Source organism: Corynebacterium sp. EPI-003-04-2554_SCH2473622 (genome assembly GCF_001665955.1).
Taxonomy (GTDB): Bacteria; Actinomycetota; Actinomycetes; order Mycobacteriales; family Mycobacteriaceae; genus Corynebacterium; species Corynebacterium pseudodiphtheriticum.
The window spans coordinates 57672-115342 of sequence record NZ_LZMN01000084.1 but is presented as its reverse complement, the minus strand read 5'-3'; the positions used below and the strand labels follow the sequence as shown (position 1 = coordinate 115342).

Genomic DNA, 57671 nt, shown 5'->3' with positions numbered 1-57671 from the left:
GGCGAAAATCCGGCATACTCCGGCAGGAGACCATCGTGTACGTTCAATGCACCGTGCTTGGCCACACCGAAGACCTCGGGAGGAAGCCAGGTTCGCCAATTGTTGGCCACGATGACGTCTGGTGCAGCATCGCGCAACGCCTCAATGACGTCTTGCCCCACGCGCTCTACGACGCACACCGGGAGCCCATGCTCGCTGGCGAGCTCTTCAACGGAGTCTGCCCACATTTGCTCATATGGGTGGTCACTGGCAGGGTGCGTAACCACCAAAACTACTTCATAACCAGCACTGATGACCGCAGACAACGTCCGATGTCCCCACGTTTGATAGCCAAAAACAGCAACTCGCATAGTAAAGATGTTAGCTTAAGTTTACCTATGCAGTCAAGAATGAAGGTGGCGTAATTCTCATGTCAGATTCCCCAGACGAGACCTCCCATCACCACATCTCGGTACCCACAGACGCTGAGGCCCTCGTTTTCACAGACCCCTACCGTCCAAACATTGAGCTCACCGATTCAGTGTCCACCGTAGACGTGAGCATTCCGGCACACTCCTCGGTGACCTATAGCTTTCAATCCGGTGAGCTGAAGTATCCCGACCCAAATAATGCATACGGCGCAGGCCCACAGGCGAGCCTGTTGAACGGCGGTTCCGTGGACCAGACATTCTGGCCGCCTCGCTCCTCAGCAGTCATCGCGGACTTGCCTGGGGCACGCCTATCCATCGACCGAAACGTATTCGGCAGACGCTGCACCGCGCGCCTCGATGACCGCGGTGCAGATATCACCGCGGTGTTTCTAGACGGCGATGACTGGATACACCTGCATGACCTCACGGGTGCACTGGACCTGGCCGTCACGGCAGGACTCATCCCCCAGATCAACCGCGTCTTCCTGCCAGCGGCCAAAGACCGTAGCGAGGAGTACACCTCTCAAGCATTCGCCAGCGCACTGGCCACCGAACTTCCGGCGATCATCAAGAGCAGCCACATAGTCCTGGTGGGGCAAAGCCTCGGCGGGCTCTCCGCCCTGCGGGCTACTCTTGCGGCTTCCACTGAAACCACGCCTGCAATCAAAGGAGCCATCGCTCAATCCCCGGCCGTCTGGTGGTTCGCTGACCGCTCGACAGAGCAAGCGGACGCACTCTCGGATGGCCCTGCAGGTGGCGACATTGCCGCACAGCTTGCCCACCCTTCACTCGAAATTCCTGCCGCTCACAGCGGCTCCGGTCTGCCACGCATCATACTGACGTGCGGTGCAGAGGAACCACCCATGCAACGACACGTGGACGCAGTAGCGGATGCGCTGACACGTCGCGGTTTTCCCACCACCAATCACCGCACGCCCGGTGGCCACGATCCCGCGATGTGGCGCCACGGGATCATCCCGGCACTCGCCGAACTGCTGGGCTGAGTCTACGAGCGCGCCTGCACATACTCCGCCACGCGCTCGACCGTCCGCAGCCCATAGAATTCACGCACACCGACCTCCACGCCAAGCTCTCCACGCAGCAACGCACAGAGCTTGATAACCGCCATGGAGTGCCCGCCCATGTCGAAGTAATCAGCATCCGCCGGCACGTCCTTGGGCTCAATATCTAGCGATTCGGCAAACAGCTCCGCCGTGATCTCCTCGGCTTCGCTCGCCGGTTCGCGCCCCTTCTCCCTGATCCTTTCTCCCTCACCCAGTGCGGCAAGATCGGTCTTTCCATTCGACGTCATCGGCAACTCACCCACGATCGACCATCGGTCCGGGATCATGTAGCTGGGCAGTTCCTCGCGCAATGCATTGCGCACTCCAGTCAGGAAACTCTGCCGCTCCCCTTGATCCGCATCGAGCAGTTGTGGGGCCACGAGGTGACAGGCCAGGAGTGTGGCGTCGGATATTCGAACAGGAATGGTCACGCAGTGGAGGATTCGGGGATCAAGGCCACGGGACACGACGGCAGAAACGTCGCCGGGATCCACGCGGTGACCATGGATTTTCACCTGATCGTCGCTGCGTCCGAGGTACTCGAACATACCATCCGAACGCACGCGAACAATGTCTCCTGTGCGATACATCCGCTCACCCGGGGCGCCCCACGGGCAGGCAACCATGGAGCTGGCGGTGCGGGCCGCGAGTCCGTGATACTCCTGTGCCAAGCCGCTGCCCGCAAGGTAGAGTTCACCCGGCGTTCCTGCAAGAACGGGACGCAACCACGGGTCCAAAACGAACGCCGCCGTGCGGTCCACTGGCGTTCCGATCACGGGCGTGGGGCTCTCATCCGTGCCAGCACCAAGAGCGTTGATAGTGTACTCGGTAGGTCCGTAAAGGTTGTATCCGCGCACGGCATCGGCATTTTGTAATGTCTCCCATACCCTGTGAGAAACTGCCTCGCCGCCCAAAAGCACCAGCCGCGGGCGATGCGTGTCGGATTCCAGCATCCCCTCCGCGAACAGCTGCTCGGCAACGGTCGGGGTGACGTTGATGACATCCACCTGATGCGCGCGAATGGCCTGGACCATGGCCGCGGCATCGCGTCGCAAATCCTCAGAAAGGATCCGCACCTCATGGCCTTCGACAAGCCAAAACAGCTCTTCCCATGACATATCGAAAGCAAAACTGACGGCGTGCGCGATCCGCAATGTTCGTCCATCAGCAGCCGCTGGCGCGAAGATCTTGCGCCGGTGATTGTCCAACATGTTGTGCAGCCCTCGATGCGTAATCACCACGCCCTTGGGTTTTCCTGTCGATCCAGAGGTATACATCAGGTAGGCAACGTCCCCAGGCATGGCCACAGGTGTGTGGGTGGCTGCGTAGGAATCGGCAGTGGTGACGTCAACGCAAGGAAACGCACCGATCCGCTCCATGCGCTCCCGAGAACCCGAATCCACCAGCGCGGCTGCGGGCTGGCTGTCCTCCACGACCACCCGGAGCCGCCCATCGGGGTGCGTCAGATCAAGCGGCACGTAGCGCACCCCCGCCCACAGGGCTCCCAGCAGAGCCGCCACCGAATGCGCGGAGCGTTCCACCGCAATTGCGACAGTATCACCGCTGTTCACGCCGCAATTCTTGATCTTTTCCGCAATGTCGGAACAGCGAGCCATCAGCTCACCGAACGTCCACTGTTGGGCGTCATCCACTACCGCGATGCGATCCGGGAAGAGTCGGGCAGTGTCCAAGAGCTCGTCCGCGATGGTGCGATCAATACCTTCAGCCTTCTGCCAGGAAGCCACCTGCGCGGTCGAGCACTGCCAGGCAGAATGCACCGCGTGGGCTGGCGCCAACTGGAACAACTGAGCGAGCGGAATATCTGGTTTATCCACAAACGCTGTCAGGACTTCGGTCGCGGCCTTCAGCACGGAATGTGCTAAGGACTCATCTATCACATCGTGGCGGAATTCCAGCTTGATGGCCAGCTTCGGCCCCGGGGTGAATACCCAGGTCAAAGGGAAGTGTGTGGAATCTTCCGCGCGCTCCTCCACAACACCGTGGCGTTCCCGAAGTTCCGCGGCTGCTTGCGGATCGAGGAAATTCTGCACCACAACCATGGAATCAAACAGCGTGCCCACACCCAGCTGCTGCTGGATAGCACCAAGATCCGCAGAATCGTGATCCATGTCTTCGATGCGCTGGCGATGAACATCCTGCACCAGTTCTTCTATGCTCTGGCCAGGCCTAGCTGTCACTCGCACTGGCACGGTGTTGAGCAGCACTCCCACCACATCAGCCATGCCAGGGTCACTCAAGACATCGCGGCCACTTACGGACTGGCCAAACACCACATCTGAGTCCCCTGTGATAGCCCCCAAGGCCACGGCCACGGCTGAATTGGCCACGGAGGTCAATGTCACAGCCTGCGCCCGGATCTTTTCCTGCAGTGCGCCGGTCAGCTCCTCGCTGACCTCAGCAAACATTTGGAGAGGCAACTCGTTACCAGGGTGCTCTGAGGAGATCTCCGCGGCCTGCGGCGCAACCAGCGTAGGTTGAGGCAACTTCTCCAAACGATGTACCCAATAGTCGCTATCTGCCTGTTCTTTTTGAGTGTCAACGGACTCGAGCAGGACGTCGGCAATAGACCAACCGCGCGGAGCCAACTCTCCCGCACCCTGCCTGTTTGCAAGTCCGGACCTCAACGACAGCCTCTCGAGGAAAGTTTGCAGCATTACCGCGCGCGACCAACCATCGACCAGAACCAGGTGGTAGGTGAGAAGCAGCGTGTCGCCAGGCTGTTCGGCACTTCGGCCAGAGACGATGGTTGCCTTCGCCAGAGGCACGGATGCAAGATCGATGCCCGAGCTGCGATCAGCGCTCATGATCTCCTCGAGATCCCCATCGATGGTCTCGACGGGAAAATCGATGTCTTGTCCATTCCATGGCAAAATCTGCATAGGCTGGCCGGAAGCATCAGTGTGAAACGCCGCCCCCATGGCTGGATGCATGGTCACTGTGTCCCGAAAGGCTTCCACAACGGCGTCGGCATCCAGTCTCCGGTCAAACGTCAACACGGTTTGTGCGACGTAGGCTCCAGGTGCTGCCACCTGCGACTGGAACCAAATTCCACGCTGGAGCACACTCAGCGGAGCGCTGCGTCCTGAGGTTTGCTCGCGGCTGACATGCTCCTGCAATTCGCGAGCTACCTCGCCGATGGCGCTGCGCAAACGCTGGACGGGAATCACTGAATTCGCCACGGAAAGGTCCATGCTCACAGCACGCTCACTAGACCAAACATCTGCCTCCACCAGGTAATTCGTCCACTGGCAGGTGGCATCGCCCGGCGCGTGAATGACAGTACCGGTCTCTCCCCGTCCGAGGTAGTTGACCAGGATCTGTGCACCGTGGCTCAAAGTTCGCTGGCCTTGCGGGTGTGTGTATCGCAGTGCCTGATAGGTGCGCCGGTCCGGAGCTGCGCCTTCCTCGTGGAGCGCGCGCATTTCCGCTGCGGCACGCGCTGCATCCGCTGGATCAGCCAACGGGAGCTCCACCGGCGCGATGGTAGTGAACCACCCAAGGGTTCGACTATAGGAATGATCGGACGGACGTCCGTGGCCTTCTACGTCCACGGCCCAGCTTCGCGCGTCCGTGCCCATTGCCCGTGCCACCGCGACGGTCACCAGTCCTGTCACCAGGTCTTGGACGTCCACACCCATCACTTCAGGCGCAACGCTCTGCAGAACCTGCGCGGTCTGTCCATCAATGCTCACTTCGAGCTTGCTCACGTGATCCGTACTCCACTGGTTCGAGCCCTCGACGGGCCTAGGCAGTGCAGCCAGTTCACTCCAGTGCTGTACATCCTGAGCTGCTGCTGTGTGGGCATCATAAAGTTCTTGCAGGCACAGATCCCTGTAGCTCTCGTGCTCAGGGAGAATCCTGCGCCCTGCGAGCGCATCGCGCAGATCGTCTTCCAAAATCATCCAACTAGCGCTATCGATCACCGCGTGATGGGCAACGGCTTTAACATACCCATCCACGCACCCGAGCACCACGCTACAGCCAGCGGCGATATCGATGTGATCGATCAATTCATCCACATCGAGCGTCCGCACAACCATAGGCCCATCCCCCTCAAGACCAACGAAGCGTGTGAACGCGGAGCTGGTGTCCACGCTTGCACGAAGCATCGGATGTGCCTGCACAACCTGCTGCAAGGCCCGTTCCAGGTCCTCCACAACGACTGGCCCCAAATCCAAGCGGCGTGCCTGCACAAAGCGGTCGCTCATTCCTCGTTCCATCTGCCGACGTAGCATCGCTGGAACGGGGAAAGTTCCGGAGATCTCCGCGTGCTCATTCTTGGGCAAGGCTTCTTCCTGGCTCTGCTCAGTTTCCCGTATATTCTTCTGGCTTGCCTGTGTCGTAACCCGCTCGGCGATCTTGCGCGGCGTGCGTCCCAAGAAGAAGTCTCGCGGAGTCACACTGAGATCAGCGCGCGACAGCGCATGAGTGACACGGATGGCAAGAATGCTATCCCCACCTAAACGGAAGAAGTCCGAGTCCGACTCCACCTCGGCGCGGTCCAAGCAAAGCGCATCAGCGATTGCCCGCGAGATCACCTCCACCAGATCCGAAGTGCCTGAAATCTTTCGAGCGGTAGGAACCTCTCCCAAAAGATCCAGGATCGCGTCCTCATCCCGCTTGCCATTGATGGTCTGCGGCACCTGCGTACTCACCGCGAATAGCTGCGGAATCATATAAGCAGGTAGTGCATTTCGGGCCGCTGTGGCAGCCCGGGAGGTAATCTCCTTGGCATCGGCACCAGAATCTGCAATCAACAACGCACCCGGCACCTGCCCCTCAGGCAGATCAACGACCACCACGGCAGCCTCCCGCACACCACTGACCTTCTCCAGCGCACCCTCTATCTCCCCCAGCTCCACGCGATAACCGCGCAGCTGTACTTGCCTATCGGCGCGGCCCACGTAATCCAGATGCCCGTTGTTAAGCACCTTTGCCATGTCATTGCTGCAGTACATCCGCGCGCCACCACCAACGAAAGGATCAGCCACAAAGCGGGAGGCCGTGGTAGAAGCAAGCCCCCAATAACCGGCGGTTACCTGCGGCCCGGCGACATAAATCATGCCAGTCTCTCCAGCCTGTACTGGCTGCAAGCGCGCGTCCAAGACATAGGTGCGCACCCCGTCCATCGGACGGCCGATCGGACTGCGAGCCTCCCCTGAGTTCTCGGAGCATTCATGTGCTGTGACGTGCACCGTTGTCTCCGTGATGCCGTACATGTTGATAAACCGAATGTTCGAATGTGCACTGCAGTAGGTCGCCGCCGCACGTGCCTCCAGAGCCTCGCCGCCGAAGATCACCGTGCGCACCGCAGAGTCCTGCCCAAGGTGCGGCTCTAACGCGGCAAAAGCGGTGGGAGTCTGACTCAGCATCGAAACTCCCTCGGCACTCAGCACACCTGCGGCATCTTCAGGCGAGCGCATTAGGGCATACGGCATTACCACGGCACGCCCTCCGGAACTCAATGCTGCCCACATCTCCCACACCGCAAAGTCGAAAGCAAAACTGTGGCTGATAGACCACACGTCCTCCTCCGAAACCTCCACGTGGTTGCGGGCATTGCGCAGCATCGCGGTCACGTTGGCGTGCGTGACGGCCACTCCCTTCGGCCGCCCGGTGGAGCCGGAGGTGTAGATCACGTAAGCGATGTCATTGTCACGGGCCACGCTTACCGACCGATCCGCAGTTGGCTTCGCTTCCCCATTCATCGTCTGCTCACTTAACACGAGGACAGGACAACTCACCAGCTCGGAAACCATCTTTTCCGCGTTGGGAGACACCAGCACGGCATCAGGTTGGCAATCCTCCAGGATCAATTCCACCCGCGCCTGCGGCGACAGCGGATCCACGGGAACGTAGGTGCCGGCTGACATCGTGGTAGCTAGGATGGCCGCGATCTGCCAAGCATCGCGCTCCATGAGCAGGGCTACTCTTGGTGTGTGGGTGGAAACCTTCTGGTCCAGTAGAGCGCGTATACGCCGCGCGGCATCATCTAGTTCTTGATATGTCCAATGCTCCGAAGCGCCGTCTTCTCCGATACTGGTCAGGGCGGGCCGGTCGCTGAAGTGCTCGAAGCTGCGTCGCCACAAAGAAGGAAGCGTGTCCGCCGCGAACCCCACACTAGTCGTCGCTCCGGACTCCACACCAGGCACCGCACCCAAAGCCTCTGCAACTTCACCCACGGTCGCCACGGCACCGGATTCAGACAGCAAACAATCCACACTCGCCGCGAGCATCTGGGCGATGCGCTGGGCACGTACCTCGGTGATTCGTAGCGGATCGTAGATCAGGCGCAGTGGGTACTCGGCGGAAGGGTTAACCACGATGGACAAGGGAAAGTGCGGCGCGCCATTGTTGCGCACGTCGACGACCTGCAGTGGGGAGCCGGGGCATCCCAAGTCTTGTGGAGACAGCGGCACCTCCACCACCATCAGAGTATCCAGCAGTTCGCTGGCATTGGTTCCCAGGTCGCGGGCAATATCGGCCAAACTGACATGCTGCACATCGCGGACCTGATTGTTGTGATGGACCATGGCGCGCAACATACTGGTCACGGGCAAGGTGGGATCAGATTGCCCCGGAGCGATCACCGGGATGGTGTTCAGCTGCATGCCCACAGCCTCTGTCACACCAGGAACGGGAATGTCACGGCCAGAGACTGAGGTAGCAAAAACCACGTCAGCCCCCGGTTCGCAACCCGCCAAGGCGCGAAGGACCATCCCCCACGCCGCGTGCACCACATCCGGCAAGCCCACACCTGCTGCCCTAGCGCGCTCGGGCACATCAATAGTCCGCGGATCGTCTACCAGCAATTCCCTGCGCTCGAGCGAACTCGTAGGATTCGGGCACAGCACCGTGGGGCGCACCTCGCGCATTTCCTCACGCCACACGGACAGATCGGCTTCCTTGTCTCTGCGCGCCACCCATCGCACGCTGCCGGCTATTCCGGCTTGCGGGTCATAGCGCGGGATCTGGGCATCATCATCCCGGTAGATCTCCAAGAGATCCCGCAACATGATGGGCACAGACCACCCGTCAGCGATCAGGTGATGCACCGTCTGGATCACCGCGATGTACTGGCCATGCACCTCACCATCGGCGCTAGTCGGGGTCACAACGGTCCATCGCATGAGCGGCTCGGGCAAGGCATCACCGAGGGGCCGCAAGCAGATCCCCTGTGAGAGGTCGTCAGCGGCAATCTCCTCCGCATGCTGCATGAGCCACCCCTCCAATCCAGCACGGGCCAACTCAGGTTCAGCCAACTCAGCAGGCACCGTCGCTTCCTGGAAGTTCACCTGCAGATGCTCGGCAATCCCCGGATCAATCACGGCAACCACATCGCCGCCGTCGGTTTCCCAAGGACGCGCGCTTAGTGCGGGGTGGCGTCGGATCAAAAGACGCGCAGCACGAGCAAATCGCTCCCGGTCAAATGGCTCGTTGCACTCCACACGCAAGACCTGCTGCTCCACATACGAGCTTGCCGATTCCTCGAACAGCGAATGGAAGTACATGCCATGCTGCAACGAGGTCAGAGGCAGCACGTCCTGCAACTCTGCGGATCCCTGCGCGGTGATTCGCGCCAGGTCCGCGGTGTTCACGGGAGCGGGGGCAACGTCGCCCAGGGACAACACGCCGTGATCGGCAAGCGTTGCCACCTCGCGCAATGCCTTATCCCAGTGCGCGACTAGTTCGTCGATCCGTTCGGTGGAGATCCTGCCTCGCGCCCAGGAGATCGTAGTCCGCAAGACGTACCCCTCGCCGGTGTCTTCGGCTATCGCATTGAACTCCAGCTCGCGGACCAACGGCTGGTCCGGGTCACGTTGCTCGCCGAGTTGTCCGGTAGAGCCAGCGGGAGCGAAATCGTGTGCACCTGCGGAAACACGCCCCAAGTAGTTGAATAGCACCTGTGCCTGTGGAGGGATCTTCGAAGACTGGTGCAGCCAAGTGTGGGCCTGGTAGGGCACACCGTTGCCGGGGATGGCAGCGAGTTGGTCTTTCACCGCGTTGAGAGCCAGCGCCAACGGCGCAATGTTACCCCCGGCCGCCGCGGAATCTTCTTGCAGTACCGCCCGGGTGGGGTCGATCAGCATGGGGTACAGGCAAGTGAACCAGCCAACCGTACGTGAGAGGTCTGCTTCCCTGCCCTGTGCCCCGGGAACGAACCGCGTTTCGCGGCCGTGCCCCTCCATCTCCACTAGGGTCCATGTTTGTTTTTCCAGGCGCCAACGCGCTAATGCCACGCTCAGGGCCGTGAGCAATACGGAATTCGCTCCCGTGCGGAAGGCCCGGGGTACCGCCCCCAGTAATTCGCCCGTGATCTGCACCGATGCCTCATGTACCAGGCTGCGTTCTTCACGAACTGTGGGCGCATTCTCGGGAATATCTGCAAGTGCTGGCACCTGCGGGTCCCGCAGAGGTTCATCCGCACTCGGCAATGGGGGCAGGGAACTATTGGAGTCCTCCACAAACTCGCCTGTATCAACGGCAAGCTGCAACAGCTGCGCCCATCGGCGCAAGGACGTCCGCTCCGGCGCGAGCTGTTCCCCGCGATACGCTGCAGCGAGGTCTTCGCCGATAATATTCCAGGACACGCCGTCAACCACCAGGTGATGCACCACCAGGCGCAGTCTGCCAGGCTCTAGTCCGGTAGCTACCACCACTCCGTGTGGCGGATCCAGCAACGAGGAAAGCGCATCGATGTCCGTCGTGGGTCGGATAGGCACCCCACCCTCGGCAGGTTTCTCCGGGATCTCCAAGTGCAACGGATTCTGATGCACGCGCGCCCGCAGCGCGGGATGGACTTGCAGTAGCTCTCCAAGCATTCGCCCAGCCAGTTGCTCGTCCACGTCTTCTGGCACGGAAAACTCCACGGACTGAATGAACCCGTCCACGTGTTGGGTGATGGCATCAAACCAGCGCAGAATCGGCAACGAGTGCACTTCACCTGTTGGCTCATCATCCGGATCGTGCACAAAGGCTTCGCGCTCTTCGGCGCAATGAGCCAATTGCTGTGGAGTGCGCGCAGAAAAAATATCGCCCACACTGACCTCCACCCCGCGCCTTCCCAGCGCCGAAACCAGAGTGATGGCCCGCAGGCTATCGCCGCCGATATCGAAGAAGTCCGTCTCCGCCCCCAGCGCGCTGACCTCCAATGCTTCAGCCATCGCCTCCGCGATCAGGGCGACGGTTTTCCCATCACGTTCAGCATCGGCCGGAGCGTCTGTGAGCGAGTTCCAATCCGGTTCTGGCAACGCCTTCCGGTCGACCTTCCCGTTGGCTGTCCGCGGCAACTCGTCCATGACTGTGATAATCGCGGGCACCATGTATTCAGGTAGTTTTTCGGCACACCAACCACGGATGGCAGCACCATCGAGGCCCGCAGTCACAGTCACGTAGCCTAGCAGTCTCCCCTCCCGGGCAATCACGCTCGCCACCTCCACATCTGGGTGTCCCACCAGCGCGGACTCCACGTCCTCCAACTCCAAGCGCATGCCACGGATTTTGACTTGATTATCGGCTCGCCCCACGAATTCCAGTGTGCCGTCGTTGTGCCTGCGCACCAGGTCTCCTGTGCGGTACATCCGGGTTCCGTCCGACGCAAACACGTTAGCGACAAAGCGGCTGGCCGTGAGCCCTGGGGCATTGATATACCCCTTAGCCAGAAGAAAACCGGCCACATAGAGTTCGCCAATTTCTTGGTGTGGAACCACTCTTAGCTGCTCATCGAGGACGTACAGCTGACAATTCGGGTTCGCCACACCGATGCTCGTGTTGAGGCGATCCTCATCGTCACGGTAGATGACGTGGGAGACACCAATGGTGGCTTCCGCTGGCCCGTAGCCGTGGTACAGCGGAATAGCCAGCTGCTGGCGAAAACGACGGAACAGCGCCTGGGTGAGCATCTCTCCGCCACACCAGACATGCCGCAAGCTGTCTAACAGATTCGTACCTTCGGCCTGCTTGAGCATGACGTCGAGAACACTCGAAACTAAATACGCAAACGTCACGCCCTCTCGATGGATAAGGTGGGCCAAACGTTGGGGATCTTGCTCTACACCTGGCGCAGCCACAACCACGCGGCCCCCACAGACCAGCGGCAGGAAGATTTCGTTGATGGAGATGTCGAAGGCCAGCGGAGCCTTGAACAGAGAAGCATCATCACGGCCGAAGAACAGGATCTGATCGCGCTGCCAGAGCAAGCGCTCCACGATCGCGCCGTGGCGGATCATCGCGCCCTTTGGGCGGCCGGTACTGCCCGATGTAAAAATCACGTACGCAACGCTTTCCATGGCTGGCGGGGTGAACAGCTCGCGAGTGACATCGAGGTCGAATAGTGCGTCATCAGTAAGCACGCAATTGTCTTGCGTGAGCACAAAGCTCAGGCTGGCATCGTGGATGACGGATTCCCGGCGCGCCTGCGGCCACGAAGGATCCAACGGAACAAAACTGCCACCGGCGAGCAACGTGGCAACGATACCTACCACCATCTCCGCGCTGCGTGGCAACGAGATTCCTACACTCTGCCCAGCGTCAATACCCTGTTTCTGCAAACTATGCGCCACGGATGTGGCGTGAGCGACGAGTTGCGCATAAGTCAGTGTGTGCTGGTCATCCACCACTGCAGGCGCATCCGGGGCCTCCTGCGTATGTTGCAGGAGCAAGCTGATCAGGTCAGGGCGATCGCGGTCCTGATCCGTGTCATTCCAAATGCGCTGTTGGGCGATCCGATCTAGTTCACTGTGGCCATTGCAGATGGCGGAGCCACCATCTGGAGAAGCGAGAGTATCGCCAGAGGAATTCGGGGTGTGAGCAGACGATCGAGTGGGCACTAAGAGCCTTTCGGTGATTAGGAAAATAGGAAATCAGACGCGGATTGCGAACACCGAGCTAGATGTCAGCCAACGTCGAGTTAGGTGTCAGTCAATGTCGAACGGAGCACAATTCAGGAAAATCAGCCCGCGATCAGATGCGAAGAATCCTGATGATCCTCCGAGCAGAGATTTTCATCCGCGTGTACACGATGTGTGCGCTGCTGCCCCGTAATGGCCACCACCAGTTCCCCGGAGCGCGTCGCGATGTTGGAGAGCAAGGTGGAACCTAGTCCATGCGTAGCCTCGGTAGCTCCCTGCACGAACAATCCAGACACTCGCTGCCCGTTAAGCACGGCGCCATAATCTCTGGTGACGGTGAAATCGTCACCTCCGTGATTATCGGTGTGAATCCCCGTAAGACCACGAGAACTAAAGCCCGTGGCGCACACCACCACGTCAAAGTTTTCGGTCACCACATCTCCGGTTACGCGGTGGCGAATGTCCACGTCAACGCTGCCGTCGGAACAATTACGCGCACTGAGCACTTCCGTGGTCCGGCGAATATCGAGCCGCTTGCGCCCAGTGACGCTTTCCCGATACTGACGATCGTGCAGCTCATTGAGAAGCTCAGATTCCACACAAGCGTAATTGGTGTACCGATGGCGGATCAACAACTCATTGCGGATCGTATCAGGCGCGTAGAAAAAGTCATCAACGGCATCCGGGTCGAAAACCCGATTAGCGAAGGGGCTGTCATCGGCGAGGATAAAGCCATAGCTGTTCAGGCTGCCCGTGATGGTATCGATATGCGGGCAATCGTGGAAGAACCGGATAGCCTCGGCTGCGGACTGGCCCGCGCCAATCACTAGTGCACGGCGAATATCCCATCCACTGTTCAGCAATTTCTTGGTACGTGGGAGCAAATCGATGTTGTGGAAGATGCGCGAGGTATCCAAGGAGCTGTCCTCTGCCCACGCGGGCATCTTGGCTTCCAGGCCACAGGCAACCACCACATTGCGGCAACGAATGGACTCCGCCCGCTGAGCATGCTGTCCTTCGGATTCACCGTTTCCTAACTTCCTGCGGATGTGCACTACAAAACGAGCTCCGTCTGCGGCCTGTTCTGGAAGCATCTCGATGGAAGTCACGGTGGTGTTGTACTGCGTGTCCACGGTGATATGATCCGCGATCCATCGGAGGTAGTCAGCGAATTCCACGCGTTCCGGAGTGAAGGTTTGGCGGTTAATGAAATCAACCAAGCGGCCGCTGTGATGCAAATAGTTAATGAAGCTGAAGCGGCTTTGCGGATTGCGGACTGTGACCAGGTCTTTAAGGAAGCTGATCTGCATGTTGGACCCATCGAGGAGCATACCTGGGTGCCAGTTGAATTCCGGGCGGGCTTCCACAAAGAGGGCATCGAGATATGGGGCTTGCTCTTCGATAGCTACTGCGAGCCCGAGGTTTCCGGGGCCGATTCCGATTCCCACTAGGTCGCGGACGGAATTTTCTTGGGTGCTGCGCTCGGCGGTTGTGTGAGCTTGTCGATCAATGATAGTCACTGTGGCTTCTCTGTAGGATACGCCAACCAACTTCTTAAGGCAGGCAATACATAGGTTAGACTAACCTAAATCTAACTGCCTGGCAACCCCCTGCCGAGAATTAATCACCCCTCGTCCGCAAACTCCCCGCTAAGAGCTTCACATCAACTACTTCCTCAGCCACTGATTGGAAGGCTCTTCCCGCACACAGGACCACCGTGGTACGCCCGCGGCGAATGTCTCGCACCGCACGAGCCACTTTCATGCCGGAAATTGAATCCACTGACGAGACCGGATCAACCATCACCAACATCTCCGGATCAACCAAGAGCGCTCGCGCTAGGCCAAGCCTTTGCCGCTGGCCACCGGAGAGATTGCGGGCGCCTTCGGTCAGCTCGTAATCCAATACCCCGGCAGCATGAGCACCTCCCGGCGCAAGTTCATCGAGCCCCAATGCGCTGAGGATTTCCGCAGCATCTACCATCCCGCCTTCTCCGGAGCTCCGCCGTACAGCCTGCCCCACGGTGTCGCCAAACAAGGCAGGCCGCCTGGGTTCGGCCAGTACAGCGGAACGCACGTCGCCTACCGAGATCTCGCGGATGTCTCGCCCACGGATCCAAAGATGCTGCGTCTGCGGATCAGTTGGGGTGCCGACTTTCATAGACTCCCCCGCGACTAACGCGTCCACCAGAGCATCCGCCCATGTGGCTGAACAGTGCACCACCGTCAGACGCTCTTCGACGAACTTCACTGAAGCCTGGTCTAACTCCGCAACATCGCCGTTTCCACCGCACGTGGAAATAGCAGGTGTGCCGACCTGAGCAGGTGGCACGCTCAGCCCCTCACGGAGCTGCTGGGCTTCCGCCACGCGCTGCAACCTCCGAACGGAAGCCCTCGCCAGCCCAATAAAGCGCGGCATTCTGCTGCACTGTCGCATCGGCTCCGCGATAAATTGCGACAATGCCACCACGGTGACCAACTCCCCCAAAGTCACATCGCCAGAAATAGCCCGATAGCCCGCATACAGGCCCACCGAGCTCAGCAACAGCACATTGCTGCCCATCGCTAAGGCTTCATAACCTCCACTGACCCACGCAAGCTTTCGAGCGTCTGCGCACGCCAGTTCCGATTTCCGTGCATATCCTCGGTAGGCAGGATGTGCACCAGCCACTCCAGCGATCACTGGCAATCCTTGCAAAATGTCCGTCATGCGCGCGGTCACTCGCGCGAGCAAAATTTGTTGCCGCTCCGCGCGCCGTTCAATGATCTTCGACAGCTTATGCAGAACCATCAGCACCACCGAGCTGAGCACCAGCACCACCACACCCAACGGCAGATCAATCAGCGCCAAAACGATCGTGCAGAAAATGGCGCCCACCAGCGCACTGATCCCCACTGGAACCACTTCGATGATGTCTACCGCCTGCACCACATCTTCGCCCACCACCGTGGGCAATTCTTGGCGAGGCAGACTGTCCACATCATCGGGCTGCCCACCATGACTTACCACCTGCGAGGTGATACCTGCCCGCAGTTCACATACGTTCCGAGCAGATGTAGCCTGCAGGATCCGGAATCCGGTCTGCCAGCTCAAAGACACCGTGGCCAGAGTGGCGCCTAAGGCAGTGATTCCGCCCACCAGATGCCACACGTTGTCGCTTGCGATAAGACTGTGCGCCAACCACCCCATCAACACCGCAATCATGGCTTCTGCCACATGGTAGATGCTCAGCAACAAGCCGCTCAGAGCCATAGCACGAGAATTTTTTCTGACCAGCCCTCGCAGGCTCACCACCTTGTTGTTTGACACCCGCCTGCCACCCCTATTCATTCCACGCAGTCCACATGTCGGCGTACGTTCCACCACTAGCTGCAAGCTCCTTGTGCGAGCCCGTTTCCACCACGCGCCCGCGCTCCATCACCACCACGCTATCCGCGGTAGTCGCCTGGCTGAGCCGGTGGGCAATCACCATCGCCGTCCGTCCGCGGATCGCCGCACGCGCAGCATTTTCCAAGGACATCGAAAAGGCCTCATTGGGTTGCTGCGTTTCCTCGAAGTAACCGTCGTCTTCAGCCGTTGATTCGTCAAGAATGACGACGCCAGCCCGCGATAATGCCACCCTGGCCAGCGCCAGACGTTGGGCCGCCACCGCATCTACATGCAGGCCTCCTTCGCCCAACATCGTGTCCAGGCCGTGCTTACTACCATGGGACAGGGACGTGCACCAATCTTCAGCACCAATTCGGCGCAGCGCATCCCATATTTCTGCATCGCTGGCACTTTCGGCCGCCAGCAGGAGGTTATCGCGCAGACTCATCGCAAAGACGTAGTTCTCCTGGGAGGCAACGCAAAATAGCGAGCTTCTTTCTCGTGCGCTCATCTCCACCACATCGCGACCATCAATGGTGATCACACCCGGCTCTGTAATCTCGAGGGTTCCAGAGACAATTCCCGCCACTGTAGACTTACCTGCTCCCGATCCACCAACCACGCATACCGAGCGCCCCGCAGGAATCTGGAACGAGAGGTCATGCAAGATCTTCGGCCCGTTCTCGTACTGATAATTCAGTCCATCTACCTCCACAGATGGGAATTCCCGAAGCGTGGAGTGGCTTTCAATCGGCTGTGGAGTATGCGCACCCACGGAATGAATAAGTCCCACGATACGACCCAGGGCTGCTCCGCTACGCTGCAGTTCATCAAAGGTGAACAGAATCGTGCCGATTGGCACGAATTGACGATGGAACAGAATCAACGCAGCAGAGATCTCGCCCACCGACACCAAATCCTCGCGGAAAAGCAACCAGCCGACGATCGACAAAGCCGATAGCCCCACGAACTCCGCGAAGTTTTCCCGCGCCACCAGCCCAGAAAACACACGAAATGCAGCGATCGATTCGTCTCGCGATGCTTGCGCGTAGCGCCTCGTAAGACTTTGACGGCTTTCCACCAGTCGATGCGAACGCACCGAGCGAATCCCTTCCATAGAACCTTGCAAGGATCCGATAACACCGGCTTCCAGTTCGCGCTGGCGTCGATACAAAGGGGCAGAACGAGGGAGATACCACCGCAACCCCAGGGCATAGAACGGAATCCCGCACAGCCCCGCTAATGCGAGGCGCCAATCCAACCCGCCGATTCCTGCGCTGGCCACCACGACCATCACCAGCGCACTCAGGGTTGATGGAACTGATTTGCGTGCACTGCTCACTAGCGCGGCAACATCCGCACCAACTCGTCCCAACACTTCTCCCCGTCCCAGGGATTCTACCGTCGTGGGCGGAAGATTCAGCACTGCAGCGACGGCACGCTCGCGCAACTTGGCCACCAGCCGGGCAATAGTCACGCCTGTCAGTGCCTCCGCAAGGCCAGCGACTACCGCAGTACCAACGCATGCCGCGATAGCCCACACGATCACCTTCAGCACGCCAGACTTCCCGTCACCGGCTGCTACCGCATCGATGACGCTGGCCAACAAATAGATGGGAACCAGAGAGAGCAAAGCGCCAGCGAAAGTGAACAGCATCGCACTTACTGCAGGCATAGCGGTGCAACGAAGCAACCGACCTATTTCGGCAATCGACCGACGAGGAGTGGCGCTAGGAAGTACAACACTCACTTATTCGTGAGGCTTTCCTACCGGTTGCAAAGTCGTCCACTCGCGATCGATGAACTCCATCGCCTCGTCCCTCGATACCCCACCGTCTACACCACGGGAGAGATCTCCGAGTGCCACCGTCCAGCCCTCAGGCACAGCGGCGAAACTGGGCCATAACGAGTACTCTCCCTTGTCGTTGATCAGGGCAAAAAAGCTGCCCTGTTCGTCATCAAACGGGTTGCTAGACAACACGCGCTCCTTATCTCGTAATGCGGAAAATCTGGTTTCGTACCGACTTGAGCGAAGTAATGACACAAGTACAGCAAGCTTGAATAATCTTAGCTTAACCTAACAATAGCCGAATGGGAAGGGTATGGATAACACTAAGACCCGCTATAGGCGATTGCCTAGCCGGTCTATACTGCGGATTTCCGCCTCACCAGGGCCAACTAAAATCCACACACCGGCAAGTACCGGAAATCCTAGAGAAAACTAGCGCGCCTCTCGATGATCTCAACGAGACGAAAGCGCTTGTCCTTGGACAGCGGACGGGTCTCCTCGATGCGATCGCGGTCGCCGACACCGGCGGTCTCGTTCTCATCGTGATCCTTCACGCACGAATCGGAGCGCATGATTTTGCCGTACAACGCGTGGCAGTGAAGGTGGTTCCCGCCTCGGATATCGATACGTGGGAGGAAGCTCAATCCCACGAATTCGGCATCGCGGAAGGTGCTGCATCATGGGTGGGCGCCCGCCAGCCCGTGGCGGTTGTTGCTCACGCTATCTTCACGGAACGCCTCGCGCGCGCCATCCCAAAGTATCCACATCTGGGGGATGTTCTTTCCGAGGATGTGCATGATCCAATCTCCGTTCCGCACTATTCTTGGGGATGCGTCAGTATCGTTGGGAATTGCCCCCCTGTTACGAGTGACTTTACGCAGCCTAAGCATTGAGCGATTCGATCGAGTTCGTGGTGTAGAGCACCCGCCGTGCCGCCGGCGGGAACTGCAGAAACAGTACCAACCGGTCCCAAGCATCACACCAGACTTTCACCGATTGCGGGTATTTACGACCCAGTTCACTGGCCTTAAAAGCATCCAGCCTGGCACGGGCCGTGTCCTCATTTGCAGCTGTGTAGATATCGCGTAGCATGCCAGAGACGGTTTGCGGTCTTGATACAACACCCACCGTTTAACAACTCGAATCAGGTGCACAATACAGTCTGCACCATGGAATTCAGCCAGGTTGCCTCCACAGCTTCCGGCAGGCCTTATTGACCACACGGTGGCCATCGCGGATTTTCACGCGGAGCGCGTCGAGGAAGATCACGGGGGAGAACTCGTCTAATTGGCGGTTTTGCCACACCATGACCTCATCGGTAATCGTGCTGATCGTATCCGGGCTCATATCCACACCAAGGGTGGTGGAAAGATGGTGGCAAATATCGCGCACGGTCATCCCCCGGCGTAAAAAGAGATAATCATGTCGTCGAGTTCTGTGAGCCGATGGGAGCCTTTGGGCACCATCGTTGGAGCAAACGTGCCGACACGACCCCTCGGCATGGCCGTATCCCAAATGCGTATCCATCTCCGGCTGCAGACTAGTGTTGATCGATGCCTGCAACAAACCTTTTACCAGGTCACTTGCATCATCAGCAGAACTCGACAGCTCGCCGATCAAGCTAGCCAGCTTAAGGTTTTTCCATCAGCTTCTCGCTGATTTGGTTGCCCCTTGTCGGGTCATGGCCTTTCTTCGGTGACACAGTAGTCATTATCGGTGAAACTCCTTCAGATCAAAGCCTCACACACAAAATTCCTGACACCCTCCGATAGGCAGGCGATTGGAAATCTCCTCAGGTGACCATTGTGCCCGCAATTGTGCGCATACATAGTCCCATAACTTTTTGTCAGCCAACAGTTTCGGTATTTTCGGCCACAGCCTACGCGCACAAGCTTTTAACTGGACTGTTTCTGCACGATACGGGTCTTCAGCACTGTGGTTTCTGCGTACTTCACGCTGAATTGACGAGGCACTTCGCCCTAAACAGCGTCCGATCACACGCAACGGCACATGCTCACGAAGAAGATCGGCGATAAGAACGCGTTCTTCAAAGCAGATATAGCGATTACTGATGCGTTTATACGGATCCACCCCGCTAGGCAAGGCAGGAGAACGAAGACGTCCAGATTCGACGACATCATGGCGTTGACGCAGCGCTTTCATGAGTCTTTTATACGTGGTGGCGTCCTCACCGACGGGTATGAACTCTTCTCGTGGCCTATTGGATTTGATGAGTCCTTTTTCGAAAGCTAAACACGCTCGACGATGAATTTCTACTGGAACACCGGCATCACCAACAGGCAGACTCGCCAGGCGAAGACGTAGGTATTCCACCCTCAACTGTGTCTGGCGGGCTTTCCGGACATACCGGGTTAGACGGATATGGCACCCAGCTTCTATAGCAATGGCATAGGCAGCGGTTAGATGCATCCCGCACCTACAGGCGGCTTGGTGTACCGAAAGTCCGTATTGGATTAGCTCTACAAGTTGACAAGCTTGGTTACCGCTACGATCAGCTCGTTTGGCTTTATACACAACTGGCAATCCATGGGCATGGCAAAAATTCAGAGCATGCACGTAATGACAGCCAAGCTCACCAGCAGCCGGACGAACGCTATGCCCACTGTCAACCATGGCGACCAGGCCACGACGATCCGATTCAGACAATGAGTGGTACGGGCCAACAACTCCAGGCACAACAACACCTTCTTAAGGGAAAGTGTTGCAACGCCCCTCTGAACTGACGCAGGGCTTAACAAAAAATCCTTCTGCGCGACAAGCACAGAAGGATTTGATCATTGATGACCAGCTATTTGCCCCGTACACAGGACAATAACGCAGTAGCCTACTACTTGAATGGGAATCCCAGCTCACGAAGTAGTGCGCGACCTTCATCGTCGTTGGTAGCGCTGGTAACAACGGTGATATCCATACCACGTGGACGATCAACCTTGTCGATGTCGATCTCGTAGAACATAGTCTGCTCAGACAGACCGAAGGTGTAGTTTCCGTGGCCATCGAACTGCTGATCGGACAAGCCGCGGAAGTCACGAATACGTGGCAGCGCGATAGTCAACAAACGGTCCAAGAACTCCCACATGCGGTCGCCACGCATGGTGACGCGCACGCCAATTGGCATACCTTCGCGCAGCTTGAAGTTCGCGATGGACTTCTTAGCGCGACGCAGCTGTGGCTTCTGACCGGTGATCAGAGTAAGGTCCTCAACCGCACCGTTGATCAGCTTGGAGTCGCGAGCAGCGTCGCCAACACCCATGTTGACAACAACTTTGACAACACCGGGGATCTCCATGACGTTCTCGTAAGAGAATTCGTCATTCAGCTTGTTCTTGATTTCGTCGCGGTAACGGGTTTTCAGACGTGGAGTGTAGTTGTCGCTCATGCCTTAAATATCCTTCCCGTTGCGACGAGCAATGCGGACTTTCTTGCCGTTCTCGTCAAAGCGGTAGCCAACGCGAGTTGGGTTACCGTCAGAATCGAGCACCGCGACGTTCGAGACGTGGATTGGTGCTTCCTGGGTAACGATTCCGCCAGACTCGGCGCCGCGCTCCGGCGCAGAGTTCGCAACGTGCTTCTTGATGCGGTTGACGCCCTCAACCAAAACCTTGTTGGTCTTTGGGTATGCCTCAATGACCTTGCCTTGCGCGCCCTTATCTGGGCCCGAAATGACCTGGACCATATCGCCCTTATGTACCTTCACCTAGATCACCTCCGGTGCGAGAGAAACAATCTTCATGAACTTCTTCTCACGCAGCTCACGAGCGACAGGCCCGAAGATACGGGTACCGCGTGGGTCATTATCGTTGGAACGAAGAATGACAGCAGCGTTTTCGTCGAAAGCAATGTAGGAACCGTCCGCACGACGGGTTTCCTTCTTTGCGCGAACGATGACGGCGCGAACGACGTCACCTTCTTTCACGTTTCCGCCTGGGACTGCTTCTTTGACAGTAGCGACAACGATGTCACCAATGCCTGCGAAGCGTCGCACGGATCCGCCGAGGGCCCGGATGACGAGAATTTCTCGTGCACCGGAGTTGTCGGCGACCTTCAGGCGCGATTCTTGTTGAATCACAGTTGGTCTCCTGACCTGGATTAATGTGCGAAAAGATTTCCGTCCTGATCGCACTCGGTCTTGTTCTTGCAGCTACCTGATGCTTGTCGACGAACACACCACAGAAAAAGTCAGTGACGGTCGAAGGGTCTCGGCGGTTGCGATTCGGAAACGCATCACAAATCCGCCGACCTGCATCGGCAACCCTGCCATTCAACCACAGCCTGGGATGATTGTTCAACTCAGTTCGCGACTTGTAGCTGCGGCCGTGCCGGTGGTCGCGTCCGGGATAATTTGCGCAATCGATGCGCGATAACGCATATCTAAATCAAACAAATAGCCTAGGCATGGCTAATCCACTCCTGAGAGGGTAGGCTGTCCAAGTTGAAAGCATTTCGGTGGCAGGTCTCGACGGTCAAAAACTCTCCGGCCTGCTAAAAACGAAGGATGGTTCATGCAGGCACCTGCACTTTTTGCCCGCCGTACGCTGGGCATGCTGGCGATACTCGCCGCCATCGTGGTGATGATCTGCTTCAGCATCGCCCTCGGCGCTAACCCTTTGCCCTGGGGTGAAGTCTGGAATGGCCTGCTCGCCCGCGATAACTCCGAAGCCGCCATCATTGTCTGGACCCTGCGCATCCCCCGCACCGTCGTGGCGATCGCGACCGGCGCGGCCTTCGGCGTGGCGGGTGCTCTCATCCAGGCGTTAACACGCAACCCACTGGCCGATCCCGGCATCCTCGGAGTCAATGCCGGCGCCGGATTCGCGGTCACCTTAGGCGTCGGGTTTTTCGGATTGACCAGCATCAGCGGGTATATCTGGTTCGCCTTCCTGGGCGCAGCGATCACCACCGTGGTGGTTTATTTCATTGGCTCTGGCGCATCGTTAGGCGCGAGCGGCAAGGCAAACCCCGCGACGTTGGTGCTAGCCGGTGTGGCTTTGGCGGCGGTGCTTTCTGGAATCACACAGTTTCTTACCCTGATCGACCCCGACACTTTCCAAGCCATCCGCAACTGGAGCTTGGGGTCTGTTGCCCGCGCTGACCTCTCTGATACCGCTCTCGTCGCACCATTCCTCGCGGCAGGTTTGGTTCTCGCGCTGGCGATTTCGTCGTCACTGAATTCGATTGCGCTTGGCGACGACCTCGCTGCTTCACTTGGCACCAAAGTCGTGCGTACCCGCGTGCTGGGCATCATTGCAGTCACGCTGCTGGCAGGTGGTGCCACCGCACTGACGGGCGGTCTGGCTTTCGTCGGTCTGATGGTTCCCCACGTCGTACGGTGGATAGTCGGCCCGGATCAGCGCTGGATCATTATTTATTCAGCGCTGGCAGCACCCGTGCTGGTGTTGGCTTCCGACGTCATCGGCCGCATCATCGCGCGTCCTGGAGAAATTGAAGTCGGCATCATCACTGCAGTGGTCGGCGCACCAGTGCTGATCATGCTGGTACGCCGTCGGAAAGCGAGTGGACTATGAGTACACAGTCTCAGGACACACAAGCACCTGCGTCGGTGGACCCTGGCTACCGCAAACTCGTCGTGCGCACCAGGTGGGTCTCACTGCACTTCCCTACCCGCCTGCTACTGACCGCGCTGGGCTTGTTCGCCCTAGCTGTGATCGGAGCGATCGCGGCCATCACTCTCGGCGAATATCCACTGGATTTGGGCGAAGTGATAACCGCCTTGTTCAGCGGCGGAGATGGTTTCGATACCACCATCGTGCGCGAATGGCGCTTACCCATCGCCGTAGCCGCCGTCGCCTTCGGTGCGTTACTTGGCATCGGCGGGGCAATTTTCCAATCACTGACCCGCAATCCGCTCGGCTCGCCGGACATCATCGGCTTCGATGCGGGTGCTTATACCGCCGTCGTCATCACGATGCTGGTGATCGGCACGAGTAGTTTTTGGTCGATCGCCGCCGCCTCCATTATCGGTGGCATCATCACCGCCTTAGCGGTCTACGTCTTGGCGTGGCGTAAAGGCGTACAGGGGTTCCGGTTGATCATCGTCGGCATTGGCATCTCCGCCATGTTGACATCGTTGAATTCGTATCTCATCACCCGCGCCGATGTGGAAGAAGGCATGCAGGTTGGTTTTTGGGCAGCCGGATCCATCACGAAAGTGACCTGGCAAGGTCTGCTGCCCACGCTGGTGCTCGGCGTAATCGTCATCATCGGTGCTGCAATACTGTCGCGTCCGCTACGGCACTTAGAGCTTGGCGACGACGCCGCGACGACGCAAGGCTTCGAAGTCAACCGTGCGCGCCTGCTGCTAATCGTGGTGGGGGTTGCTACCACTGCGCTCGTGACAGCAGCTGCCGGACCAATTTCGTTTATTGCATTGGTCGCACCGCAAATCGCGCGCCGATTAATGCACACCGCTGGGGTTTCTCTCCTCGGCGCCGCCGCTATGGGCGCGGTGTTGTTAACCGGAGCGCACGTATTGTCGTTGATTATTGCCACGTTCTACCGGCAAATTCCGGTCGGCTTGATCACCGTCGTCATCGGCGGCATGTACATGTTGTGGCTACTGATACGCGAATCTAAGCGACATTACGGCACCGGCTGACAAAGAAGGATCCACCTCGGCTCACACCTTGCTGTCCACTCACTAACCCACGCGAACTCCCCCACACATACTCCCCCACTCTGAGAAGCAATAACGATGAACTCTACTGCTCCACGTCTCCGCGTCGTCAATGCCACCGTCGGTTATGACACCGCCACCATTTCCCGCGATATCAACGTCGATATCCCGGATAATTCCTTCACCGCAATCATCGGCCCGAATGGTTGTGGTAAATCAACCTTGCTGCGCGCATTTTCGCGGGTACTCACCCCATCGCAAGGTGAGGTGCTTCTTGATGGCAAAGCCATCGCCAGCTTGCCCGCTAAACAGGTCGCGCGACAGTTGGGGCTATTGCCGCAGTCTTCTAGTTCGCCAGATGGAATTCGGGTGGCTGATTTGATTGCGCGTGGGCGTGCTCCTTATCAGAGCCTGTTTCACCAGTGGAGCAAGCAGGATGAGCAGGCTGTCGCTGAGGCACTGGCCGCTACTCGTTTGGAAGATATTTCAGGGAAATTGGTAGCTGAATTATCGGGTGGGCAGCGCCAGCGCGTGTGGATTGCCATGTTGTTGGCACAGCAAACTCCGATCATGTTGCTGGACGAGCCAACTACGTTTCTGGATATTGCGCACCAGTACGAATTGATGGAGCTCATGCGCGATTTCCACGAAAGAGGAAAAACTATCGTCGCGGTATTGCACGATTTAAATCAAGCAGCACGGTATGCCGATCATTTGATCGTGATGAAAAAAGGCGAGATCGTGACCACCGGGGCCCCCAGTGAAGTATTAGACGCCCAATTGGTCGAAGACGTCTACGGTTTAGCGGCAATGGTGGTCCCCGACCCCGTCACGGGCACACCGTCCGTGTGCCCGTTGGACCCCCGAAAGCCTCGCTAGCGCGAGTCTATTTCGTGCTATCACTGGGCTTTTCAGTGAGCTTCTCAGTGAATTTACTGATGGAATATGGGATGGTGCGAGGGTTCGGCAAGGACATGGCGGTCCCGGTGAGGTCATCGAAGTAAAAGACGTTGCCGTTTTTCACGGCATCGATGTTTTGGAATGCCTCCAGGGACTTAATCTTGTCGGCTGCACCTTCCCAGTCCACGATGAACAGGTAGTCGACCTGGTTATATTCGCTGAAATTTTCAGCCGCGATGGTCCGGTAGAATTCGCCGTCGGTTTCTTGCAGCTCCTCCGGAATGACAAAGCCAAGGTCTTCGATGAATTGCCCACGACCATCACCAGAGGTGTACAGGCTCAGCTGGTTGTCGGATGGCAATGCGATGGCCGCGGTTTTGCCCTGCAGTTCTGGGTGGTCCTCCCGGAAGTTCTCGAAGGCAGCATTCGTCTCGTCGATAAGCTTTTGGCCTTCGTCTTCTTTGTCCAATGCCTTGGCGATGGTTTCTACTTGCTTTTCCCACGGAATTTGCCAATCGCTATCTTCTGCGGAGTGCAGCGTGGTCGGCGCAATGGTTTCGAATCTCTTCTTGGTTTCGTCATCAATTGAGTGGTTGACCGCGATGATCTTCGTGGGGTCAGTTGCCGCTATCGCCTCGATGTGCTGTTGATCGAAGCCGGCGGAAGTATCGCGGATCAGGGTAGGCTCAGCGTCACCCAATAGATCTTCCGACCACGGTCCTACCCCATCGTTGGAGCCTGCCCACGGGGCAATCGCGACTGGGGTCTCGCCGAGAGCCAGGACCGTATCGGCATCGCCCAGGCCGACTGCCGCAATTCGTTCTTCCGAAGTGGCCTCCATCTTTTCGTCAGAGCTATCTGCGCTGTCGGCAGAGTCTTGCGAGTTCGAGCATCCTGCGGCGAGCAATGCAACGCCGGCCAGGCTCGCGGTTACTGCGGTTTTGATGCTAAAACGGCGGAACATCCATTCGCCTTTCGTCGTGTTTCGTTGAAATCGGCTGAAGTCAACTCAGATTAGCCTATCATGATATGGATGCCCTAAGTTACAGAAAGACCCCGCAAAGGCAAGCCAATGCGGGGCATTCGGGTAGGTCGTAAGTTAGCTAACGACCAGGCGTCTCAAACGAGTGTCGCCGTCGACAGGTATAAGTTCTGTCCGTTGTTGGACTACTTAGCCTTTTCGACGATCTCTGCGAGACGGTAGTGCTTGTCTTTCGACAGCGGACGGGTCTCGACGATGCGGACGCGGTCACCAATGCCGGCGATCTCGTCTTCGTCGTGAGCCTTAACCTTGCTGTTCGAGCGCATAATCTTGCCGTACAGCGCGTGCTGCTTACGGTCTTCGAGCTCGACGACAATGGTCTTTTGCATTTTGTCAGATACGACGTAGCCGATCCGAACCTTGCGGGCGCCCTTTTCCTTTTCTTTCTTCGGGGTAGGGCCCTTGGTGGAATCTGTCACAGTTGCCTCACTCATAGTTATGCCTCAGCTCCTGGAGTTTCGGTCATACCCAACTCACGTTCCCGAAGCACGGTGTAGACGCGGGCAATGTCGCGCTTGACGACGCCGATGCGACGGTTGTTCGTCAGCTGACCGGTTGCCAGTTGGAAACGTAGGTTGAATAGTTCTTCCTTAGCGTCGCTCAGACGCTGCTTGAGCTCTTTTTCGTCGAGCTCGCGGAACTCGGATGCAGGGGTACCGGTTGCCATTAGAGCTGGTCCTCCTTCTTGATGATGCGGACCTTGCATGGCAGCTTTTGGCTGGCACGACGCAGAGCCTCAATAGCGACTGCTTCGTTCGGGTACGACATTTCGAAAAGTACGCGGCCCGGCTTAACGTTGGCTACCCACTTTTCGACAGGTCCCTTACCGGAACCCATACGTACACCGAGTGGCTTTTGCGTCAGTGGACGGTCCGGGAAGATGTTGATCCACACTTTACCTCCACGCTTGACGTGGCGGTTGATGGCGATACGTGCGGACTCGATCTGGCGGTTGGTGACGTAGGCAGGCTCCAGGGCCTGGATTGCGTAGTCACCGAAGTTGATGCGGTTTCCGCCCTTCGAGACACCGCTACGGTTTGGGCGGTGCTGGCGACGGAATTTCACGCGCTTAGGAATAAGCATGCTTTAGTCCTTCTTCTGCTGAGCGCGCTGGCGGCGTTGGCCACCACGGCGAGGACGACGATCGCCCCGGCCACGACGCTCGGATGGTGCGTTCAGTTCGGATTCCCGTACGCCGCCGACGACGTCGCCCTTGTAGATCCACACTTTGATGCCGATGCGGCCAAAGGTGGTGTGGGCTTCGGCGGTTCCGTAGTCAATCTCTGCACGAAGGGTGTGCAGGGGAACACGGCCTTCGTGGTAGCGCTCAACGCGGGACATGTCGGCACCAGCCAGGCGGCCCGAGCACATGACTTTGATGCCCTTGACCTGAGGCTGACGCATCGCGGACTGGATTGCCTTGCGCATAGCACGACGGAAAGCAACGCGGTTCACGAGCTGTTCAGCGATCGACTGGGCAACCAAGGTTGCGTTGGCATCGACCTGCTTAACTTCAAGAATATTTAGCGCGACCATCTTGCCGGTCAGCTTTTCGAGCTCGCGACGAATGCGGTCGGCTTCTGCACCACGGCGGCCAATAACGATGCCTGGGCGGGCAGTGTGGATGTCGACGCGAACGCGATCGCGAGTGCGTTCGATGACCACATCTGCGATACCCGCGCGGTCTAGTCCTTTGGACAAGAAGTTACGGATCTTGATGTCTTCGGCCACGTAGTCTGCGTAGTCTTTTTCAGCAAACCAGTGGGTATTCCAGTTAGCGGTAATTCCCAAACGTAGGCCGTGTGGATGGATCTTGTTACCCATTTACTTGGCACCTTCTTCCTGGCTTTCGACTACCACAGTGATGTGGCTGGTGCGCTTGCGGATCATGAACGCACGACCCTGAGCACGCGGTTGGAAACGACGCATAGTTGGTCCTTCGTTGGCGTATGCCTCGGAGATAACCAATGTGCGAGGATTCAGCCCGAAGTTGTTTTCTGCGTTAGCCGCGGCCGAGGCAACGACCTTTGCAACTGGCTTCGCAGCGGCCTGTGGTGCGTACTTCAGGATGGCTAGAGCCTCAGATACTGACTTTCCGCGCACCAGGTCGATGACGCGACGTGCCTTCATTGGGGTTACACGCACGTACCGAGCAGTGGCGGTTGCGCTAGTGATAACGTCACTCATCGCTTATCGCCTCTTCTTATCTTCTTTGACGTGACCCTTGAAGGTCTTGGTAGGTGCAAATTCGCCGAGTTTGTGTCCGACCATTGAGTCTTCTACGAAGACGGGAACGTGCTTGCGGCCATCGTGCACCGCGAAGGTGTGTCCGATGAAATCCGGCAAAATGGTGGAACGGCGGGACCAGGTCTTGATTACCTGTTTGGTGCCCTTTTCGTTCTGAGCGTCCACCTTGTTGAGGAGGTGCTCATCGACGAACGGGCCTTTCTTTAGGCTGCGTGGCATATCGTTTTACCTCCTCTTAGCGTTTCTTGTTCGGGCGACGACGGCGCACGATCATGTTGTTGGAATAGCGGTTCGGGTTGCGGGTGCGACCTTCCTTCTTGCCCCATGGGGACACAGGGTGACGACCACCGGAAGACTTACCTTCACCACCACCGTGTGGGTGGTCGATCGGGTTCATCACGACACCACGAACGGTTGGACGAACGCCTTTCCAGCGCATACGTCCAGCTTTACCCCAACGGATGTTCATCTGATCAGCGTTGCCTACGGTACCGACAGTAGCGCGACAGCGGATATCCACGCGACGAATTTCCGAAGACGGCATACGGAGGATGGCGTACTTGCCTTCCTTACCCAGCAACTGAATGGAGGAACCAGCGGAGCGTGCAAGTTTGGCGCCCGCACCTGGCTTCAGTTCAACTGCGTGAATCGTGGTACCGGTTGGAATGTTCCGCAAAGGTAGGTTGTTACCTACCTTGATGTCGGCGTCAGGGCCGGATTCAACGATGGTGTGCTGCTTCAAGCCTTTAGGGGCGATGATGTAGCGCTTTTCACCGTCGGCGTAGTGCAACAACGCGATGTTCGCGGTGCGGTTTGGATCGTACTCAATGTGCGCAACCTTGGCCTGGATGCCATCTTTGTCGTTGCGACGGAAGTCGATCAGACGGTAGCGGCGCTTGTGACCGCCACCAATGTGCCGAGCGGTGATGTGTCCGTGTACGTTACGACCACCGGTTTTGTGCAGTGGACGCAACAGTGACTTTTCCGGGGTGGAACGGGTCAGTTCCTCGAATTCGGAAACGGAGCTCGCGCGGCGACCCGGAGTTGTCGGCTTGTATTTACGAATAGCCATAATTCTTCCTTACCTTCCGAAGTCTTAGGCGTTAGCGCCGAAGATATCGATGGAGTCGCTGCCCTCGCGAAGAGTTACGTAGGCGCGCTTGGTTGCCTTCCGACGCCCGAAACCGGTGCGAGTACGCTTGCGCTTGCCCTCACGGTTCAGAGTGTTGACGGATGCGACCTGCACGCCGAAGATTTCTTCAACGGCATTCTTGATCTGGTTCTTATTGGAGTCCTTGGCGACGTAGAACGTGTAGGTGTTCTGCTCCATAAGGCCATAGGACTTCTCGGAAACAACCGGTGCGATGATGATATCGCGTGGGTTTACGATTTTAGCCATGTTAGTTTTCCTCCCCTGCAACGGCTGCTTCTGCGCCGCGGTTGATGAAGGTATGCAGGGCTGCGGCCGAGAAGACAACGTCATCAGCGTTCAAAACGTCATACGTGTTGAGCTGGCCGGAGTCCAAGATATGAACGTTCGGCAAGTTGTTGGCGCTGCGCTGAGCGTTCAAATCTTCGCGGTTGATTACCAGCAAGATCTTCTTGTTGGATGAAACGCGCTCCAGGAATGCCTTGGCCTTCTTGGTGGAAGGCTCTTGACCTGGAACCAATTCGTCAATGACGTGAATACGACCGTTACGAGCACGATCGGATAGTGCGCCAAAGAGAGCAGCTTTGATCATCTTCTTAGGGGTGCGCTGTGCGTAGTCACGTGGGACTGGACCGTGCACAATGCCACCACCGGTGTAGTGAGGAGCACGAATCGAACCCTGACGAGCACGACCGGTTCCCTTTTGACGGAATGGCTTACGGCCACCACCACGGACTTCTCCGCGGGTCTTTACCTTGTGGGTACCGGCTCGACCGGCAGCAAGCTGAGCGGTAACTACCTGGTGCATGGTGGCAACCGAGGTGGTCACGTCAAAGATTTCTGCTGGTAGGTCAACGGTACCGTTGGTGGAGCCTTCAGCGGTCTGTACATCTAGCGTGAGGTTACTCATGCTTATGCACCACCCTTCACAGCAGTCTTAACGGTGACGACGCCCTTGTTGACACCTGGGATAGCGCCCTTGATGAGCAACAGGTTGGATTCTGCGTCAATCTTTTGGATTTTCAGGTTTTGAGTGGTGACGCGGTCACGACCCATGCGACCGGCCATACGCTTTCCTTTGAAAACGCGACCTGGGGTTGCGGCACCACCGATACCACCGACGCGACGGTGAGCGGCCTGGTTACCGTGTGCAGCACCCTGACCTGCAAAGCCATGGCGTTTCATAGCGCCAGCGTAGCCCTTGCCTTTAGTGATGCCGGTGACGTCAACGAGGTTAACTCCCTCGAAGATGTCGACGGTAACTTCTTGACCGACCTCGTAGGACGAAGTGTCATCCATACGGATTTCAGCTACGTGACGGCGCGGGGTGACACCGGCCTTCTTAAAGTGGCCAGCCTGTGGTTTCGCAGTTTTGCGGGGGTCGATTTCGCCGTACGCAATCTGGATGGCCGAATAGCCGTCTTTTTCTTTTGTGCGGATCTGGGTAACCACGCAAGGACCAGCTTCGACGACGGTAACCGGGACGACCCGGTTGTTCTCGTCAAAGACCTGAGTCATGCCGAGCTTGGTGCCCAGAATGCCCTTGATCTCTTTTTCGCTCATTATTTGTTCTCCACTGACAGTTTTAGACAGTTTTATATAGTGTTCGCTTCGCGATTACTGGATGTTGACATCAACGCTGGCCGGAAGATCGATGCGCATCAATGCGTCAACGGTCTTAGGCGTCGGGTCGAGAATGTCGATCAAGCGCTTGTGTGTGCGCATTTCAAAGTGTTCACGCGAATCGGTGTACTTGTGTGGAGAACCGATAACGGCATAGACGTTCTTTTCAGTCGGCAGCGGCACAGGCCCAACCACGCGGGCGCCGGTGCGGGTGACGGTCTCGACAATCTTTTTTGCCGAGACGTCAATTGCCTCATGATCGTAGGCTTTTAGCCTAATGCGGATTTTTTGTCCCGCCACGATTATCCTCTTCCTCGCTTGCTTTCTGTCGTCTAACGATGAAAGCTCGCTCTTCGATTTCTCTTCAACGTTGTCCGCATCCAGGGCTAGCTGAAGGCAAACAACGCCAGCATTCGGTCTATATTGACACGCACCGGATCCGGCCAGGCACGCAATTCTTGCGCGCACTGAAGCCAAACGTCCCGATGGAACCTGACTGTGTACTGCCGCTGTTTACTTGCTATGCCCCTTCTCCGGCACTACCGCTCGGGATGCCCTGTCTATGACGACGAACCTAGCCCGATTGGCAGCCCTTCTGTGCACATTTGTCGGCCCCTGATGTTTTGAGAGTTTTTTAGGGGCCATGCACGGCGAAGGTGTCATGTTTGCTTAACCACAGCGCATCTTTGACTATTGAGGTAGCGCTCCGGATACCGCATATTGCAGCACCTTGCACTGCGCCAATAGATGGAATACACCCTGTTTAAGCAACCTGGCCATTTAAACACGTCATTCGGAAAAATTCAACCTACCTCTATTTACCCCCACAGCCTCCCCACCTGTATGATCTACAGCACTACGAGACGACGCTAATAAACGTTTTCCGTAGGATTAAATCAGTCAAGGGAAATGGCACACATCAACGTGTGATTTCCAACGCTTGGCAGATTCAAATACACCCCGGGTACCTCCAAATTCTCAACGGCGGTACCGCCACGGCTAGTAAGCCACCGGGGTCTCATTTCTTAACCATGAGACAGCAGAAAGGTAGGCGCCACAATGGCCGACCAAAAACAGAACCAGAACCAATCGTCTGACAACACCCCTGCTCGCAAGGTAAACAGCAACTTGGAAACCGAGCACGGCACCACCACCATCGACGACGGTGTAGTTGGCAAGATTGCTGGCCTGGCTACCCGCGAAGTTTCGGGAGTTGCTGCCCTGGGATCGACTTCTCAACGTGTCATGGGCTCTATCCGCCAAACCTTCGGTAGCGAAGACGTCAAACAAGGCGTTTCTGTCGAAGTAGAAGAAGGCACCGCTTCCGTCGAGGTTGCAATCACCGCAGAATACGGTGTTGCCATCCACGAGCTGGCTGACGCTATCCGTCGTAACGTTATTTCCGCCGTCGAGCGCATGACCGGTTTGAATGTCTCCGGCGTTGATGTCAACGTTCACGACGTCAAGCTTCCTGGTGATGAAGAAGACGAAAACGAAGACGAGCAAACCGCAATCGCTTCTGGCCAGGATCGCTAAAAATGGCCGCAACTCAAGCACCCCAGCTTGAGGTGGCGGATGCGCGATCCATCGCATCCAAAGTTAAAGATGTTCACGGGGTCGCTGGGCTACACGCCGGCCGTTTCGGCGAAGTCGCCCTGCTCTACCCCGGAGAACGCATTTCTGGCCTACGCCGCGTTTCTGGTGCAGGTGAACTACACATCGAAATTCACATCACCGCGGATTTCGCCGCGGGCGTGAATTTACACGATCTCGCATCTGACATCCGCGTTGTTGCTCAGAAAGCCTGCTCCATCGATCTAGGCCGCGTGGACGTGATCTTTTCTGATGCCACCGATAGCTCCACATCTACCCAGCAGTAAGACTTTTGAGGACGGGTTTTATGAACAACATTAGTTACACTTTGATTGGCGCGCTGGTCGGCATCGGTATAATGCTGCTGATCGCTATCACCGGATGGTACTCCCTTTGGGCTATCCCATTTGCACTGATCGGCGCCGCCATCGGCGCTCATTTCGATGGTCGTATCGATCTGACGAACATCTTCTCTTCGGGTAAAGGTCAGGGCTAATGGAAAAGCAGGATAAACCTGCGGCCACCACGGAATCACTTGCGAATTCTTCCCCCAGCGCCGTCGACAAGACCGAGCAGGCTCATAAGGCCGTCAAGTCTTCAGGTTCGTCGCAGGCTGCAGGCGTAACCACATACAAAACCCGCGTCGCCGAACACGTCGTTGAGCGCGCGATTTACCAAGTACCGGGCACCACGGACATCGACGGCGGCTTGTTATCACGCAACTACCCAAGGTTTGATATCCGATTGGATCAAGATCGCCGGGTCGCTTCGGTCGATGCTGTCATCGCCGTGGTTTGGCCATCTCCTGCAGTAAGGGTTGCTGCGGAAGTGCGCAAAGCTATTGCCGAAGCGCTTGACACTTATATTGGGTATGAAGCCACGCGGGTTAATGTCACAATCGGCGAAGCTGTGCCGTCGAAGCAACGAATCAGCCGCGATGACGTCGAGGCTCGCTCCGAATTCACACCACGCGCAATTTCGGTCAATGAACTCGAAGTTGCGCATCCTCGCGTGACCTCAAAAACCGAGACCCTGCGGGAAATTGAAACGGCAGAAGCAGCTCCTTTGCGGGAGATAACGATCTCGGCTGAGTTTGCGGAACTCAATGCAGTTGAGACCCGTGAACTAGCTATCCGCAGAAAAGTAGAAACTCCCTGGCCAAAACCTCTCGGAGTTATCTCTGTGGATGATCCCAAGGAGCTCGTCCCCTTCTTTACACCGGAAGCAAGGCCCCTAGCCGAAATCACGGTGAACGAGTTACCGACTCCGCGAAAGGTGGAGGCACCGAAGTCTCGGGCACCATTTTCGCCTTCAGTACCGGAGCAAAAGAAGTTAAAGACAATCTCGGTTCCGAAAAGAGCCCCACTGCGTGAAATTTCCGTGCCGCAACCGGCTGCTTTACGGTCGGTTACCGTTGGTGAAATGCCAAGCGTTTCGGTACAAGCACCCAAACCTCAGCCACTGCGCGAAGTGGTTTCGCCGCAACCGCGGGAACTTATTGACGTCAATACACGGTCATTCGCTCTACGGTCAGTCGAAGTGCCAAGGAAGCGGAAACTTCGCTCGGTTTCAGTGCCGAAACCACGCAAACCACGACCAGTAAACATTCGACGTAAAAAACTGCGAAAAATACGGCCGCCTAAACAACACGCATTGCGTGAAATAAACGTTGCGAGTTGGGGCCAGCCACGCAAGCCCGAGGTCCCCAAGGCCCGTGCTCTTCGCAAAGTACGGACGCCGATGAAACAACAACTGCGTAAGCCTTACGCACCTGCCGATCACCCGTTCCGACCGGTGACCGTTCCGAAACCAGCCCCATTGCGCGCCATCTACCGGAAAGACACAAAGGAAGTACTTCGAGATCTAAGAGGAGGCTCACGTGGCTAAACAAAAGGCTTATCGTGGCCAAGCACCAAAGGCATCACCGATCGCCCGTGGGCTTGCTGTGCTCCTTGGCCTACTTCTACTCGCGGTAGCCGGCGTAATGATCCGGGAAATCTGGTTCGTCTTACCGAATCAAGACCAGCAGAGCTGGATTACACCAATTACGGAGTTCTTTGGACAGAATGAGCTTCCCGAATGGATCGTATGGGTGGGCGCGGGCGCGATCGTGCTCGGAGTGCTGCTCCTGATTGTTGCCTTCAAACCACGTAGACAAACACACCGCATACTAAACAGCAATGCGGCAGTCTGGGTACGTCCCGTGGATCTGGCTCGAGTCAGTTCTGCAACTGCGCAACAATTGCCTGGTGCGCGTTCCGCACATTCCAAGATTTCGCGAAAGAGGTTGCAAGTCATTGTCGAAGGTGATAGCAACGACTCCTCGCTACCCCAGCGCGTAGAGGAAGCGATCAAAACCAAGTTTGCATTCTTGCAACAACAGCCGAAGATCGAGGTTCGGGTCGAGGGTGACAGTTCTCAGGAGGGCGTATCATGAGCAAACTGACCGCATTCATTGACCGCTTCATATTTTTCTTGCTCGCGATTACGCTAATCCTCTTTGGACTCTGGCCAGTGTTAGCGCACTTCGATGTAGAGTTCGCGAAGGAGCTCGCACTCTGGCGCGACCCAGACGCTTGGCGGACATTGCCAGACCAAAATTGGTACGAATACCTGCTCTGGGGCATCCTAGCGGCAACGATTATCATTGGTTTGTGGCTGATCATCATCAACTTACGCCGCCGGACCTTTTCGCAACTTGGTTCTTCAGCTTCCGACGAAAAGGGCGATATTTCTATACACATTAGTCATATCGCACAGGCAGTGGCAGCTCAGTTAGCGACAGACTCCGACGTGACCTCAGCAAAGCAGAAGGTTTCTATCGACCGAAAACGGCCAACCATCGAGTTCACCATTAATGCGCGTCCAGAGGCCGATCTGAACAAGCTCAATGACATGATTGAAACGAGCGAGGCAGATCTTCGTGATGCAATCGAAGATGTTGATATCGATACCGTCTACTTGCTGCACATGGAAAAGGTAAAACCCACCTACTAACGAAGACATCACGGCACGGAAAGGCCGTTAGAGAGCAAAATCTGCGCAAATACATTATTCAGCGCCATCGAATTTGCGAGACTAAAGAGACCGCGTGTGGAAGTCTATTCCCGACACGCGGTCTCTTTTCACCAAATACTAAGACCTGCCATTAGATGAGTGCAGGATTATGATTCGTCGTAGTTAGTGCGTAGGCAACAACGTATGGCAGTTGACAGCATAGACCCTACTGGCACGTTAGTACTCACAGCTGGGGCAACAGAATATGCCGATGCTCTGGTTTCCTTCGCTTGGATCATGGCTGCGGCGTTACTCGCGCCTTTGATGGCCTTCGAGTTCAGTAATCGCATCCCTGCTGTCGCGCTATTATTATTTTTTGGCATGCTTATCGGCCCACCTGTGCTAGACCTTGCAACAGAAGATACGAGCATAGGAATACGTAAAGGGCTAGGCGTTGGCGCTTTTTCTTACTCGCAGGTTACGAAATTGATCTAAAGTCGATGCGTTCCAGCAAACCAAAGCCGCCTTATCAACTTGGGTTATCTGCGCTATCGCTGTGGTGTCGGCGCGTATTTTTCAGTCCGCTGAACTCCCGCAGCAATAATTCACGCGATCCCGGGGATCGGGCGTGCGTTCGTATCTAGCGCCGGATCAACGAACCAAACTATCTTGCGCCCAATCATATTGATTATGGCTATTCTGAGGGCAATAGCTGCAGCTTTCGAATGTCGATATTGCGCCAGGCGCATTTGCCGCTGGAATTATTCTCAGCCGCTCTATTTCTGGTAACCCACGTCCCGCCGGTGTACCTGCGAGAGGTATTCGGCAACACAGGTTCTGGCATCACAAACCCGCGCGAGCGCCTGAGAGTCGAATGTATTTCGCGACCCGCCTGCCAATCATTGTTGTGGTCACCGGCGTGGCAGTCGAATCCAAATTGATGCAGCAACACACGGCATCCATTTTCGTTGCAGGAGGAGCACTAACCGTCGCTATTTCCCCATTCCTAACAAACTTTATTGGGAGCTCACAAAAGCTAAACACAACACAGGACATCGAAACGAACTGGTCCTCACCCCGACGAGTTCGCAATACCTTCTCCCTCGCGTAGCCATCAATACGTGACCACAATTACAGAATCACATCTGTTTTCGATCCGTTGCGAAAAAGCATAAGGTTACGCACTCGCAGCAACCTATTATAGTAAGGGAGTCGCCTGTCAAGGAAGGTAAAGCAGCAATACTCCCTGTGGGATCGTTGCAGCACCAAGGCCACTACTTCATTCGAAGAGCCGGGTAAACCGGGCACGTACAGCCACACCTAATAGACCTGCAACCGGCCACACCTAATAGACCTGCAACATGCAATCTCCCGCACCACGCAAAAAGCCGCTACCGACAATTCGGTAGCGGCGAAAAGCGTCTAGCCTAGTGAACGCCATGGGCGTTGACACTACGCCAACAAGTCAAGGAATTAATCCAGGATCTTGTTAACGACACCAGCACCAACGGTACGGGAACCTTCGCGGATAGCGAAGCGCAGGCCCTCGTCCATAGCGACTGGCTGAATCAATTCGACGGACATGTCGACGTTGTCGCCAGGCATAACCATCTCGGTGCCCTCAGGCAGGGTAACAACACCGGTAACGTCGGTGGTGCGGAAGTAGAACTGAGGACGGTAGTTGTCGAAGAATGGGGTGTGGCGGCCGCCCTCGTCCTTGGAAAGAACGTAGACGGAACCTTCGAACTTCTTGTGGGTGCTGTAGGCACCTGGAGCAACGATAACCTGTCCACGCTCAACGTCTTCACGCTTGGTACCGCGAAGCAGCAGACCAGCGTTGTCGCCGGCCTCGGTGTAGTCCAGCATCTTGCGGAACATTTCGATACCGGTGATGGTGGTCTTCTGGGACTTTTCCTTGATGCCGATGATCTCGACTTCTTCGTTGACCTTCAGGGAACCACGCTCTACACGACCGGTAACAACGGTGCCACGGCCGGTAATGGTGAAGATGTCCTCGATAGGCATCAGGAATGGCTTGTCGGTAGCACGGTCTGGATCAGGGATCGACTCGTCACAAGCATCCATCAGTTCAACGATGGCGTTAACCCACTTCTCTTCGCCTTCCAAGGCGCCGACTGCGGAGATGTGAACGATTGGAGCTTCTTCGTCGAATTCCTGGTCAGCCAGCAATTCGCGGATCTCCATCTCGACGAGCTCGAGGATTTCCTCGTCGTCAACCATGTCGCACTTGTTCAGTGCAACCAGGATGTAAGGAACGCCAACCTGGCGAGCCAGCAGAACGTGCTCGCGGGTCTGTGGCATTGGGCCGTCGGTAGCTGCAACAACCAAGATAGCGCCGTCCATCTGAGCGGCACCAGTGATCATGTTCTTGATGTAGTCAGCGTGGCCTGGGGCGTCCACGTGCGCGTAGTGGCGCTTAGGGGTGGAGTACTCCACGTGGGAGATGTTAATGGTAATACCGCGCTCCTTCTCCTCAGGAGCCTTGTCGATCATGTCGAACGCGAATGCCTGGTTTTCATCAGGATACTTGTCCGACAGAACCTTGGTGATAGCTGCGGTGGTGGTGGTCTTGCCGTGGTCGACGTGTCCGATAGTGCCGATGTTCACATGCGGCTTCGTACGCTCGAACTTCTCCTTTGCCACTGTATGTCCTCCTGGACTTTATCGGTGGCTACGACCTTCGCAGCCACGTGGTTTGTATATTTTGCCTACTAAGTCGTCTACGACTAGGTCGCAGACAAGCGGCAGGCAACGTCTTACAGGTGTGCCCGTTACCTGATCCTAGAATTATGGCACAGATATATCAAACCGTTCATGCATATAAACGGTTTTTAGTAACCATATCAGTCAGATCAACGGCCATCGGGTAACGGCCGGCTCAGCCCATTCTAGCAATGTCCTAAACACGTGAACCGCTCTGTATCAACAGAGCCGAATGGCTTCGCGATTAGGAAAGTTCATAATCTACGATGCGAAAGAACGGAAAGCAATGAGCTCAGCGCGGCCGCAACCCGGTGAGAATTGAGCCGAGCGACCCAATAAACGGTGCCTAACAGAGTTGTTAGTTGCCGAATGTTTGGCGCCCGGACTCAGGTGGGGAGCCATTTCCCCACTTCTTCTCGATTTAGTTTGTGGAACCGCCGGTACGTGCGGCGATAACTTCTTCTGCAACGGATTGTGGAACTTCACCGTAGGAGTCGAAAACCATGGTGTAGTTCGCACGACCTTGGGTACGGGAACGCAGATCGCCAACGTAACCGAACATAGAGGACAGCGGCACGCGGGCCTTAACGACCTTGGCGCCGGAACGGTCATCCATGGATTCGACCTGTCCACGGCGAGCATTGATGTCGCCAATGACGTCACCCATGAATTCTTCAGGCGTAACTACCTCTACGGCCATCAATGGCTCCAGTAGCACAGGCTTAGCCTTAGCTACTGCTTCCTTTAGTACCTGGGAGCCGGCCAGCTTGAAGGCCATCTCCGAAGAGTCAACGTCGTGGTAAGCGCCGTCTTCCAGGGTTGCCTTGATGTTGACGAGCGGGTAGCCAGCCAGGTAGCCATACTGCATGGCGTCCTGGATACCTGCGTCGACTGAAGGGATGTACTCCTTCGGAATACGGCCACCAGTAACCGCGTTCTCGAATTTGTACAGCGGGCTCTCGCCTTCCTCCAGCTCGCTCTCGTCTGGAGCATAAGGCTCGATCGAGACGATAACCTTAGCGAACTGTCCGGAACCACCGGTCTGCTTCTTGTGGGTGTAGTCCAAGGAAGCAACCGACTTACGGATGGTCTCGCGGTAGGCAACCTGTGGGTTACCGATGTTTGCCTCAACCTTGAATTCGCGCTTCATGCGGTCAACCAAGACGTCCAAGTGCAGCTCGCCCATGCCGCCGATAACAGTCTGGCCGGATTCTTCATCCAGCTTAACGGTAAAGGTTGGGTCCTCGTCAGCGAGACGCTGGATAGCGGTCGATAGCTTCTCTTGGTCAGCCTTGGTCTTTGGCTCGATTGCAACCTGGATAACTGGATCCGGGAAGTCCATGGACTCCAGGATGATTGGGGCTTCCTTGGAGCAGATGGTGTCACCGGTGGTGATGTCTTTCAGACCAATAATCGCGTAGATGTTTCCTGCGAGTGCTTCGTCAACAGGGTTTTCCTTGTTGGCGTGCATCTGGAAAATCTTGCCGATTCGCTGCTTCTTATTCTTCGTGGAGTTCAGAACTTCGTTGCCTGGCTCCACACGTCCGGAGTAAACGCGAACGAATGTCAGCTGGCCGAAGAATGGGTGCGCAGCAATCTTAAACGCCAGACCGGAGAACGGTTCTTCAGCCGATGGCTTACGACGCATCTCAACATCTTCGTTGCCCATTTCGTGGCCAATGACTTCGCCAACGTCCATTGGGTTTGGCAAGAAATCAATGACAGCGTCCAGCAATGGCTGGACACCCTTGTTGCGGTACGCAGTACCACAGTAAACCGGGTAGATTTCAGAGTTAACAACCAGCTTACGAATCTGTGCCTTCAACTCATCGATGGAGATTTCCTCGCCACCGAAGTACTTTTCCATGAGTTCTTCATCAGTCTCAGCAACAGCTTCGACCAATTTCTCACGGTATTCTTCGGCCTTTTCTTGCAGGTCTGCAGGAATCTCAGTCAGCTGAGGTTCAGCACCGACTTCGACCTTGCCAGGCCACATATAAGCCTTCATTTGCAGCAGGTCGACGACTCCGTCGAAATCATCCTCAACGCCGATTGGGAGCTGCATAACGAGTGGCTTGGCACCCAAACGATCGATAATGGTCTGCACGGTGTAGTAGAAGTCTGCACCGAGCTTGTCCATCTTGTTCACGAAGCATATACGCGGAACGTCGTACTTCGCAGCCTGACGCCAAACCTGTTCGGACTGCGGTTCAACGCCTTCCTTGCCATCGAAAACAGCTACGGCGCCATCGAGCACACGCAGGGAACGCTCAACCTCGACGGTGAAGTCGACGTGGCCAGGCGTGTCAATGATGTTGACCTGGTTGCCTTCCCAGAAACAGGTAACGGCAGCGGAAGTAATGGTAATACCGCGCTCTTTTTCCTGCTCCATCCAGTCGGTGGTCGAACCACCGTCGTGGGTTTCACCAACCTTGCGGTTAATACCGGTATAGAACAAGATACGCTCGGTGGTGGTGGTTTTACCAGCATCGATGTGGGCCATGATGCCAATATTGCGAACCTTGTTTAGATCCTTAAGCACTTCTTGTGCCACAGTTTTACCCCATCAAAATAGTTGTTGCTGTAAATTTCCGCGCGATAGTCGCGTTAATTGCGATAATGCCACGAAAAGTTTCGTTTGGCAGCCGTTTAGCTATTATCGACGTCCTTTGCACAGTCTTGGCCGAAGCTTTTGTCGCCGATTTTGCATGCGGGCTGCTAAACAAATGACCCGTAATCCTCCAGGTTGGGCTGGCGCATTGCGGGTCAATCTGTCGTGTCCGGACTGCGTTTGCTTCCGTGCCGAGACATAACTCAACGGGAAAAGCTTCGCAGTCTGGTTAAACAGCGAATTACCAGCGGTAGTGGGCGAAAGCGCGGTTGGCTTCAGCCATCTTGTGAGTGTCTTCACGACGCTTGACGGAAGCACCCAAACCGTTGGAGGCATCCAAGATCTCGTTAGCTAGACGCTCGATCATGGTGTTCTCGCGACGTTTACGGGTAAAGGTAACCAGCCAGCGCAGGGCCAGAGTGTTCGCACGGCTTGGGCGTACTTCTACTGGAACCTGGTATGTAGCGCCACCGACACGGCGGGAACGGACCTCGAGGTCTGGACGGATGTTGCCCAGTGCCTTCTCCAAGGTGCCCAACGGGTCAGTTCCGGTTTTTTCCTTGCACTTATCCAGAGCGCCATACACGATGCGTTCAGCGGTAGCTTTCTTACCATCGAGCAGGACCTTGTTGACCAGCTGGGATACCTGCTCCGACTGGTAGATCGGGTCTTTAACAACTGGACGCTTTGGAGCTTGATTCTTACGCATTGTTTATTACCCCTTCTTTGCGCCGTAACGGGAACGAGCCTGCTTACGGTCCTTAACACCCTGGGTGTCAAGAGCGCCACGGACGATCTTGTAACGAATACCTGGAAGGTCCTTTACACGTCCACCACGGACCAGAACCATGGAGTGCTCCTGGAGGTTGTGGCCCTCACCGGGAATGTAGGCCGAAACCTCTACACCAGAGGTCAGACGAACACGAGCGAGCTTACGCAACGCCGAGTTTGGCTTCTTTGGGGTGGTGGTGTAGACGCGGGTGCAGACACCACGACGCTGTGGGGAACCCTTCAGCGCTGCGGTTGCCACCTTCGACTTCTTATCGTGGCGGCCCTTGCGGACCAGCTGTTGAATAGTTGGCATAAACCAGTCTTTCTTGTCGGTTGAGTTTTCTTCACCTTTGTGGCGCCAGCCGGAGCTGGACTAGACAACGCATCCAAACACGCAAAAATGGGGGCTCTTTTCCGGGGCCCTTCCGCGTGTCCAGAACGTCTCCATTGGCGTTTCTGCGCCAAGAAGATGATCAGACTTATCATCCCACCACTTAAGTGAGACGAACCAACTCGTAGGATAGCACTTCTCAAGCACGACTTCAATCGGCGGGGCTATCAATCCAGGACCGTCCTTGTCAGAGAAGATTGCCTCAGTGCACCTGTTTGTCCGAGCACAACAATTTTCCGGCCTGGATTGGGCCCTCAACTGGCTTACTCAGTGTATTTCCTTAGCAAGCGGCGCCGACAAGTGCCGCACCAGTACCGTCCAAAGGCCTTCATCCCGCACAACAAAATACGGCCAGAACAGCGGATACCTAAGCAGATTAGAGACCAAACCAGCGCCAACTGCCCGCCATCACTGCGACCCCCACCGGGATTGCGGCACAGACGAGGCCAAGCCCCAGAGCCAGCCAATCTGTGGTGTGCAAGCGCGACGGCCGCGCCCACGATCGGTGCTCCCCATAGAGCGGCCGGCGGCCAAACCCACGAGCTTCCATGGCGGTGGCAAGTTTGCCGCCACGCCTTAAAGCCAGTACCAACAGACCAAAAGCCATAGTGAAGAAATGGGCAATTCTTCCCCGATCACCCAAGCCGCGAGCACGACGAGCGCGATTCATCGCCACCCAATCGTCTTTGAACAAGCCTGTCATTCGTACACCTGCAACCGAACCAATGACAAAGCGGTCCGGAACATGCACTATCTGTGCCAGCGCATCGCCCAAGCGTGTGGGGTCAATATTCCGGGCCAACAAAATCACCGGGCTCGCCACCGCGAGGATGCGAATCATGATTGCAATGGCCAATTCAATGGAGTTGTCAGAGATCGTCATCAACCAAAACTCGAAATAGACCTCGCCGCCTTCGGCGCCATATAGCAGCATCGAGATGCCCGACAACGGCGCGACGAACAGTAAAGGCCAAAGCGTGGCCACCAGTTTCTTCCATCCCACTCCCCCGATAAGAGCTGCCACGATAGTGATAACCAACGAGACCGTAGCGCTTAGCCAATCTAGGCTCAGCAACAAAGGGGTGGTCACCAACAGCATGATCAAAATGCGGGTCAACGGGTTAATCTTCGGCGCCCCAGAAGGGATAAGCGTTCCAGAAGGGATAAGCGTTCCAGAAGGGATCTGCTCGGAAGCCATCTCACTTACCCCCTGTCGCTAACAACTCGACATGGTTATCACCAAGCGCATTACGGTAATTCTCATCGTGCGTCACTGAGGCCACGGTTACGCCTTCGTCGACCAAACCACGCACAATTGCGACCAGTTCGCCGAACGTATGGGGATCTTGCCCAAAAGTCGGCTCGTCGAAAAGCAATAATTTCGGTGCGGCTATCAAGGCAGTAGCCACAGAAAGTCGCCGCTTTTCTCCACCGGACAAGGTAAAAGGGTTGGCTTGTGCAAGATGGGCCAGGGACAGCCGCTCCAACAGCTCATCATAGCGGCGTGTACTGACCTCCAGACCCATCACCTTCGGCCCCACTTGCAGTTCCTCCAATACCGTGCGGGCGACAAATTGATGCTCCGGGTTCTGAAACACATATCCAATGCGCTGGGCCAGCTGCCGAGATTTCCACTTTGCGACGTTGCCCCGTAGGCCATCACGGATAGAATCCGCCAAATCAATCCGGCCTGAGGCAAGAGGCCGCAAGCCCGCCAGCGTCATCAGCAGCGTAGTCTTACCAGTACCATTAGCGCCGGTAAGCACCGTCGACGCATGTTCAGGCAGGTGCAGGCTGCGTGCAGGCAAATGAGCAGGTTGTTCCGCTGCTATGACCTCATGCGCCGTGAGCGCTGCGGCATTGTTTGCTAACTTCGGCGCTGCCTCTGGGAGGTTTCCAATGCGGCGCCGGTTTACGATGTCTTTGGCCGGTGCGTCGTCGACAAGTTTACCTGCAGAAAACTCCAGGCCACGCTCCAATAATGGCAGCCAAACGTCATAATTATGCTCGACGACCAGCAATGTCGCTCCAGTGTGGTTTACAACGTTGGTTACCGCTTGCACCACGTCACGCGCGCCTTCGGGGTCAAGATTCGCGGTGGGTTCGTCCAAAATGATGATGCCCGGACGCATGGCAATAACACCCGCCAGAGCCAAGCGCTGCTTTTGGCCACCAGACAAGAATGCAGTCGGATGGTCTAACGGGAGATTCAAACCCACCAATGGCAGGGCCTCACGGACCCGGGACCAAATTTCGGTGCGCTCCAATCCTTGATTTTCGCAGCCAAATGCGACGTCGTCCCCCACGCGTGCAGCTATTACCTGCGAGTCCGGATCCTGTAATACCAGGCCCACTGGTGTTGAGGTTCCTGCAGGCTCTTTTCTACCGCTGGCATCTGCAAGCAACAACCGGCCAGATTCATCGCCTTCTTCATCACCGCCTAACACACCAGCGATGGCAGCGACCAAAGTGGATTTCCCTGAACCCGAATTACCACAAATGAGCACACGTTCGCCGGCCGCAATCTCTAGGTTCAGATTGTCGATCGCTGGCTTCGCGCGCCCAGCATGCCTCCAGGTGTAATTAGCAATTTCGACCGCTGTTGCTGACATATCGATAAGGATGCGATTGGTGTCGAATGATGGAGAGCTAGTGTTTTTGGTCCGGAAGCTCTATGCGCGGTGCTCCCGACCAGCCGCGAAACGGTCGAGAGCACCCGTTTTCGCCAGTGACTTCATTAACGAAAAACCCAGAATGCCAGCCAGGATCGCACCCGAAATGGCAACGCATACGAGGTAGATAATGTTGAATTCCAGCGATTTTGCCAGGTTCGGAGAGAGGAACAATTCCAACGTCCAGGCGCCAACACCTGCCCCGATACCAGAAAGCGTGGCGACGACGATATTAAACTTGCGGTAGGCAAAGATAAGGAAGATCAATTCCGCACCCAACCCCTGTGCCAAACCGGAATAGAGGGTTTCCGGCCCCCATTGCGAACCCAGAGCTGCAGAAACACTGGCCGCAAAAACCTCGACGAAGATCGCCGCACCCGGTTTCCGGATAATTAATCCACCAAGCACACCACCGAGCAGCCAAATGCCCACCGCCAGACCACCCAGCCCTGGCGTGAGATTATCCATAGCGGTAAACCACGCGTAACCGATGTTGTTCCAGACTACGAAGATGAATCCAGTCGCCACACCCAAGATGGCGACGATGACGATGTCGATCGGGCGCCAAGTCAGGCTACGTTTCGGTTCTGCTGTCGCGCGCGCATTGGAGGAATGATCAGACATGGCTGCCTTTCTGAAATTCTAATGATCCTTTTAAGTTTCTAAGCCCGCTTTACGCTATACCCAAGGCTAAGTTTTTCCAAGCACTTATGGGAACAATCACCACACCCAGGTGGTGCACCAGGCACGCACGGCCTTGACCTGTCTGAAATGCCGGTAATTTCGGCTCAGCCCGCCCACAAGGCTCACTCGAGTCTAAACACCAACCACGATCTGGGCGCGCAAAAGGCCCTACCCCGAAAAGGGATAGGGCCTTGCAGAACGGCTTAGGACTAGCACCGAGTGGCGATAATAGTCCTAATGCTGTGGGTCCCTGCGCCTATGGAAGCTGCGGGACACAAACAGCGCTTTAGAGCTCGAAGGTCTCGTCCAGTGGGACGGAAGCGCCAGTGAAGTCACTGTAGCCATCGTCGCCGTAGATGGAGTCACCATAGGTAGGGATAGAGTATGCCGCATTGCGAGCAGCCTCCGTCGGCTTAACGGTGATGTTGCGGTAACGGTTAATACCGGTACCAGCCGGGATGAGCTTACCGATGATGACGTTTTCCTTCAGACCGATCAACGAGTCAGAGCGCTTGTTAATGGCGGCGTCGGTAAGAACGCGGGTGGTCTCCTGGAACGAAGCAGCCGACAGCCACGACTCGGTAGCCAGGGAGGCCTTGGTAATACCCATGATCTCGGAACGCATCTCGGCAGGCTGTCCGCCCTCTGCGACCTGGGCCGCGTTGACCTGCTTGGCCTCGGAGAGGTCGATCAGGTTGCCCGGCAATAACGATGTAGTACCGGAATCGATGACCGTACCGCGGCGCAGCATCTGGCGGATGATGATCTCAATGTGCTTATCGTGGATAGCCACACCCTGGGTGCGGTACACGGCTTGCACTTCGTCGATAAGGTGCTTTTCGACGCCACGACGTCCCAGAACTTCCAGAACATCGTGCGGATCGGCAGCACCGCGTAGCAAACGCTCGCCGACCTCGACGTGGTCGCCGTCTCGCAGTGCGCGTTCAATCATGGCATCCGGGTTGGATTCCATTGGGCGACGCACCTGGGCCAGGCCCTGACGCTTCGACAGCTTCTCGTAAACGACATTGTCCGAACCATCATCTGGGTGGATGGTCAGGGTCCAGAAGTTTCCTTCGTCCGACAACGAGATCTCACCGGCGACCGATGCAATTGGGGCACGGTTCTTCGGGTTGCGGGCCTCAAACAGCTCCTGAACACGCGGCAGACCACCGGTAATGTCTCCACCGACACCACCCTGGTGGAAGGTACGCATCGTCAACTGGGTACCAGGCTCACCAATGGACTGGGCAGCCACGATACCGACGGCCTCGCCGATGTCGACCAAGTTGCCGGAAGCCATGGACTTGCCGTAGCACTTCGCACAGACACCTGCTGGAGTCTGGCAAGTAAGAACCGAACGAACCTTGATCTCGGTGATTCCGGCATCGACCAGCTTCTGGGTGTTCTCCTCAGTCAAATCGTCGCCGCCAGCGACCAAAACCTCACCATTGGCGTCCTTGACATCGGAGGCAACCACACGACCGGAAGCGGAGGTCTCCCAGAGCTCGTGCACTGCGTATGTGTCGTCAGTGATCTGCTCACCGATTGGCACACGCACGCCCTGGCGGGTCGCACAGTCTTCTTCGCGGACAATAACGTCCTGGGCAACGTCGACCAGACGACGGGTCAGGTAACCGGAGTCTGCGGTACGCAGAGCGGTATCGGCCAGACCCTTACGGGAACCGTGCGAGTTGTTGAAGTACTCGAGAACCGACAGACCTTCGCGGAAGGAAGTCTTAATCGGACGGGTGATGTAGTCACCCTTCGAGTTCACAACCATGCCCTTCATACCGGCCAGCGTCCAGATCTGACGCATGTTACCCGCGGCACCCGACTTCACGATCATCGGAATTGGGTTGTCGTCTGGGTACAGCTCCTCAACAGAAGTACCGACCTTGTCGGTCGCATCCTTCCAGAGTTCGACCAAGCGCTCATAGCGCTCGCGCTCGGTCAGAGCACCCTGCTCCCAGTACTTGCGCTCGATACGCTCTGCTTCGGCCTCATAAGACTCGAGGATCTCGGTCTTGTTTGGCAGCACCAAAACGTCATGCATCGTAATGGTCACACCGGATCGGGTTGCCCAGTAGAAGCCGGCATCCTTCATCTTGTCCAGCGTTTGTGCGACGGAGATCATTGGATACTTTACGGCCAAGTCATTAATGACATCGCCCAGCAGGATCTTCTCCGAGCCACCGCCCTTACGCACCATGACGCCTTCAAGGTACGGGTAGTCCCATGGCAGCAATTCATTGAACATGATGCGACCCAGGGTGGTATCAGCCAACCAAGTATCGCCGCGCTGCCAACCTTCTGGGAACTGCGCTTCCTCGATTTCGCGCGGTGGACGCAAGTGAGAAATACGGACCTTGATAGGCGCCTGCAAGCCCAGAACGCCGCGGTCGCGTGCCATGATGGCTTCCGCATACGACGAGTACACGCCCTGTGCCGGACCATTTTCGTCGGCAGATTGGTAGCGGCCCTCTCCGCCCTGTTCGTCGGCACGCTTGTTCATGGTCAAAAAGTACAGACCGGTGACCATATCCAGACGCGGCATGGCCAATGGCTTACCGGATGCTGGGGACAAAATGTTGTTCGACGACAGCATCAGCACACGGGCTTCGGCCTGCGCCTCGGCGGACAGTGGCAGGTGAACCGCCATCTGGTCGCCGTCGAAGTCGGCGTTAAAGGCCTCACAGGCAAGTGGGTGCAGCTGGATGGCTTTACCTTCGACCAACTTCGGTTCGAATGCCTGAATGCCCAGACGGTGCAGGGTTGGTGCGCGGTTCAGCAGCACTGGGTGCTCCGAAATTGCTTCTTCGAGAACGTCCCAAACTTCTGGACGTTGACGCTCAACCATGCGCTTGGCGGACTTGATGTTCTGCGCATAGTCGTTTTCCACCAGGCGCTTCATGACGAATGGCTTGAACAGCTCCAACGCCATCAACTTCGGCAGACCACACTCGTGCAGCTTCAGCTGCGGACCGACGATAATAACCGAACGGCCGGAGTAGTCCACACGCTTACCAAGCAGGTTCTGACGGAAACGACCCGACTTACCCTTCAAGAGGTCGGACAAGGACTTCAGTGGGCGGTTACCCGGGCCAGCGACAGGACGGCCGCGTCGGCCGTTGTCGAACAGTGCATCCACCGACTCCTGCAGCATGCGCTTCTCGTTGTTCACGATGATCTCCGGAGCACCGAGATCCAACATGCGCTTCAGACGGTTGTTGCGGTTGATCACACGACGGTAGAGGTCGTTCAAGTCGGAGGTAGCGAATCGGCCACCATCCAACTGCACCATTGGACGAAGCTCTGGCGGAATAACTGGGATGGAATCCAGAACCATTCCAGCAGGATCATTACCGGAATTCAGGAATGCAGCAACAACCTTCAGGCGCTTCAGAGCGCGCATCTTCTTCTGGCCTTTGCCTTCATTGATGATGCCGCGAAGCTCTTCAGCCTCAGCTTCAAGATCGAAATTACGGATCAGAGTCTGGATGGCTTCCGCACCCATGCCACCGGTGAAGTAATCCTCGTAGCGATCGACGAGTTCTTCGTAGATGGTCTCGTCGATGATCATCTGCTTTGGAGCCAGCTTGACGAAGTGGTTCCAGATTTCGTCGAGACGATCAACTTCGCGCTCGCCGCGTTCGCGCATGTGCTGCATTTCTTTTTCGGCAGCGTTTTGCACCTTACGACGTGCATCGGCCTTCGCACCGGCTTCTTCCAGTTCCGCTAGGTCCTGCTCGAGCTTCTGAGCCCGCTCGGCGATCTCAGAGTTGGTGTCGTCTTCGACGTCCTTCTTTTCGAGAAGCATTTCTGCTTCCAGAGTGGACAAGTCGTTGTGGCGGGCTTCCTCATCTACTGAGGTGATGATGTTCGCCGCGAAGTAGATGATGCGCTCCAGATCCTTTGGAGCCAAATCCAACAAGTAGCCCAGACGGGAAGGAACACCCTTGAAGTACCAGATGTGGGTCACTGGAGCAGCCAGTTCGATGTGGCCCATGCGCTCACGGCGCACCTTGGACTTGGTCACCTCAACGCCACAGCGCTCACAAATGATGCCCTTGTAGCGGACACGCTTGTACTTGCCACAGGCACATTCCCAGTCGCGGGTTGGTCCGAAGATGCGCTCACAGAACAAGCCGTCACGTTCCGGCTTCAGGGTGCGGTAGTTGATGGTTTCCGGCTTCTTGACCTCGCCTTTGGACCAACGGCGGATGTCGTCGGCAGTGGCAAGACCAATGCGGAGTTCGTCGAAGAGGTTTACGTCAAACACGTAAATACCCTTTCCCCTCCGATGAAGGAGGGATTGCAATGACTATTAAGGACTTTTGGTATTTCGGCGTTGGTTTTTGCCGTTTAGGAGATGTCTGCAGCGGCGCCCTCATCGCGGGACAAGTTAATGCCCAGCGATGGTCCGGCTTCGTCGTCCTCGTCAGAGCCAGACAGCTCCATCGGAGTTCCGTCAGAGGAAAGAACCTCAACGTTCAGGCACAGCGACTGCAGCTCCTTGAGCAAGACCTTGAAGGACTCTGGGATACCCGGATCCGGAATGTTATCGCCCTTCACGATCGCCTCGTAGACCTTCACACGTCCAACCACATCGTCGGACTTGATCGTCAGAAGCTCCTGCAGGGTGTAGGCGGCACCGTATGCCTGCATTGCCCACACCTCCATCTCACCGAAGCGCTGACCACCGAACTGTGCCTTACCACCCAGCGGCTGCTGGGTAATCATGGAATAAGGACCAGTCGAGCGAGCGTGAATCTTCTCGTCGATCAGGTGGTGCAACTTCAAGATGTACATGTAACCGACGGAGATCGGGTGCTCGAATGGCTCACCGGAGCGGCCGTCAAACAAACGAGCCTTACCATGGCGATCCACCATGACATTGCCGTCGCGGTTTGGGCGGGAGTTAGCCAACAGACCAGAGACCTCTTCGTTGGAAGCACCGTCGAAAACCGGGGTTGCGGTCAGCGAATGGGCCGGAACGTCGTACAGTTCCTTCGGCAGGGTCTTGATCAGTTCTTCGTTCTGCGGATCGTTGGGATCAACCTTCCAACCGGCATGTGCCAGCCAACCCAGGTGAATCTCCAAAACCTGACCAATGTTCATACGACGAGGAACACCGTGGGTGTTCAGGATGACGTCAACCGGGGTTCCGTCTTCCATGAATGGCATATCCTCCGGCGGCAGGATCTTGCCGACGACACCCTTGTTACCGTGACGGCCAGCGAGCTTATCGCCATCCTGGATCTTGCGCTTCTGGGCAACGTAGACGCGAATCATCTCATTGACGCCTGGCGAGAGATCATCGTCATCCTCACGAGAGAAGCGCGCCACGCCAATGACCTTGCCGGTCTCACCGTGTGGAACCTTCATCGAGGTATCGCGAACTTCGCGAGCCTTCTCACCAAAGATGGCACGGAGCAAACGCTCCTCAGGGGTCAGCTCAGTTTCACCCTTCGGCGTGACCTTACCGACCAGGATGTCGCCTGGGCGGACGTCTGCACCGATGCGGATGATTCCGCGCTCGTCGAGGTCTCGTAGAACATCTTCCGAAACATTCGGAATTTCGCGAGTAATTTCTTCGGCACCAAGTTTGGTGTCACGAGCATCGATTTCGTGTTCTTCGATGTGCACGGACGTCAAAGAGTCATCTTCCACGATGGACTGATTCAGAATGATCGCGTCCTCGTAGTTGTGGCCTTCCCACGGCATGAACGCCACCAGCATGTTGCGGCCCAACGACATTTCGCCGTTATGGGTACCAGGGCCGTCGGCAAGCACTTGGCCTGCCTCGACGCGGTCTCCAATATTAACCAGTGGAGTCTGGTTGTAGTTGGTGCCCTGGTTGGTGCGCTCGAATTTGCGCAGCATGTAGGTATCGCGAATGCCATCATCATCCATGATGGTGATCAGATCCGCAGAGACGTTTTCCACAACGCCTGCCTTCGGCGTAATGACTACGTCGCCAGCGTCATAAGCGGCGCGCAATTCCATACCCGTGCCAACATATGGTGCCTCGGAACGGACCAGAGGAACCGCCTGGCGCTGCATGTTCGCACCCATCAAAGCACGGTTAGCGTCGTCGTGCTCCAGGAACGGAATCATCGCGGTAGCGACAGAAACCATCTGTCGTGGGGAAACGTCAACGTAATCTACGCCGTCAGCAGTGGTAACGGCGATATCGCCATCCTTCTGGCGGACCTCGATACGGTCACTGGTAATCGTGCCGTCTTCTGCGGTTGGGACCTCAGCCTGGGCAATGGAATAACGGTCTTCCGCATCGGCAGCCAGGTACTCAACTTCGTCAGTAACGCGACCATCCACAACTTTGCGGTATGGGGTCTCGATAAAGCCGAAGGAATTCACTCGAGCGTACGATGCCAACGATCCGATCAGACCAATGTTCGGACCTTCCGGGGTCTCAATTGGACACATGCGTCCGTAGTGCGAAGGGTGCACGTCACGAACTTCGATGCCGGCGCGCTCGCGCGACAGACCGCCAGGACCCAGCGCGGAGAGACGACGCTTGTGGGTCAGACCAGACAGCGAGTTGTTCTGGTCCATAAACTGGGACAGCTGGGAAGTACCAAAGAATTCGCGAATCGAAGCAGAAACCGGACGGACGTTAATCAAAGAAGTCGGAGTGATCGACTCTGCATCCTGGGTGGTCATACGTTCACGTACGACGCGCTCCATACGAGACAAACCGACGCGCACCTGGTTTTGAATCAACTCACCAACAGTACGCAGACGACGGTTACCAAAGTGGTCGATGTCGTCGGTGTCCAACATCAGATGCTGACCTTCCGGCGATTGCATCTCCCGCTCGCCGGTGTGCAAACGCACCAGATATTCCAGCGTGGTAGCAATGTCTTCTTCAGTTAGGGTGCTCAGACCATCATGATCGCCACCCAAGCCCAACTTGCGGTTGATCTTGTAACGACCAACGCGTGCCAAGTCATAGCGCTTCGGGTTGAAGAAAGAATTGTCCAGCAGCGACTGCGCCAGATCGCGGGTAGGCTGCTCGCCCGGACGTTGCTTGCGGTAGATTTCCAACAAAGCCTCGTCGGTATTGGCAACGCCGTCAGCTTCCAGCGTGGACATCATAAGTTCGGAGAAGCCGAAACGGTCCCGGATCTTCTCTTCGGTCCAACCCAAAGCCTTCAACAGCACAGTAACCGGCTGGCGACGCTTGCGGTCAATACGCACGCCGACGGTGTCACGCTTATCAACGTCAAATTCCAGCCACGCGCCACGAGAAGGGATAACCTTCACCGCATGCAGCGGACGCTCGGTGGATTTGTCGATAGAACGATCAAAGTAAACACCCGGGGAACGGACCAGCTGCGAAACAATGACGCGCTCTGTACCGTTCACGATGAAGGTGCCCTTTTCGGTCATCATCGGGAAATCACCGATGAAAACAGTCTGGGACTTGATCTCCTGGGTATCGGAATTAATGAATTCCGCAGTCACATACAGTGGTGCGGAGTAGTTAATGTCTTTTTCTTTCGCCTCGTCGACGGTGTTTTTCACCGGTTCGAAACGGGGCTCAGACAACGAAAGAGACATGTTGCCGGAGTAATCCTCAATCGGCGAAAGCTCATTCAGGATATCCTCGAGCCCTGAAGTAATCTGCGCATCGGCACCGCGACGTTCTTGTTCGCGCTCACGCCACTCGGGCGTACCGATGAGCCAATCGTAAGAGTCTCGTTGTAGGTCTAAAAGCCCCGGGACGGCGATCGGTTCGTTAATCTTCGCGAACGAGTACCGTTGCGGGGCTCCGGGAATATTAGCCACTGAACTGGTCTGGCGGGAGACTGCCAAGATGGGTCCTTCCAGCACCTCACGCGGAAGCGGGTTTCAGCCACTCTGGCATGTGACTGCCCTACAACCGCTGGTATTTTTTAGCATCTTTTATTGCTGTGGAATTCCGTGATCAGATAGCATAAAATCACCTTGTCAAGTGAACGTTTTCACGAAAATCAACAAGGCTCAAGCATGCACTAGTCCACAGATTCCAGCGCAACGTAGCAGTCTATTGCAATTTGCTTATTTTGTAAAGTCCTGATTAGCAACTGTGGCAGAGGGAGTTAACGGAGCACCTGCTGCTCAGACCTAGTTCTGTCGGACTCGCCGAAAGCCACCAAACACGCCGATCAACGCCAGCACTGTAATAAGCGCGCCAATTCCCAACACAATGTAGCGGATAAGACGCACTGTGTCATCGTCAGGGAATGACTCCGCCTGGGTAATAAGCTTGTCGACGTCGGCGTCGGCAAGCTGCGCCTGATATGCAATGCCGTCTTCGATACGCTCTCCCGTGTGAGTCGCAAAGTAATCATCGACAGTTTCGTGCACGTCGACGATCATGCCTGTGCGTGGATGCACAAAATAATCACGCGTCGCCGAATGATGCAAATACAACTGCCGCCTGATTGTGGGTGCCGGAACTTGTTCTAGCGCGCCCGCTTCTTCTGCGTTTTCTTCTGGAGTTTTCACAGGCGCTTCTTCAGCGTTTTCTGCAGGAGCTCTATCAGGAACCACCGGGTCTTCCTGTTTAGTGTTGCGCGCATCCGCGTATTTCGAGGCGACGTTCACCGGATCGATGACCTGACGATAACGGTACAGCTCCACCCCGTCTACTGTAACTTCCTCCTGAAACGCCGCCGGGTGGGATTCCCGAAGCGTTTCGTCAAACACGTCATAGCTGGTCTTTTCCGCGTTAACTGGGAATTTTAACCACTGGCCATCGATCTCGACGTGTGCAGCCGGAGTCACCAACGTGTGGCTGAGTTGCGCGGTACTCAGCGCTTGCCCGCTCCGACGGTCCATATCGAAGGCCCAAACGTCGGCGTCGACAAGCTCGGTTGCGTCCGGGTTGTCTTGCGCGTGGTTACCCCCTGGCTGCTCGTCGGGCTGGCCTGCTTGGTTTTCCTCGCTGCTTCGTATAAGCGTCGAACCAACGCGAACGGCGACCGATTCTGCATCAGCAGGCTCCAGCAGGTCCCAATGCAACTGGCGCTGGTAACCAGTGGCGTCGTCTACAAGCCGAAAGGTGGTGTGCTGGACATCAAGCGGTAATCGCGCGTCAATGTGCACGAAACGCGGAGCCAGGCCGGCGCCGACCACCAAGGCAAGGCCAATGCCGATCGCAATGGCAGACAAAACGCGTGAGGCAGGCAGCATGTGTGGCAGTTTACCGTACCCAGGGACCGAGAGGCGCCTGGGTGGCCCCCGCACTATGCCGCATCATGTCACACCATGTGAGATGATCGTGCTACATGGTGGTTACTCAAAGCTCCTCACCGTGGAACTCGACTGCCACCCAGGCGTCAACATCTTCCCCTGCATTGTCCACGTCCTCACCGCGAACCGGCAGCCCCTGGTGTACCGTCGCCTGCGGACATGCCGCAGCCACCTCCGACAATGCCGCCCCCGCACCGCCAGTAAACGTCACAAACGGATAGACGTCCTTGCCTGCCAGACCGTTGGCCTCATCGAAGAAGGTGCGCAGAATCATGGGGAGTTCTGCGTGCCACACCGGGCTGCCCACGATGATGCGCTCATACTTGCCGACGTCGGGCAGTTCGCCAGCGATGGCTGGACGAGCGTTGTCGCGTAGTTCTTGTGCCGAGCGCTGGTCAACGGAATCGAACTCGTCGGAATAGGGGTCAGCGGCCGTGATCTCGAAAATGTCGCATTCGATGCGTTCGGCGATCATACCGGCGACACGCTTGGTGTTACCGATTTCTAGTGTGCGGCGACCACCATCCCAGAGATTTTCACCGCTACGAGAAAAGAAAACGAGAAGGGTGTTCGGGGTGCCAGTCATGGGGAATCCTTTCTTCACAAATGGTGGCATCTGCGCGGGCAGCATGCCGACAGTGCCGACGCTGCCGCCAATTGTGGTGGCAGCACTAGGCTTTAGCTTACCGCTTCTGGATCCGAAAAATCATCCGAAAGTATGAGTATATGGTGGAGGGTGCATGTGGGTTAAGTAGGGGTTAAATAGCGGGAAACGTCTGCCAAACCATATAACAAAACCCGCGGGCACCGAAAAGGTGAACCCGCGGGTTAGCGATTGTTACGAGTTATAACCGACTCGCTGCGGTGGCAAGAATGCTTGGGGTAGTAAAGACTACTTCAGCTCGACAGAAGCGCCAGCTTCTTCCAGCTTGGTCTTTGCAGCCTCGGCGTCGTCCTTGGAAGCGCCCTCGATGATAGCCTTTGGAGCGGACTCTACGAGTTCCTTGGCTTCCTTCAGGCCCAGGCCGGAAACGATTTCGCGGACAGCCTTAATAACGCCGATCTTCTTAGCGCCAGCGTCGGTCAGGACAACGTCGAACTCGTCCTTCTCTTCAGCAGCGCCCTCGCCAGCACCAGCGGCTGGAGCAGCAGCTACAGCTGCAGGAGCAGCAGCTTCAACGTCGAATACTTCCTCGAATTCCTTAACGAAATCGGAAAGTTCGATCAGGGTCATTTCCTTGAACGCTTCAATGAGCTCGTCCTTGGAGAGCTTAGCCATGTCAGGCTTCCTTTCTATAGTTGCGTGTTCTGCGCTTTCGCGCTTCACAGTGCACAATTTGTCGTTGGTTCCGGCACATCGTCGGCATGCGAGCCGCGCTGGATGATCCAGCCAGGCCTAGCAACCGCAAGCGCCAGCACCGGGTGGTTTTTAGCCTTCGTTCTGCTTCTTCTCTTCGAGAGCAGCGCCGAGGCGAGCCATCTTGGTAGCAGGTGCATTGAACACTGCTGCTGCCTTTGCCAAGTTGCCCTTCATAGCGCCGGCCAGCTTCGCAAGGGTTACCTCGCGGCTGTCCAGGTCAGCCAGTGCCTTGACTTGGTCGGCATTCAGTGCTTTGCCATCCATGTAGCCGGCCTTAACGACGAGAGCGTCGTTTTCGGAACCGAACTTCTTGAATACCTTTGCAGCGTCAACAGCTTCGCCCTTGATAAAGGCGATAGCGGTTGGACCCTGGAAGTATTCGTCAAGGTCAGTGATTCCCGCTTCGTTAACGGCAATCTTCAGAAGGGTGTTCTTGGCGACGGAGTATTCAACATCGAAACCCAGCTGATCACGCAGCTCGGAAATCTGCGGAACAGTCAGACCACGGTATTCAGTCAGAACTACCGAGTCGGACTCAGCCAGCTTGTTTTTGATCTTGGCCAATTCCGCAACGTTCTTTGGGTTTGCCATGGTTACTCACGCCTCCTTTCGATACATCCTAGTGGTGTCACCACGAGACTCCCCTGCTTCCAGCAAGACCATGCGACTGTGGCTGGCAAGCTAGCAACAAAAAAGCCCCGTGCAAGAGCACAGGGCGCATACAACCTTCTGGTTGGAATGCACAAGTGTCTCCTGCGTGGGTCGTCGCCACCACGAGTAACTCGTGGGGTGACCTTCGATCCGTTACACGGATAACCGACGGTCTTCGGTGAAACTTGAGCGCGGCAAAAGCCGTTCAAACTTCAGCAAGAACCCTATCACCTTAATTCGATAGAACCAAATCTACGAAGAATCGTTTGCGCTGCACGCCACCCGGCCATTCCGTGCACACCTGCGCCTGGCAGGCTAGCCCCGCTCGCCTGCACCACCGGAACCTCCGGATTCACCGTCAACGTGCCGACGTATTGGCGCTGCCGTAGCATCTGCGCCAAATTCATGGCTCCACCTGCGATATCCCCGCCGATCAGATTCGCGTTGGCTTCCTGCAGCTGCCCTGGGGAAGCCTGGTGGCGTTCGATGATTTGTGCGGAAAACCCGGCGGCATATCGCGAAATTTGCGCTTCTATCAGGCCTGCTACTTCACCCGGGAACTTCTCCTGGTAACCATGCGGCACGTGAGCATAGGCCCAGAGGATGTGCGGTTGCCTGGCATCCTCCGGCATTCTCCCTGCATCTAGCTGCGCCGACAGCACCCGCCCAGCCCCCACCGACCGCCGATTACCAGAAAAACGCGTAGGGTCCGCGGTCTGTTGTTGACAGACCATCACGAATGGGCGCTCCGGCAACATCCCCGCCGCAGCCTGACTTTCCGCTAACTGCATCTCAGACCCGGTTCCACCCACGTGCACCGTGCCCGCCCCTGC

47 protein-coding genes and 2 pseudogenes (2 of these 49 cut by a window edge) are annotated in these 57671 nt (G+C 56.6%); 11 read left to right on the top strand and 38 right to left on the bottom strand.

The window, feature by feature from the left end; all coding sequences use genetic code 11:
- A protein-coding gene (locus tag A5774_RS10450; protein ID WP_082936207.1) for a methionyl-tRNA formyltransferase crosses the window boundary here: on the bottom strand, positions 1 to 350 show its beginning. The gene continues 583 nt to the left of window position 1, outside the view; only the first 350 of its 933 coding nucleotides appear in the window; the start codon lies at positions 348 to 350; the stop codon falls past the left edge of the window.
- Positions 351 to 409: 59 nt separating this feature from the next.
- Between A5774_RS10450 and A5774_RS10445 the strand changes: the two genes are divergently transcribed.
- On the top strand, positions 410 to 1414 hold the full coding sequence (locus tag A5774_RS10445; protein WP_064834706.1) for an esterase family protein: 1005 nt from the start codon (positions 410 to 412) through the stop codon (positions 1412 to 1414).
- 2 nt (positions 1415 to 1416) lie between these two features.
- Here the strand turns inward: A5774_RS10445 and A5774_RS10440 are convergent, their stop codons facing one another.
- The 11 genes and pseudogenes from A5774_RS10440 to rplN all read right to left on the bottom strand — a co-directional run bounded on the left by A5774_RS10440 (position 1417) and on the right by rplN (position 21593).
- On the bottom strand, positions 1417 to 12324 hold the full coding sequence (locus A5774_RS10440) for a non-ribosomal peptide synthetase (RefSeq protein ID WP_064834705.1): 10908 nt from the start codon (positions 12322 to 12324) through the stop codon (positions 1417 to 1419).
- Between the two features lie 122 nt (positions 12325 to 12446).
- Positions 12447 to 13865 carry a lysine N(6)-hydroxylase/L-ornithine N(5)-oxygenase family protein gene (locus tag A5774_RS10435; protein ID WP_064834704.1) on the bottom strand — a complete coding sequence of 473 codons (1419 nt, stop codon included), beginning with the start codon at positions 13863 to 13865 and terminating at the stop codon, positions 12447 to 12449.
- Positions 13866 to 13965: 100 nt separating this feature from the next.
- Positions 13966 to 15597, bottom strand: a complete 1632-nt coding sequence (locus tag A5774_RS10430) for an ABC transporter ATP-binding protein (protein WP_231892419.1) — start codon at positions 15595 to 15597, stop codon at positions 13966 to 13968.
- A gap of 70 nt (positions 15598 to 15667) precedes the next feature.
- Complete coding sequence (locus A5774_RS10425; RefSeq protein ID WP_231892418.1) at positions 15668 to 17389, bottom strand: ABC transporter ATP-binding protein; 1722 nt, start codon at positions 17387 to 17389, stop codon at positions 15668 to 15670.
- A gap of 75 nt (positions 17390 to 17464) precedes the next feature.
- Positions 17465 to 17692 (bottom strand): MbtH family protein, encoded by a 228-nt coding sequence (locus tag A5774_RS10420; RefSeq protein ID WP_023018957.1) that lies wholly within the window; start codon positions 17690 to 17692, stop codon positions 17465 to 17467.
- 233 nt (positions 17693 to 17925) lie between these two features.
- Positions 17926 to 18096 (bottom strand): annotated as a pseudogene (locus A5774_RS11100) (uS17 family ribosomal protein); the annotation flags it as partial.
- A 237-nt stretch (positions 18097 to 18333) separates the two neighbouring features.
- Positions 18334 to 19214: pseudogene (locus A5774_RS11095) on the bottom strand (transposase); the annotation flags it as partial.
- A 29-nt stretch (positions 19215 to 19243) separates the two neighbouring features.
- Positions 19244 to 20200 (bottom strand): helix-turn-helix domain-containing protein, encoded by a 957-nt coding sequence (locus tag A5774_RS11090; protein WP_023018953.1) that lies wholly within the window; start codon positions 20198 to 20200, stop codon positions 19244 to 19246.
- 151 nt (positions 20201 to 20351) lie between these two features.
- Positions 20352 to 20903, bottom strand: a complete 552-nt coding sequence (rplE, locus tag A5774_RS10395; protein WP_018121289.1) for a 50S ribosomal protein L5 — start codon at positions 20901 to 20903, stop codon at positions 20352 to 20354.
- Between the two features lie 3 nt (positions 20904 to 20906).
- Complete coding sequence (gene rplX, locus A5774_RS10390) at positions 20907 to 21221, bottom strand: 50S ribosomal protein L24 (RefSeq protein WP_018121290.1); 315 nt, start codon at positions 21219 to 21221, stop codon at positions 20907 to 20909.
- Positions 21222 to 21593 carry a 50S ribosomal protein L14 gene (rplN, locus tag A5774_RS10385; protein WP_023018952.1) on the bottom strand — a complete coding sequence of 124 codons (372 nt, stop codon included), beginning with the start codon at positions 21591 to 21593 and terminating at the stop codon, positions 21222 to 21224.
- A 433-nt stretch (positions 21594 to 22026) separates the two neighbouring features.
- Between rplN and A5774_RS10380 the strand changes: the two genes are divergently transcribed.
- The 3 genes from A5774_RS10380 to A5774_RS10370 all read left to right on the top strand — a co-directional run bounded on the left by A5774_RS10380 (position 22027) and on the right by A5774_RS10370 (position 25037).
- Complete coding sequence (locus tag A5774_RS10380) at positions 22027 to 23049, top strand: iron ABC transporter permease (protein ID WP_023018951.1); 1023 nt, start codon at positions 22027 to 22029, stop codon at positions 23047 to 23049.
- Positions 23046 to 24140 (top strand): iron chelate uptake ABC transporter family permease subunit, encoded by a 1095-nt coding sequence (locus A5774_RS10375; protein WP_023018950.1) that lies wholly within the window; start codon positions 23046 to 23048, stop codon positions 24138 to 24140. The genes A5774_RS10380 and A5774_RS10375 overlap by 4 nt, the downstream gene beginning before the upstream one ends.
- 96 nt (positions 24141 to 24236) lie before the next feature.
- Positions 24237 to 25037, top strand: coding sequence for an ABC transporter ATP-binding protein (locus A5774_RS10370; RefSeq protein WP_023018949.1), 801 nt, complete (start codon positions 24237 to 24239; stop codon positions 25035 to 25037).
- A gap of 7 nt (positions 25038 to 25044) precedes the next feature.
- On the opposite strand, the gene A5774_RS10365 is transcribed toward A5774_RS10370, so the two are convergent.
- The 12 genes from A5774_RS10365 to rpsJ all read right to left on the bottom strand — a co-directional run bounded on the left by A5774_RS10365 (position 25045) and on the right by rpsJ (position 31420).
- On the bottom strand, positions 25045 to 26022 hold the full coding sequence (locus A5774_RS10365; protein WP_064834702.1) for an iron-siderophore ABC transporter substrate-binding protein: 978 nt from the start codon (positions 26020 to 26022) through the stop codon (positions 25045 to 25047).
- Between the two features lie 203 nt (positions 26023 to 26225).
- Positions 26226 to 26534 carry a 30S ribosomal protein S17 gene (gene rpsQ / locus A5774_RS10360; protein WP_021353223.1) on the bottom strand — a complete coding sequence of 103 codons (309 nt, stop codon included), beginning with the start codon at positions 26532 to 26534 and terminating at the stop codon, positions 26226 to 26228.
- Between the two features lie 2 nt (positions 26535 to 26536).
- Complete coding sequence (gene rpmC / locus A5774_RS10355; RefSeq protein WP_021353222.1) at positions 26537 to 26767, bottom strand: 50S ribosomal protein L29; 231 nt, start codon at positions 26765 to 26767, stop codon at positions 26537 to 26539.
- Positions 26767 to 27183, bottom strand: a complete 417-nt coding sequence (gene rplP / locus A5774_RS10350) for a 50S ribosomal protein L16 (protein ID WP_064834701.1) — start codon at positions 27181 to 27183, stop codon at positions 26767 to 26769. The genes rpmC and rplP overlap by 1 nt, the downstream gene beginning before the upstream one ends.
- Before the next feature lie 3 nt (positions 27184 to 27186).
- Positions 27187 to 27924 (bottom strand): 30S ribosomal protein S3, encoded by a 738-nt coding sequence (rpsC, locus tag A5774_RS10345; RefSeq protein WP_021353220.1) that lies wholly within the window; start codon positions 27922 to 27924, stop codon positions 27187 to 27189.
- On the bottom strand, positions 27925 to 28287 hold the full coding sequence (gene rplV / locus A5774_RS10340; protein WP_021353219.1) for a 50S ribosomal protein L22: 363 nt from the start codon (positions 28285 to 28287) through the stop codon (positions 27925 to 27927).
- A 3-nt stretch (positions 28288 to 28290) separates the two neighbouring features.
- Positions 28291 to 28566, bottom strand: coding sequence for a 30S ribosomal protein S19 (gene rpsS / locus A5774_RS10335; protein ID WP_018121303.1), 276 nt, complete (start codon positions 28564 to 28566; stop codon positions 28291 to 28293).
- A gap of 16 nt (positions 28567 to 28582) precedes the next feature.
- Positions 28583 to 29419 (bottom strand): 50S ribosomal protein L2, encoded by an 837-nt coding sequence (gene rplB / locus A5774_RS10330; protein WP_021353218.1) that lies wholly within the window; start codon positions 29417 to 29419, stop codon positions 28583 to 28585.
- A gap of 24 nt (positions 29420 to 29443) precedes the next feature.
- Positions 29444 to 29746 carry a 50S ribosomal protein L23 gene (gene rplW, locus A5774_RS10325; protein ID WP_021353217.1) on the bottom strand — a complete coding sequence of 101 codons (303 nt, stop codon included), beginning with the start codon at positions 29744 to 29746 and terminating at the stop codon, positions 29444 to 29446.
- A gap of 1 nt (position 29747) precedes the next feature.
- Positions 29748 to 30407: a 50S ribosomal protein L4 gene (rplD, locus tag A5774_RS10320; RefSeq protein ID WP_021353216.1), complete on the bottom strand. Its 660-nt coding sequence runs from the start codon at positions 30405 to 30407 to the stop codon at positions 29748 to 29750.
- 2 nt (positions 30408 to 30409) lie between these two features.
- Positions 30410 to 31060 (bottom strand): 50S ribosomal protein L3, encoded by a 651-nt coding sequence (gene rplC / locus A5774_RS10315; RefSeq protein ID WP_021353215.1) that lies wholly within the window; start codon positions 31058 to 31060, stop codon positions 30410 to 30412.
- 54 nt (positions 31061 to 31114) lie between these two features.
- Positions 31115 to 31420 (bottom strand): 30S ribosomal protein S10, encoded by a 306-nt coding sequence (rpsJ, locus tag A5774_RS10310; RefSeq protein WP_018121308.1) that lies wholly within the window; start codon positions 31418 to 31420, stop codon positions 31115 to 31117.
- A 759-nt stretch (positions 31421 to 32179) separates the two neighbouring features.
- Here rpsJ and A5774_RS10305 point away from each other — a divergent pair.
- The 7 genes from A5774_RS10305 to A5774_RS11800 all read left to right on the top strand — a co-directional run bounded on the left by A5774_RS10305 (position 32180) and on the right by A5774_RS11800 (position 36205).
- Complete coding sequence (locus A5774_RS10305; RefSeq protein ID WP_064834700.1) at positions 32180 to 32656, top strand: Asp23/Gls24 family envelope stress response protein; 477 nt, start codon at positions 32180 to 32182, stop codon at positions 32654 to 32656.
- A 2-nt stretch (positions 32657 to 32658) separates the two neighbouring features.
- Positions 32659 to 33000 (top strand): hypothetical protein, encoded by a 342-nt coding sequence (locus tag A5774_RS10300; RefSeq protein ID WP_064834699.1) that lies wholly within the window; start codon positions 32659 to 32661, stop codon positions 32998 to 33000.
- 20 nt (positions 33001 to 33020) lie between these two features.
- Positions 33021 to 33209: a hypothetical protein gene (locus tag A5774_RS10295; RefSeq protein ID WP_021352949.1), complete on the top strand. Its 189-nt coding sequence runs from the start codon at positions 33021 to 33023 to the stop codon at positions 33207 to 33209.
- Complete coding sequence (locus A5774_RS10290) at positions 33209 to 34600, top strand: Asp23/Gls24 family envelope stress response protein (protein ID WP_064834698.1); 1392 nt, start codon at positions 33209 to 33211, stop codon at positions 34598 to 34600. Before A5774_RS10295 ends, A5774_RS10290 begins: the two co-directional genes overlap by 1 nt.
- Entirely contained in the window at positions 34593 to 35150 is a 558-nt protein-coding gene (locus A5774_RS10285; protein WP_064834697.1) for a DUF6286 domain-containing protein, read from the top strand. The genes A5774_RS10290 and A5774_RS10285 overlap by 8 nt, the downstream gene beginning before the upstream one ends.
- The gene (gene amaP / locus A5774_RS10280; RefSeq protein WP_021352946.1) at positions 35147 to 35710 is read left to right on the top strand and encodes an alkaline shock response membrane anchor protein AmaP; all 564 of its coding nucleotides are present in this window, start codon (positions 35147 to 35149) and stop codon (positions 35708 to 35710) included. The genes A5774_RS10285 and amaP overlap by 4 nt, the downstream gene beginning before the upstream one ends.
- Before the next feature lie 204 nt (positions 35711 to 35914).
- Positions 35915 to 36205 (top strand): hypothetical protein, encoded by a 291-nt coding sequence (locus A5774_RS11800; protein WP_064834696.1) that lies wholly within the window; start codon positions 35915 to 35917, stop codon positions 36203 to 36205.
- A 978-nt stretch (positions 36206 to 37183) separates the two neighbouring features.
- Here the strand turns inward: A5774_RS11800 and tuf are convergent.
- From tuf to A5774_RS10205, 14 genes are all read right to left on the bottom strand, one after another.
- The gene (gene tuf, locus A5774_RS10270; protein ID WP_021352944.1) at positions 37184 to 38374 is read right to left on the bottom strand and encodes an elongation factor Tu; all 1191 of its coding nucleotides are present in this window, start codon (positions 38372 to 38374) and stop codon (positions 37184 to 37186) included.
- 481 nt (positions 38375 to 38855) lie between these two features.
- On the bottom strand, positions 38856 to 40988 hold the full coding sequence (gene fusA / locus A5774_RS10265; protein WP_064834695.1) for an elongation factor G: 2133 nt from the start codon (positions 40986 to 40988) through the stop codon (positions 38856 to 38858).
- A gap of 298 nt (positions 40989 to 41286) precedes the next feature.
- Positions 41287 to 41754 (bottom strand): 30S ribosomal protein S7, encoded by a 468-nt coding sequence (gene rpsG, locus A5774_RS10260; protein ID WP_021352942.1) that lies wholly within the window; start codon positions 41752 to 41754, stop codon positions 41287 to 41289.
- A gap of 6 nt (positions 41755 to 41760) precedes the next feature.
- Positions 41761 to 42129, bottom strand: a complete 369-nt coding sequence (gene rpsL / locus A5774_RS10255; RefSeq protein WP_018121319.1) for a 30S ribosomal protein S12 — start codon at positions 42127 to 42129, stop codon at positions 41761 to 41763.
- Between the two features lie 454 nt (positions 42130 to 42583).
- Entirely contained in the window at positions 42584 to 43405 is an 822-nt protein-coding gene (locus A5774_RS10250) for an energy-coupling factor transporter transmembrane protein EcfT (RefSeq protein WP_156519611.1), read from the bottom strand.
- A gap of 1 nt (position 43406) precedes the next feature.
- Positions 43407 to 44819 carry an ABC transporter ATP-binding protein gene (locus A5774_RS10245; protein ID WP_064834694.1) on the bottom strand — a complete coding sequence of 471 codons (1413 nt, stop codon included), beginning with the start codon at positions 44817 to 44819 and terminating at the stop codon, positions 43407 to 43409.
- Positions 44820 to 44879: 60 nt separating this feature from the next.
- A complete protein-coding gene (locus tag A5774_RS10240) occupies positions 44880 to 45503 on the bottom strand; it encodes an ECF transporter S component (protein WP_021352939.1) in 624 nt (207 codons plus the stop codon).
- Positions 45504 to 45849: 346 nt separating this feature from the next.
- Positions 45850 to 49845, bottom strand: coding sequence for a DNA-directed RNA polymerase subunit beta' (locus A5774_RS10235; protein ID WP_064834693.1), 3996 nt, complete (start codon positions 49843 to 49845; stop codon positions 45850 to 45852).
- A gap of 83 nt (positions 49846 to 49928) precedes the next feature.
- Positions 49929 to 53423, bottom strand: a complete 3495-nt coding sequence (locus A5774_RS10230; protein ID WP_027017513.1) for a DNA-directed RNA polymerase subunit beta — start codon at positions 53421 to 53423, stop codon at positions 49929 to 49931.
- A 273-nt stretch (positions 53424 to 53696) separates the two neighbouring features.
- Complete coding sequence (locus A5774_RS10225) at positions 53697 to 54767, bottom strand: DUF3068 domain-containing protein (protein ID WP_064834692.1); 1071 nt, start codon at positions 54765 to 54767, stop codon at positions 53697 to 53699.
- Positions 54768 to 54873: 106 nt separating this feature from the next.
- Entirely contained in the window at positions 54874 to 55413 is a 540-nt protein-coding gene (locus A5774_RS10220; RefSeq protein WP_064834691.1) for a flavodoxin, read from the bottom strand.
- A gap of 306 nt (positions 55414 to 55719) precedes the next feature.
- Positions 55720 to 56106, bottom strand: coding sequence for a 50S ribosomal protein L7/L12 (rplL, locus tag A5774_RS10215; RefSeq protein WP_018121329.1), 387 nt, complete (start codon positions 56104 to 56106; stop codon positions 55720 to 55722).
- Positions 56107 to 56256: 150 nt separating this feature from the next.
- Positions 56257 to 56778 carry a 50S ribosomal protein L10 gene (rplJ, locus tag A5774_RS10210; RefSeq protein WP_064834690.1) on the bottom strand — a complete coding sequence of 174 codons (522 nt, stop codon included), beginning with the start codon at positions 56776 to 56778 and terminating at the stop codon, positions 56257 to 56259.
- Positions 56779 to 57065: 287 nt separating this feature from the next.
- Positions 57066 to 57671, bottom strand: the end of a protein-coding gene (locus A5774_RS10205) for an NAD(P)/FAD-dependent oxidoreductase (protein ID WP_064834689.1). It continues 948 nt past the right edge of the window; 606 of the gene's 1554 nt are visible here — the last part of the coding sequence; the start codon falls outside the window, past its right edge; it ends in the stop codon at positions 57066 to 57068.

Excerpts from the sequence above, each read along its gene's own strand:
- rpmC (WP_021353222.1), bottom strand. The coding sequence starts at position 26,767 with ATGGCAACCGGTACCCCTGCATCCGAGTTCCGCGAGCTCGACGAAAAA.
- A5774_RS10305 (WP_064834700.1), top strand. The coding sequence starts at position 32,180 with ATGGCCGACCAAAAACAGAACCAGAACCAATCGTCTGACAACACCCCT.
- A5774_RS10425 (WP_231892418.1), bottom strand. The coding sequence starts at position 17,389 with ATGCCTGCAGTAAGTGCGATGCTGTTCACTTTCGCTGGCGCTTTGCTC.
- A5774_RS10370 (WP_023018949.1), top strand. The coding sequence starts at position 24,237 with ATGAACTCTACTGCTCCACGTCTCCGCGTCGTCAATGCCACCGTCGGT.
- A5774_RS10220 (WP_064834691.1), bottom strand. The coding sequence starts at position 55,413 with ATGACTGGCACCCCGAACACCCTTCTCGTTTTCTTTTCTCGTAGCGGT.
- rplD (WP_021353216.1), bottom strand. The coding sequence starts at position 30,407 with ATGAGTAACCTCACGCTAGATGTACAGACCGCTGAAGGCTCCACCAAC.
- A5774_RS10445 (WP_064834706.1), top strand. The coding sequence starts at position 410 with ATGTCAGATTCCCCAGACGAGACCTCCCATCACCACATCTCGGTACCC.
- rplC (WP_021353215.1), bottom strand. The coding sequence starts at position 31,060 with ATGAGCGAAAAAGAGATCAAGGGCATTCTGGGCACCAAGCTCGGCATG.
- A5774_RS10250 (WP_156519611.1), bottom strand. The coding sequence starts at position 43,405 with ATGGCTTCCGAGCAGATCCCTTCTGGAACGCTTATCCCTTCTGGAACG.
- rpsC (WP_021353220.1), bottom strand. The coding sequence starts at position 27,924 with ATGGGTAACAAGATCCATCCACACGGCCTACGTTTGGGAATTACCGCT.
- A5774_RS10380 (WP_023018951.1), top strand. The coding sequence starts at position 22,027 with ATGCAGGCACCTGCACTTTTTGCCCGCCGTACGCTGGGCATGCTGGCG.
- A5774_RS10300 (WP_064834699.1), top strand. The coding sequence starts at position 32,659 with ATGGCCGCAACTCAAGCACCCCAGCTTGAGGTGGCGGATGCGCGATCC.
- rplL (WP_018121329.1), bottom strand. The coding sequence starts at position 56,106 with ATGGCTAAGCTCTCCAAGGACGAGCTCATTGAAGCGTTCAAGGAAATG.
- rplB (WP_021353218.1), bottom strand. The coding sequence starts at position 29,419 with ATGGCTATTCGTAAATACAAGCCGACAACTCCGGGTCGCCGCGCGAGC.
- rpsL (WP_018121319.1), bottom strand. The coding sequence starts at position 42,129 with ATGCCAACTATTCAACAGCTGGTCCGCAAGGGCCGCCACGATAAGAAG.
- rplJ (WP_064834690.1), bottom strand. The coding sequence starts at position 56,778 with ATGGCAAACCCAAAGAACGTTGCGGAATTGGCCAAGATCAAAAACAAG.
- rpsQ (WP_021353223.1), bottom strand. The coding sequence starts at position 26,534 with ATGAGTGAGGCAACTGTGACAGATTCCACCAAGGGCCCTACCCCGAAG.
- rpsS (WP_018121303.1), bottom strand. The coding sequence starts at position 28,566 with ATGCCACGCAGCCTAAAGAAAGGCCCGTTCGTCGATGAGCACCTCCTC.
- A5774_RS10240 (WP_021352939.1), bottom strand. The coding sequence starts at position 45,503 with ATGTCTGATCATTCCTCCAATGCGCGCGCGACAGCAGAACCGAAACGT.
- rplP (WP_064834701.1), bottom strand. The coding sequence starts at position 27,183 with ATGCTTATTCCTAAGCGCGTGAAATTCCGTCGCCAGCACCGCCCAAAC.
- rplW (WP_021353217.1), bottom strand. The coding sequence starts at position 29,746 with ATGGCTAAAATCGTAAACCCACGCGATATCATCATCGCACCGGTTGTT.
- A5774_RS10245 (WP_064834694.1), bottom strand. The coding sequence starts at position 44,819 with ATGTCAGCAACAGCGGTCGAAATTGCTAATTACACCTGGAGGCATGCT.
- A5774_RS10365 (WP_064834702.1), bottom strand. The coding sequence starts at position 26,022 with ATGTTCCGCCGTTTTAGCATCAAAACCGCAGTAACCGCGAGCCTGGCC.
- A5774_RS10430 (WP_231892419.1), bottom strand. The coding sequence starts at position 15,597 with ATGGCTCTGAGCGGCTTGTTGCTGAGCATCTACCATGTGGCAGAAGCC.
- rpsG (WP_021352942.1), bottom strand. The coding sequence starts at position 41,754 with ATGCGTAAGAATCAAGCTCCAAAGCGTCCAGTTGTTAAAGACCCGATC.
- rplV (WP_021353219.1), bottom strand. The coding sequence starts at position 28,287 with ATGAGTGACGTTATCACTAGCGCAACCGCCACTGCTCGGTACGTGCGT.
- A5774_RS10295 (WP_021352949.1), top strand. The coding sequence starts at position 33,021 with ATGAACAACATTAGTTACACTTTGATTGGCGCGCTGGTCGGCATCGGT.
- A5774_RS10290 (WP_064834698.1), top strand. The coding sequence starts at position 33,209 with ATGGAAAAGCAGGATAAACCTGCGGCCACCACGGAATCACTTGCGAAT.
- amaP (WP_021352946.1), top strand. The coding sequence starts at position 35,147 with ATGAGCAAACTGACCGCATTCATTGACCGCTTCATATTTTTCTTGCTC.
- A5774_RS10225 (WP_064834692.1), bottom strand. The coding sequence starts at position 54,767 with ATGCTGCCTGCCTCACGCGTTTTGTCTGCCATTGCGATCGGCATTGGC.
- A5774_RS11800 (WP_064834696.1), top strand. The coding sequence starts at position 35,915 with ATGGCAGTTGACAGCATAGACCCTACTGGCACGTTAGTACTCACAGCT.
- rplE (WP_018121289.1), bottom strand. The coding sequence starts at position 20,903 with ATGAGCGACAACTACACTCCACGTCTGAAAACCCGTTACCGCGACGAA.
- A5774_RS10375 (WP_023018950.1), top strand. The coding sequence starts at position 23,046 with ATGAGTACACAGTCTCAGGACACACAAGCACCTGCGTCGGTGGACCCT.